The 41,426-nt window shown below is 62.9% G+C and carries 34 protein-coding genes and 1 tRNA gene; 12 read left to right on the forward strand and 23 right to left on the reverse strand.

What is annotated here, in order from left to right:
* Positions 1-375: 375 nt before the first annotated feature.
* From AB1451_14525 to AB1451_14535, 3 genes are all read right to left on the reverse strand, one after another.
* Positions 376-792: an FxLYD domain-containing protein gene (locus AB1451_14525; protein MEW6684111.1), complete on the reverse strand. Its 417-nt coding sequence runs from the start codon at positions 790-792 to the stop codon at positions 376-378.
* Positions 793-890: 98 nt separating this feature from the next.
* Positions 891-1,322, reverse strand: coding sequence for an SRPBCC domain-containing protein (locus AB1451_14530; GenBank protein MEW6684112.1), 432 nt, complete (start codon positions 1,320-1,322; stop codon positions 891-893).
* Positions 1,323-1,430: 108 nt separating this feature from the next.
* Positions 1,431-1,943 carry an SRPBCC family protein gene (locus tag AB1451_14535; protein ID MEW6684113.1) on the reverse strand — a complete coding sequence of 171 codons (513 nt, stop codon included), beginning with the start codon at positions 1,941-1,943 and terminating at the stop codon, positions 1,431-1,433.
* Between the two features lie 175 nt (positions 1,944-2,118).
* On the opposite strand from AB1451_14535, the gene AB1451_14540 reads away from it, so the two are divergent.
* Positions 2,119-3,120: an integron integrase gene (locus AB1451_14540; GenBank protein MEW6684114.1), complete on the forward strand. Its 1,002-nt coding sequence runs from the start codon at positions 2,119-2,121 to the stop codon at positions 3,118-3,120.
* A gap of 22 nt (positions 3,121-3,142) precedes the next feature.
* On the opposite strand, the gene AB1451_14545 is transcribed toward AB1451_14540, so the two are convergent.
* A complete protein-coding gene (locus tag AB1451_14545) occupies positions 3,143-5,182 on the reverse strand; it encodes a diguanylate cyclase (GenBank protein ID MEW6684115.1) in 2,040 nt (679 codons plus the stop codon).
* A gap of 154 nt (positions 5,183-5,336) precedes the next feature.
* On the opposite strand from AB1451_14545, the gene uvrB reads away from it, so the two are divergent.
* A complete protein-coding gene (gene uvrB / locus AB1451_14550; GenBank protein MEW6684116.1) occupies positions 5,337-7,352 on the forward strand; it encodes an excinuclease ABC subunit UvrB in 2,016 nt (671 codons plus the stop codon).
* A gap of 181 nt (positions 7,353-7,533) precedes the next feature.
* Here uvrB and AB1451_14555 read toward each other — a convergent pair whose 3' ends face one another.
* On the reverse strand, positions 7,534-8,145 hold the full coding sequence (locus tag AB1451_14555; GenBank protein MEW6684117.1) for a hypothetical protein: 612 nt from the start codon (positions 8,143-8,145) through the stop codon (positions 7,534-7,536).
* Positions 8,146-8,278: 133 nt separating this feature from the next.
* Here AB1451_14555 and uvrA point away from each other — a divergent pair, with 133 nt between their 5' ends.
* Positions 8,279-13,825, forward strand: a complete 5,547-nt coding sequence (gene uvrA, locus AB1451_14560) for an excinuclease ABC subunit UvrA (protein ID MEW6684118.1) — start codon at positions 8,279-8,281, stop codon at positions 13,823-13,825.
* A 220-nt stretch (positions 13,826-14,045) separates the two neighbouring features.
* On the opposite strand, the gene AB1451_14565 is transcribed toward uvrA, so the two are convergent.
* The 4 genes from AB1451_14565 to AB1451_14580 all read right to left on the reverse strand — a co-directional run bounded on the left by AB1451_14565 (position 14,046) and on the right by AB1451_14580 (position 17,572).
* Entirely contained in the window at positions 14,046-15,452 is a 1,407-nt protein-coding gene (locus AB1451_14565) for a phospholipase D-like domain-containing protein (protein ID MEW6684119.1), read from the reverse strand.
* Between the two features lie 25 nt (positions 15,453-15,477).
* On the reverse strand, positions 15,478-15,882 hold the full coding sequence (locus AB1451_14570; protein MEW6684120.1) for a phage holin family protein: 405 nt from the start codon (positions 15,880-15,882) through the stop codon (positions 15,478-15,480).
* A gap of 66 nt (positions 15,883-15,948) precedes the next feature.
* Positions 15,949-17,004, reverse strand: coding sequence for a DUF362 domain-containing protein (locus AB1451_14575; GenBank protein MEW6684121.1), 1,056 nt, complete (start codon positions 17,002-17,004; stop codon positions 15,949-15,951).
* Positions 17,005-17,218: 214 nt separating this feature from the next.
* Positions 17,219-17,572 carry a hypothetical protein gene (locus AB1451_14580; GenBank protein MEW6684122.1) on the reverse strand — a complete coding sequence of 118 codons (354 nt, stop codon included), beginning with the start codon at positions 17,570-17,572 and terminating at the stop codon, positions 17,219-17,221.
* Positions 17,573-18,182: 610 nt separating this feature from the next.
* On the opposite strand from AB1451_14580, the gene AB1451_14585 reads away from it, so the two are divergent.
* Positions 18,183-19,124, forward strand: a complete 942-nt coding sequence (locus tag AB1451_14585) for a hypothetical protein (protein ID MEW6684123.1) — start codon at positions 18,183-18,185, stop codon at positions 19,122-19,124.
* Between the two features lie 688 nt (positions 19,125-19,812).
* Complete coding sequence (locus tag AB1451_14590; protein MEW6684124.1) at positions 19,813-21,876, forward strand: S8 family serine peptidase; 2,064 nt, start codon at positions 19,813-19,815, stop codon at positions 21,874-21,876.
* Positions 21,877-21,995: 119 nt separating this feature from the next.
* On the opposite strand, the gene rlmB is transcribed toward AB1451_14590, so the two are convergent.
* The 13 genes from rlmB to alaC form a co-directional block, all read right to left on the reverse strand.
* The gene (rlmB, locus tag AB1451_14595) at positions 21,996-22,751 is read right to left on the reverse strand and encodes a 23S rRNA (guanosine(2251)-2'-O)-methyltransferase RlmB (protein ID MEW6684125.1); all 756 of its coding nucleotides are present in this window, start codon (positions 22,749-22,751) and stop codon (positions 21,996-21,998) included.
* The gene (gene cysS / locus AB1451_14600) at positions 22,748-24,262 is read right to left on the reverse strand and encodes a cysteine--tRNA ligase (GenBank protein MEW6684126.1); all 1,515 of its coding nucleotides are present in this window, start codon (positions 24,260-24,262) and stop codon (positions 22,748-22,750) included. The genes rlmB and cysS overlap by 4 nt, the downstream gene beginning before the upstream one ends.
* Positions 24,259-24,945 carry a protein-L-isoaspartate(D-aspartate) O-methyltransferase gene (locus AB1451_14605; GenBank protein ID MEW6684127.1) on the reverse strand — a complete coding sequence of 229 codons (687 nt, stop codon included), beginning with the start codon at positions 24,943-24,945 and terminating at the stop codon, positions 24,259-24,261. The genes cysS and AB1451_14605 overlap by 4 nt, the downstream gene beginning before the upstream one ends.
* 38 nt (positions 24,946-24,983) lie before the next feature.
* Entirely contained in the window at positions 24,984-25,772 is a 789-nt protein-coding gene (gene surE / locus AB1451_14610) for a 5'/3'-nucleotidase SurE (GenBank protein ID MEW6684128.1), read from the reverse strand.
* Positions 25,773-26,045: 273 nt separating this feature from the next.
* A tRNA-Pro gene (locus tag AB1451_14615) sits at positions 26,046-26,122 on the reverse strand.
* Positions 26,123-26,139: 17 nt separating this feature from the next.
* A complete protein-coding gene (locus tag AB1451_14620; GenBank protein ID MEW6684129.1) occupies positions 26,140-26,592 on the reverse strand; it encodes a MerR family transcriptional regulator in 453 nt (150 codons plus the stop codon).
* Positions 26,589-26,930 carry an integration host factor subunit alpha gene (locus AB1451_14625; protein MEW6684130.1) on the reverse strand — a complete coding sequence of 114 codons (342 nt, stop codon included), beginning with the start codon at positions 26,928-26,930 and terminating at the stop codon, positions 26,589-26,591. Before AB1451_14625 ends, AB1451_14620 begins: the two co-directional genes overlap by 4 nt.
* A gap of 117 nt (positions 26,931-27,047) precedes the next feature.
* Positions 27,048-28,640, reverse strand: a complete 1,593-nt coding sequence (gene cimA / locus AB1451_14630; protein MEW6684131.1) for a citramalate synthase — start codon at positions 28,638-28,640, stop codon at positions 27,048-27,050.
* Positions 28,641-28,768: 128 nt separating this feature from the next.
* A complete protein-coding gene (locus tag AB1451_14635; GenBank protein ID MEW6684132.1) occupies positions 28,769-29,998 on the reverse strand; it encodes an aspartate kinase in 1,230 nt (409 codons plus the stop codon).
* A gap of 111 nt (positions 29,999-30,109) precedes the next feature.
* Positions 30,110-31,348, reverse strand: coding sequence for a cofactor-independent phosphoglycerate mutase (locus AB1451_14640; protein MEW6684133.1), 1,239 nt, complete (start codon positions 31,346-31,348; stop codon positions 30,110-30,112).
* A 189-nt stretch (positions 31,349-31,537) separates the two neighbouring features.
* Positions 31,538-32,596, reverse strand: coding sequence for a threonine synthase (thrC, locus tag AB1451_14645; protein ID MEW6684134.1), 1,059 nt, complete (start codon positions 32,594-32,596; stop codon positions 31,538-31,540).
* Between the two features lies 1 nt (position 32,597).
* Complete coding sequence (locus tag AB1451_14650; GenBank protein MEW6684135.1) at positions 32,598-33,911, reverse strand: homoserine dehydrogenase; 1,314 nt, start codon at positions 33,909-33,911, stop codon at positions 32,598-32,600.
* 63 nt (positions 33,912-33,974) lie between these two features.
* Entirely contained in the window at positions 33,975-35,150 is a 1,176-nt protein-coding gene (alaC, locus tag AB1451_14655; GenBank protein MEW6684136.1) for an alanine transaminase, read from the reverse strand.
* A 244-nt stretch (positions 35,151-35,394) separates the two neighbouring features.
* On the opposite strand from alaC, the gene AB1451_14660 reads away from it, so the two are divergent.
* Both AB1451_14660 and rhaD read left to right on the forward strand, forming a co-directional pair.
* Positions 35,395-36,123, forward strand: a complete 729-nt coding sequence (locus AB1451_14660) for a pyridoxine 5'-phosphate synthase (protein MEW6684137.1) — start codon at positions 35,395-35,397, stop codon at positions 36,121-36,123.
* Positions 36,124-36,151: 28 nt separating this feature from the next.
* Positions 36,152-38,200, forward strand: a complete 2,049-nt coding sequence (gene rhaD, locus AB1451_14665) for a bifunctional rhamnulose-1-phosphate aldolase/short-chain dehydrogenase (GenBank protein MEW6684138.1) — start codon at positions 36,152-36,154, stop codon at positions 38,198-38,200.
* Here the strand turns inward: rhaD and AB1451_14670 are convergent.
* Positions 38,197-38,703 (reverse strand): C40 family peptidase, encoded by a 507-nt coding sequence (locus tag AB1451_14670; GenBank protein MEW6684139.1) that lies wholly within the window; start codon positions 38,701-38,703, stop codon positions 38,197-38,199. The genes rhaD and AB1451_14670 overlap by 4 nt on opposite strands.
* 104 nt (positions 38,704-38,807) lie before the next feature.
* On the opposite strand from AB1451_14670, the gene AB1451_14675 reads away from it, so the two are divergent.
* The 5 genes from AB1451_14675 to AB1451_14695 all read left to right on the forward strand — a co-directional run bounded on the left by AB1451_14675 (position 38,808) and on the right by AB1451_14695 (position 41,302).
* Entirely contained in the window at positions 38,808-39,014 is a 207-nt protein-coding gene (locus tag AB1451_14675; protein MEW6684140.1) for an AtpZ/AtpI family protein, read from the forward strand.
* A 2-nt stretch (positions 39,015-39,016) separates the two neighbouring features.
* Positions 39,017-39,742 carry a F0F1 ATP synthase subunit A gene (locus tag AB1451_14680; protein MEW6684141.1) on the forward strand — a complete coding sequence of 242 codons (726 nt, stop codon included), beginning with the start codon at positions 39,017-39,019 and terminating at the stop codon, positions 39,740-39,742.
* Between the two features lie 30 nt (positions 39,743-39,772).
* The gene (gene atpE, locus AB1451_14685; protein ID MEW6684142.1) at positions 39,773-40,003 is read left to right on the forward strand and encodes an ATP synthase F0 subunit C; all 231 of its coding nucleotides are present in this window, start codon (positions 39,773-39,775) and stop codon (positions 40,001-40,003) included.
* Positions 40,004-40,006: 3 nt separating this feature from the next.
* Complete coding sequence (gene atpF / locus AB1451_14690) at positions 40,007-40,498, forward strand: F0F1 ATP synthase subunit B (protein MEW6684143.1); 492 nt, start codon at positions 40,007-40,009, stop codon at positions 40,496-40,498.
* 75 nt (positions 40,499-40,573) lie between these two features.
* The gene (locus tag AB1451_14695) at positions 40,574-41,302 is read left to right on the forward strand and encodes an HAD family hydrolase (GenBank protein ID MEW6684144.1); all 729 of its coding nucleotides are present in this window, start codon (positions 40,574-40,576) and stop codon (positions 41,300-41,302) included.
* Positions 41,303-41,426: the final 124 nt, after the last annotated feature.

The following is a 41,426-nucleotide window of genomic DNA, read 5'->3' on the forward strand; positions in this document are numbered from 1 at the left end:
CCACCAACTTCGGTACTGTCCTCATGTTGCGGCTCCTCCTGTGTGTGAGTTTCGGTGTCTTCGGCGACACCAGTTCACCACATCAGGAGCCGCTTCTCAAATCTCAACTAAGTCTGGCACACACTCGTTTGCGCCCCACGACAAAACAAGGTTCATTGATTCTGCTGTGTACGGCAGAGAGATGGCATTGGAGGGAATTTCACTCCATGAACCTTTGTACTTATTTTTTCCCTTTTTCTTGCCGGGCTCGAATTCGTAGTGAGTCATAATTTTTGAACGCCTAACGCCAGAACTAACCCGCCGGCCGCCGACCACACGAGCGGAGCGAGCCGCCACGCTGGCATCCGGTCGGCGTTGAGTGAATTGTTAGCGCGATCACAGCAGCCCTACAGGGTGGATTTTGTAGCTGTCGTGCTCAACGACAGGCTTTCCCTTAGAGCCACAAGGTACTTTGAAATTCGCCGACTCTGCCGGCTTGAGAGGGCCGCGAACATGTTCCTCGCATATATCGACAAGTTTCCCCTGCTTGTCGAACAAGTCGACTTGGATTTTCACGATCCGCACAGGACCTGAATTGTGGTTCTCAAGTGTTCCGAGGAAGAATACTTCCCCGTCTCTCTTTACCTCCTCGTGTCCTGTAACACTCACCTGATCAATTCGTGTAGGGTCGAAAGAAGGCGTCATCGAGTCAAAGATGAATTTCATAATGAGTCCCGCCGACACGCCAAAGCCAATGCCATAAAGGAGGCCAGCCCCAACCTTCTTCAGCCCTGCCTTAAGAAGTTGCCCCACAGTGCCTCCTCAGTGAAGTTGAGCGCTAACGTTCGCCATAACCGGCGTGCAAAAGCAGAGCGAAGCGGCGCTTTTGCACGTCCGTGTTGATGGCGTTGTTATGTGCGATGTTCAACGTATTTCCTGAGGCTGTTTAGCAGAGAATCCCAGACCGTTTCCATGATTGCGAGCATTTGCTCGGACCTTAGGTTGCTGTGCTCAAGGTCCAGTTGCGTTCCGTTTCGTTGTGGTGACAAACGATAGCTGATCGCTAAATGATTCTCCAAGGTTCTTTCCGTGCCGTGATTGTCGCTCCAATAGGAATATTTGAATTGTGTGGGACGTGACAAAGCCTCAATTACTCCATGATCTCTGAACGGCTTTCCGTCGATCTCGCCGTCCAACAACACCTCACCGCCCAGTTTCCATTCAGACGTAACCTTCTTGACAGGGAAGTAATTGACAATAGCGTCTGAAGAAGTAAGCGCATCGAATACTGCTTCAGGTTTTGCGTCGATATAAATGCTTTTGTTGACGGTGAAGCTATTCATTTAATGCGCCCTCGATGAGTGGTAGCACATAACGCTGCGCTTGAGCGGCGAGCGGAGGCGGCGCGAAGCGCCGACGTAGCGAGTCCGACTCGAAGCGCTTGTTGGGCATCATTTTGCTTTGCCCGCTACCTTTGCTTGCAAATCGCTCAGGTAACCATGAATGTTCTTGGTGTGACCCATAATGAACCGAGAGACAAAACGAAATATGGGGTTGTATACCTCACCGTCTTCGACAATAGTGAGAGTAACGCCCTCTGGGGTGGTTTCAAGATCGAACGTCCAAGTACCGCCAAAAGGCAGGTTTGGATCTGCAATTCGCCTCACGAGGCGTTTGTTGGGCACGGACTCTACCGTTTCGTAGGGAATGCCTTCATTGTGGGAATCGGTTTCTTTCCATACGGGATGTCCATTCATATCGGGTAGACGCTCGACCCCACTAAGGCCACTACGCCATGTTGAGTAAGCGCCAAAATTCGTGATGATCTCCCACAGTTGTTCGGCTCCGACGCGAAAACGGGACGACTCACTGGCACGATGCTTTTCTGGCAGTAACGCACCAACACCGACAACCACGCCGATAAGAACAACAAGCCCAATACCCAAACCAACTATCCATTTCATTTCCGTTCTCCCTCTGTTGCTTGGTTATATACCGGAAGCAAGCCACTACCCTTTGAATGATGCCCAACCATTGATTGACTTGCTAATTCGCCCTGATAGTGCGATATTGCAGGCGTTTTCGGGCAAATTCGCCCATAGCCGTTATCGCGGTTTCAGAGCACGCGGCTCCAACCTTATGCCTGACCTGACGGGAAGTCAACAACCCAAGCTCCTCGATGAAGTTCGGAAATTTCTCCGGCTTCACCACTATTCCATTCACACCGAACGATCCTACGTGGATTGGGTCCTACGGTTTGTCCGGTTTCACCGGATGCGCTCACGCCAGGACCTTGTTCCCGCGGAACCGAAGATCGAAGCGTTTCTGACAGACTTGGCGGTGCGGGGCAACGTCGCTCCCGCCACTCAAAATCAGGCGATGAATGCCCTGGTGTTTCTTTACAAGCGCGTCCTTAACCAGGCCCTAGACGGCCGCATCGATGCTGTTCGTGCCGACAAGAAGATCACGGTTCCCGTGGTCATGACACGCGACGAAGTCGGCGCCGTGCTGTCGCTCATGGACGGAACCGCCCAGTTGGTCGCCAAGCTCCTCTATGGGAGCGGCCTGCGGATCATGGAGGCGGTCCGGCTCCGGGTCAAGGATATCGACGTGCAGATGAAGCAAGTCACGGTCCGTTCCGGTAAGGGTGACAAGGATCGCGTGACCACCTTTTCCGCCACTCTGGGGCCCTTACTCCAGAACCATTTGGCCGGCGTCAAGACGATGCATCAGCGGGACCTGGCGCACGGGCACGGCGAGGCGTATCTCCCCCATGCGCTGGCGCGGAAATACCCGACCGCGGCCAGAGAGTGGGGCTGGCAGTATGTCTTCCCGGCCCGGAATCTCTCGGTTGACCCTCGTTCCGGCGTCACCCGTCGCCACCACGTGGATCCCAGCGTCGTCAACAAGGCCATCAAGACGGCGGTTCGCCGCGCCGGGTTAACCAAGCAGGTCAGCGCGCATACCTTTCGGCATTCCTTCGCCACCCACTTGCTTCAACGCGGAACCGACATCCGGACCATTCAGCACCTGCTGGGGCACACCGATGTCTCCACCACCATGATCTACACCCATATCCTGCAGCAAGGCGGTCAGGGCGTTCCGAGTCCGTTGGACGATCTTGGGGTGCAATCGTCCTAGAATAGTGACAAGAGTAGTTGATTCAGGATCCCCGCGGTGGCGCGGGGTGCTCGTAGACCACGGCCTGGTTTTTCCCACGGCGTTTGGCCTCGTACAAGGCTTGGTCCGCGTGGCGCAGTAAATCTTCGAGGGCTTGGGCGTCGTCGGGGAAGCTGGCCACGCCGAGGCTCAGGGTGAGGTAGGCGGTGTCGCCTTTGGGGGTGGCGATGGGGGTGCGGGCCACGGCGCGGCCGATACGAAGCGCCATAGTGCGGGCGTCTTTCTTGGAGGTCTGGGGCAGGATCACGGTGAACTCCTCGCCGCCGTAGCGCGCGGCCACGTCGATGGCGCGGATGGAACTGCGAATGGCTTTCGCGGTGGTGGCCAGGGCGTCGTCGCCCACCACGTGACCGTGGGTGTCGTTGAGTCGCTTGAAATCGTCGATGTCCATCATGATGAGCGAGAACGGCAGCTTGTGCCGCTTGAAGCGCTCGATCTCCTCGGCCAACCGTTCCTGAAAGTAGCGCCGGTTCAGCAGGCCGGTGAGGGAATCCGTGATCGAGATGCGCTTGAGTTCCTCGGAGCGGTGGTAATACTCGGAGCGCTGCATCGCCACCGTGGTATAGGTGGCGATGGACGTAAGAAGGTCCAGGTCGTACGGCGTGAACGGATCGCCGCTCGCCTTGTCCGCCACGTTGAGCACGCCGATGGTCTCGCCGTTGGAGCGCAGCGGCAGGCTGATGAACGAGCGCGTGCGGTACCGCGGCCGCTTTTCCCGCAGCACGCGCACGTCGGTTTCCAAGTCCGCAACTAGCAGGGGTTTCCCCTCGGCGAACACCATCCCGGAGATGCCTTCGCCCGGGCGAACGCGCACGCTCTCCAGGATCTTGGGGTTGAGGCCCTTGATGGCCTGCACCACCAGCTCCTTGCGGTCTTCGTCCAACAACATGACCGAGCCCTGCTCGGCCTCCACGTATTCGGTCGAGCGTTCCAAGATAACTTGGAACAGGTCACTGACCGCAAGCGTGGAGACTGATTTGCGCATGAGCTCGGTGAGCGAGACCAGCCCCTGTTGGCGGTCCTTGACCTGCGAGCGCAGCCGCTCGTTTTCCAGAATCACCGCGAACAATTCGCAGAACGCGCTCAGGACCTTCACGTCGTCGCCTGCGAGCCGGGTGTCGATCACGGCCAGCGCCATGTGGCCGTCTTTGGCCAACGGGAAGAGATGGACCGACGTGACATCGGCCGGGAGCCCGGCCTGGAGCAGTTCGAAGTGCACGTCGCACCACACGTGGGCGCGCGTCTCGCGAAACCGGGCCAGGAGGCCCTTGTGCACCGGGGGAGCGTAGCGCCGCAGCGCGTCGCGCTTGACGCCGAAGCCGTCGATCACCTCGTACCGCTGGCCGCTCGCGTCCACCGCCAGAATCAGGGCGGTGTTGGCGTTGAACAACACGCCGACCGTGCTGAGCACCAGCCGAAAGAGCGAGGCCGGATCGAGCTGGTTACGCAGCTCCGCGCCGATGGAAAAGAGCGTCATGAGCCGCGCGGCCGTGGCTTCTTCGCGTTCCCGCGAGGTGAGGCTGCGGATCAGGGAGCGCGCGATCGTGTCCACCAGCGCGGCCGCGGATTCCAGAAACGGCGGCTCTTTGAACTGGATCTCTTTGACCAAGGTCAATAGGGTGGCCGCGTCCATCCCATAGCGTTGGGCGGTTTCGCGGAACTGAAAGAAGTCTTCGTAAGTCGAGAACGCTTTCCCGCCCAGCAACACCATCTGCACGCCCTGCTCATCGGTCACCGGCACGGTAAAGGCGTGCAGGCTCGCGTGGCAGGTAAAGCTGGCGCCGCGTCCCGTGGCCAATGCCTGGGCGACCTGGCGGCCGCAATGCGCGTCGCACTGGGCCCGCTGGCCGTACTTCTCTTGTAGCAACCGGCAGATGGGATTGTCTTGGCTGGGTTCGCAGACCGTGCGGCTGAGGTCCACCGCGCGAGTCGGGGCGTAGCTGAGCAGGGCCAAGCCCATGGCCTTGGCCAGACCCTCTTGAAGGGGCTTCCACTGGCCGGACGTCAGCGATTCACTACTCATACCGTGTTTCGAGACCCCCAACGAGACGGGAACGCGTGGCGGGACTGCACGTTCTCAATGGTCCATCTATACGCCCCGATTGCTCGCGAAGTCAAGCTCAGCCTTGATTTGCGGGCAACGAAGGCCGTCTGGATCACCCGTGGTACAATGCCGCATGCTGGACCGACCGCCCATCAACGGAAATCCTTTCAAACTCGTTTCAGATTTTTCACCCAAAGGCGACCAGACCGCGGCGATCAACGCCCTGGCCGAGCGATTCCAGGACGGGTCGCGCCACGAGGTCCTCCTGGGCGTCACGGGGTCGGGCAAGACCTTTACCATGGCCAACGTGATCGCCCGGCTCAACCGGCCGACCCTGGTGCTCGTGCACAACAAGACCCTGGCCGCCCAGCTCTACCATGAATTCAAAACGTTCTTCCCCGAGAACGCGGTGGGGTACTTTGTCAGCTACTACGATTATTACCAGCCCGAGGCGTACCTGCCGCAGACCGACACGTACATCGAGAAAGACACCAAGATCAACGACGCCATCGACCGGATGCGGCACGCGGCCACCAGCTCGTTGTTCGAGCGCAACGACGTGGTGATCGTGGCGTCGGTGTCGTGTATCTACGGATTGGGCTCGCCCGAAGCCTACCACGGGATGTTGATCCCGCTCGAGACCGGCATGCGGATCAGCCGGGAGGAGCTCCTGAGCCGGCTGGTGGAGATCCAGTACGAGCGCAACGACGTGGACTTTCACCGCGGGACCTTCCGCGTGCGCGGCGACGTGATCGACGTGTTCCCGGCCGCGGCCGAGGCGCACTCGATCCGCATCGAGCTGTGGGGCGATCAGATCGAAGCCCTGTCCGAGCTCGACCCCCTGACCGGCCGGGTCTTGCGCCAGGTGACCAAGGCGCCGATCTACCCCGGCAGCCACTACGTGATCCCGCCGGACCGGTTGGACCGCGCCCTGGCCGGGATCGAAACCGAGCTGGCTGAGCGCATCGCGTACTTCAAGCAACGCAATCAACTGATCGAAGCCCAGCGCATCGAGCAGCGCACGCACTTTGACCTGGAAATGATCCGCGAAATCGGATTCTGCCAGGGGATCGAGAACTACTCGCGCCACCTCTCGGGCCGCGCCCCCGGCGAGCCGCCGCCCACCCTGATCGACTACTTCCCCAAGGACTTTCTGCTGATCGTGGATGAAAGCCACGTGACGATTCCGCAGGTCGGCGGCATGTACGAGGGCGACCGCTCGCGCAAGAAGAACCTGGTGGAATACGGGTTTCGCCTGCCCTCGGCCTTCGACAACCGCCCGCTCATGTTCGCGGAGTTCGAGCGGCTCCTCAATCAGATCATGTACGTCTCGGCCACGCCCGGGACCTACGAGCTGGAGAAGACCCGCGGCAAGGTGGTGGAGCAGTTGATCCGGCCCACCGGGTTGCTCGATCCCCAGATCGAAGTCCGGCCGGCCACGGGCCAGGTGGACAATCTCTTGGGCGAGATCAAGCAGCGCGTCGAACGCCGCGAGCGCGTGCTGGTCACCACGCTGACCAAACGCATGGCCGAGGATTTGACCGACTACTATCGCGACGTGGGCATCCGCGTCCGATACCTGCACTCGGAGGTGGACACCCTCGAACGGATGGAGATCATCCGCGAGCTGCGCCTGGGCAAGTTCGACGTGCTGGTCGGGATCAACCTGTTGCGCGAAGGGTTGGACATCCCGGAAGTGTCATTGGTGGCCATCCTGGACGCGGACAAGGAGGGCTACCTGCGCTCGCGCACGTCCCTGGTCCAGACCGCTGGCCGCGCCGCGCGCCACGTCAACGGCCGCGTCATCATGTTCGCGGACGCGATGACCGGGTCGATGAAATGGGCGATCGACGAGACCACACGCCGCCGCACCACCCAGGAGGCCTACAACCGCGAGCACGACGTGACTCCCACCTCGATTCAGAAGGAGATCCCGCGCACCCTCTACGAAGTCAGCGAGGCTGACTACGTGACGGTCCCGATCGCCGCGGAGCCCACGGCCCCGTATGTCCCTCCCGATGAGCTGCCCGCGCTGCTCAAGACCCTGGAACGCCAGATGAAAGACGCAGCGAAACGGTTGGATTTCGAAACCGCCGCGCAACTACGCGACCGGATTGAAGCGCTGAAAGAATCCGCGCTGGCGACGTAGGACGAAAGGCAAATCCCCCCTTGCCCCCCTTTGTCAAAGGGGGGGAGGAGCGCACTCAGGACTCGAGGCGTTTCCCTTCTTTACTAAGGTGGGTCGCAAGGCCTCCGTTTTAGCGCGAAAGCTCCTCCCCTTGTACCCCCCTTTGGCAAAGGGGGGATGGGGGGATTTGTTTTAGCCTTTTCTACGGTTTGATCTTCGCCGGGTCTTGTTCGACCATCAGGTGCGCGTAGGGCGTACCGTCGAACATGATGTACACGCCCGACGGGTTCGGCATGGTGGCCAGACCGCTGGTCTTGGAGTCGAACGGCCACATGACCATCCAGTGCGGCGGTTCTTTGACCAGTTTCGCTCCGGGTTCCTCTTCCATCAGTATCTTGCCATCCCTCTCCCAGTGGAATCCGCCGCGCGCCATGTAGGAAATGCCCGGTTCGGTGTTGGTGGGTTTGGGCGCCTTGTTGACCAGGCTGTCCACCCATTGGCCCACCGCGGCGTCCATGCACATGGGATCGGGCGTTTCCCGGTGATTGACGGTGGGGATACAGGTGAAGCCGTTGGTGCCCTTCTTGGCTTCGACCATTTTCCCGTCTGCACCAGGCACCATGACCGTGGCGTCCTTGGCAATGTGCGGCGGGGCGGCGCTGATCGCCAGCTTGACCAGCGCGTCTTGGGACATCCCCGCAATGCCGTCCTTGACCTTTTTGTGGCCTTCATCAGCGACAGCGGCCGTTGTCAGACCGAACACCAGCGTGACGATCCCCACCGACCGAACGACGTGCATCATAACGTGGTTCATGGCACCCCTCCCTCGTGGATAGGTTTCTGACGACCTGAAGTGGGCGTCAACGTAACATGGTCATGAACGGATATTCAAGCGCAGGGCGAGTTGACATCACCGAGCGTGCTCCCTTAAGACGTGTGCACGCACCATGAGCAGCGGCTTTATCGATATTCGAGGCGCCAAGCAACACAACCTCAAGAACCTCGACCTCCGGCTCCCGTTGGGTGAATTGATCGTGGTCACCGGGGTGAGCGGGTCGGGCAAGTCCTCGCTCGCGTTCGACACGGTCTACGCCGAGGGGCAGCGCCGCTACGTCGAGACGTTCTCGCCCTACGCGCGGCAGTTCCTCGATCGCATGGACAAACCCCGCGCCGACCGCATCGACGGCATCCCGCCGGCCATTGCGATCGACCAGACCAACCCGGTGCGGACCTCGCGTTCCACGGTCGGGACTATGACCGAGCTCAACGACCACCTGAAGCTGCTCTTTGCGCGCGCGGCGCGGCTCTTTTGCCGAGGCTGCGGCCGGGCCGTTGCGCGAGATACTCCGGACAGCATCTTCGAGTCGTTGAGCGCCAAGGCCCCGCGGGATGCCGACGCCGTGATCACGTTTCCGGTGCGCGTGCCCGACAACTTCACCCCCACCGAGGTCAGAGACCTGCTGGCTGCGCAGGGCTACACGCGTATCCACCGCGAAGAAGGCCGGTCTTTGGAGGTCATGGCGGACCGGGTGCGGATCGCCCGGGGTCAGCGCGGCCGCATCGTCGAAGCGATCGAGGCTGCGCTCAGCCACGGCCACGGACGGGTGAACGTCTACCCCTTGGATCCTCAGGGCCACGCCGGCGCGGCTTGGCGGTTCTCGTCGTCCTTACATTGCCCGGACTGCGACATGGAGTACCGCGATCCCATACCCAACGCGTTTTCGTTCAACTCTCCGATCGGCGCGTGCGAGACCTGTCGCGGATTCGGCCGGGTCATCGGCCTCGACATCGGCTTGGTGATTCCGGACGAGACCAAATCCCTGGCCGACGGCGCGGTCAAACCCTGGCAGAGCGAGAGTTATGCCGAGTGCCAGGACGATGTGATGCGGTTCGCCCGGCGTCGCGGGATTCCGACCGCGCTGCCGTGGCGCGAGCTGTCGCCGGACCAGCGGGCCTGGGTGCTGGAGGGCGAGGGCGCGTGGGAAGACGGCAAGTGGTACGGCGTGCGGCGCTTCTTCGCGTGGCTGGAGACCAAGAGCTACAAGATGCACATCCGCGTGCTGCTCTCCAAGTACCGCGCGTACACGCTGTGCCCGGCCTGCCGCGGGGCGCGGCTCAAGCCCGACTCATTGCTCTGGCGGCTGGGAACGAGCGAAGACAATCAGGCCCCCATTAGGAAATCCCCCCTTGCCCCCCTTTGTCAAAGGGGGGATGCGGGGGATTTGGGCCTCGCGGTTTCAGATGAGCGATTCAGCGACCTGCCGGGCCTCACGATCCACGACGTCATGTTGCTGCCCCTGGCCCGCTGCTCGGAATTTTTCAACGAGCTGCACCTCCCGCCGCCGTTGGACGAGGCCACGGATCTGCTGCTGACCGAAATCCGCTCGCGGCTGCGTTACCTGGTCGACGTGGGGCTCGGCTACCTCACGCTGGATCGCCAGTCGCGCACGCTGTCGGGCGGCGAGGTCCAGCGCATCAATCTCACCACCGCGCTGGGCACGTCGCTGGTCAACACATTGTTTGTGCTGGACGAGCCCAGCATCGGGCTGCACAGCCGCGACATGGGGCGCGTGATCGGCGTGCTCCACCGGCTTCGCGACGCGGGCAACTCGCTGCTCGTGGTCGAACACGACGCACAGGTGATGCTGGCGGCCGATCGGATCTTGGACTTGGGACCCGGGCCGGGCGAACGCGGCGGGCAGGTCGTGTATTTCGGTCGTCCTTCCGGATTGCTGAAGTCCCCCCGCTCGCTGACGGCGCAGTACCTCTCCGGACAGAAAACCGTGGCGGCTCCGGCCGGTTCGGAAAATCCCCCCTTGCCCCCCTTTGAAAAAGGGAGGATCGAAATAGTGGGTGCGCGGGAGAACAACCTCAAAGATCTGAACGTACGTATCCCACTCAACCGGTTCGTCTGCCTCACGGGCGTGAGCGGGTCGGGCAAGTCCACGCTGCTGCAAGACGTGCTCTACCGGGCGCTGCGAAAGCTCAAAGGTCTGCCCACCGAGCCGCCCGGGGCGCATCGCGCGATCCGCGGGCACGAGCAAATCACCGACACGGTGTTGGTGGATCAATCGCCTATCGGGAAGACCACGCGCTCGAACCCCGCCAGCTACGTGGGCGCGTTCGCCGCGATCCGCGATCTGTTCGCCGCAGAGCCCCTGGCTCGTGAGCGCGGGTACCGGCCGTCGACCTTCAGTTTCAACGCGGGCACGGGCCGGTGTCCCGTCTGCGGGGGGAACGGGTTCGAGCGCGTGGAGATGCAGTTTCTGAGCGACGTGTACCTGCGTTGCCCGGACTGCGACGGTCGGCGCTACCGATCCGAGGTGCTGGAGGTGACCGTATGGCCCACGGGCCGCGAGGGCGCGCCCAGGTCGATCGCGGACGTGCTCGACATGACCGTGTCCGAGGCGCTCGCGTTTTTCGCGGGATCGGCCGAGGTGCAGCGAGCGCTGGAGCCCTTGGTCGCGGTAGGCCTCGACTATCTGCGGCTGGGCCAACCCACGCCCACGCTCTCGGGCGGGGAAGCGCAACGGCTCAAGTTGGCCGGCCATCTGGCCGAGCATCGTCAAGAACGATCAAGGACCCGGACCTTGTTCCTGTTCGACGAGCCCACCACCGGCCTGCACTTCGACGACATCGCCAAGCTGCTGGCCGCCCTGAGACGGCTGATCGCCGAAGGCCACTCCGTGGTCGTGATCGAGCACCACCTGGACGTGATTCGGGCCGCGGACTGGGTCATCGACCTGGGCCCAGAAGGCGGCGAGGCAGGCGGGCGGCTCGTGTGCGAAGGCGCGCCCGGTGACGTGGCGGCGTGTGAAACGAGCCACACCGGGGCCGCGCTGCGAGCCCCCGGACACATCGTTCGGGGGCGGCTCTCCGAGCGCCCCAATCCTCCGATCAAGGTATCCCGAGACGAGATCCGCATCCACCACGCCCGCGAACACAACCTCAAGAACGTGGACGTCCGCATCCCGCGCGACCGGTTCACGGTCATCACCGGCGTGAGCGGCAGCGGCAAAAGCACGGTGGCCTTCGACATCCTCTTTGCGGAAGGTCAGCGTCGCTACCTCGAATCGCTCAACGCCTACGCGCGCCAGTTCGTGCAGCCCGCGGGCCGGCCCGACGTGGACGCGATCTTCGGCATCCCGCCCACCGTGGCCATCGAGCAACGCACCAGTCGCGGCGGGCGCAAGAGCACGGTGGCCACGTTGACCGAGCTCTACCATTTCCTCCGGCTGCTGTTCGTCAAACTCGGCACCCCCCACTGCCCGGACTGCGACGCCGCGATCGAGCCGCAATCGGCCGAAGCCATTCTCGCCCGCCTCGTCAGGCAGCATCGCGGCGACGTGATCCATGTGCTCGCCCCCTTGGTGACCGGCCGCAAGGGGTACTACACGGATCTCGCGCAGTGGGCCAGAGCCAAGGGCTTTAAGCAGCTTCGGGTGGACGGCGCGTTGCTCCCCACTGATCCGTGGCCGCGCCTGGACCGGTTCAAGGAACACAACATTGAACTGCCCGTCGGCGAGGTGGCGGTCACCCCCAAGGCCGAGCGCCAGGTGCGCGAGGTGCTGGAGCGCGCGCTCGCGTTCGGCAAGGGCGTGGTGCGGGTCGCGCCGGGCGAGGCGCTGTTTTCGACCCGCCGCGCCTGTCCGCGTTGCGGCCGCAGTTTTGCCGAGCTCGACCCGCGGCTCTTTTCCTTCAATTCCAAACACGGCTGGTGCCCGGGCTGCTACGGCACGGGTCTGGAACTGCGCGGATTTGACGCGGACCAGAGCGGGGAGGAGGTGTGGTGGAACGCGTGGTGGGAGGGCGGCGAGACCCCGTGTCGCGCGTGCGACGGCCGCCGGCTGAACCCCGAGGCCCTGGCCGTGCGCTTTCGCGGCAAAAACATCGCGGAGATGACCGCGTGGTCGGTCGAGCAGATCGGACGGTTCGTGGGGCGCCTCAAGCTCTCGGGCCGCGAAGTCGCGATCGGCCGCGACATCCTGGCCGAACTGCGCGGCCGCCTCAGCTTTCTCAAGGAGGTCGGTCTAGGCTACCTGGCGCTCGACCGCTCGGCGCCCACGCTTTCGGGTGGCGAGGCCCAGCGCATCCGGTTGGCCTCGCAACTGGGCTCCAACTTGCGCGGCGTGTGCTACATCCTGGACGAACCCACGATCGGGTTGCACCCGCGTGACAACCGCCGCTTGCTCGCTACACTCCAGCGGCTCGAAGCCAAAGGCAACACGGTCGTGGTGGTGGAGCACGACGAGGACACGATCCGCAGTGCCGAACACGTGGTGGATCTGGGCCCTGGCGCCGGGGCGAACGGCGGACGGGTCGTGGCCCAAGGGTCGGTACGCACCGTGATGCGGGAGCCCGAATCCATCACGGGTCGATTCCTGAAAAGCCCGCTGCAGCACCCGGTGGTTGAGCGGCGATCGGTTGGCCGCGGTGGTGCCGCGATCGAAATCGTCGGCGCCAGACGCAACAACCTCAAGGGCCTGCGGGTCCGCGTCCCGCTGGGGCGATTGGTCTGTGTGACCGGGGTGAGCGGCAGCGGCAAGAGCACCCTGATACGGGATGTCTTGCACGACAACCTGCGGTATCGGCTCACGGCGGGCAATGCGCGGCGCCGGGCGAGCTTCGCGTGGGTGGGTTGCCAAGAGCTCAGAGGGTGGGAAGCGGTTGGTCGCGTCCTGGAGGTGGACCAGACGCCGATCGGCAAGACGCCGCGCTCCTGCCCGGCGACCTATGTCGGGTTTTGGGACGAAATCCGTCGGCTCTTCGCGGCCACGCCCGAGGCGCGGATGCGCGGGTGGGGGCCATCGCGTTTTTCCTTCAATGTCTCGGGCGGGCGGTGCGAGGCGTGCGAGGGCCAGGGGCTCAAGACCATTGAGATGAGCTTCCTGCCCGACGTGAAGGTGAGCTGCGAAGTCTGCCGCGGTGCTCGGTTCAACACCGAGACCTTGACGGTTCGCTACCAGGACAAGACCATTGGCGAGCTGTTGGCGATGAGCGTGGACGAGGCGGCCGCATTGTTCATCGTCCACCGCCGCATCCACCACGCGCTCCGGCTGCTGCAGGACGTGGGGCTCGGGTATCTTACGCTCGGGCAGCAGAGCCCCACGCTGTCGGGCGGCGAAGCGCAACGGATCAAGCTCGTGACCGAACTCGCGAAAACCCGCGACCGGGACAACGGCCGTTCGGCAGGCGACTCGCACACGCTCTACGTCCTGGACGAGCCTACCATCGGCCTGCATATGGCCGATGTCGAGAAGCTCATCCGGGTCCTGCACCGCCTGGTGTCTGCCGGGCACACGGTCGTCATCATCGAGCACAATTTGGATGTCATCGCCGAGGCCGACTGGATCATCGACCTCGGCCCGGAAGGCGGCGACGCCGGCGGCCGCGTGGTCGCCCAAGGCCCGCCGGAAATGGTCGCAAGGACTCGCCCGAGATCCCATACCGCGCAGTTCCTGGCCCGGTTTCTCAGAGAGCGGGCCGCCTCCTGAACAGCAAATCCCCCCACCCCCCCTTTTTCAAAGGGGGGTAAGCAAAGGTCTTGTACAAAGTACGGCAAAGACTTCCCCGCGTGTAGAAATCTCTTCTGCCCTCCTTTAGCTAAGGGGGGGACACAAGCGTTGGCTTTAGAAGTACGGCGGGAAGAAACGCGGCCATGGAGCGAAGCTTGTTCTCCCCCCTTTGACAAAGGGGGGCAGGGGGGATTTGCCTTTAGAAATAAGGCGAGAACAGCTTGGCCGCGGAGTCGCGCAGGCGTTCGGGCAGGGGGCGGCCGTCCATTTCAGCCAGGGAGATTTCCCGAGACCCATTGCGCGTCTCGTCGAAGTGCCGGGTAAGGGCGGCCGACACCTCGCGGTCGTAGATCTCCAGGTTGAATTCAAAGTTCAGTCGCAGGCTGCGCGGGTCCAGGTTGGCTGAGCCCACCAAGGTATACACGTCGTCCACGGCCAACAACTTGCTGTGCACGAACGGTCCGGGCTGGTAGTACACGTGGGCGCCGTACTGGAGGACCTCCCAGAGAAAAGCTCGCATGGCCCACGCCACGTAAGGCAAGTTGTTGCGCTGGGGCAGCACGAGATCCACCCGCACCCCCCGGAGCGCAGCCATGTTCAGCGCGGCCAGCAGGGCGCGATCCGGGATGAAATAGGGGGTCATGATGCGGACGTGCGAGCGGGCCGCGCCGAGCGCGCCCAACACGATCCAGTACAACTTTTCGAAGTCTTCATTGGGCCCCGCGCTGATGCCGCGGCAACACGCGTGGCCCGGGGTCACGCTCGTCCGCTCTGCGTCGCCCGGCGCGTCGCCGGTTGCGAAGTGCCAGTCTCGCAGGAACACCTCTTCGAGCTGAGCCGCGACCGGTCCCTCCACGCCCACCTGCAGGTCCACGACACGATGTGGGTTGTTCGGCTGCTCGGCCAGGTGGTGCTCGCCGATGTTCATGCCCCCGGTGAATCCCACTCGACCGTCAACGACCAGAAGTTTTCGGTGGTTGCGGAGGTTGAAGTGAAAGCCGCGGCGCACGAGCGGAAGGAACCGCGCCACGCGGACCTTGGTGCGTCGGAGCCACGCGCTCGCCCACGGGAAGGTGTAGAGTTCCCCCACGCCGTCGATCAACACGCGCACGTCCACCCCTCGCTCGGCCGCAGCGCCCAGCGCGTCGATGAATTGTCGGCCGATCGCGTCGGTCCGGAAGATGTAGGTCGAGAGGTACAGGCGGTCGCGCGCCCGAGCAATGGCGTCTTGCATCGCGGGATACGCGGCCTCACCGTTGTGCAGGATGCTGATCCGATTGCCGTCCAGTAAGGGAAGACCGGTGACGGTGTCGCCGATTCTCACGAGCGCGGCGATGGACCGATCGGCGACCGGCGGCGGCTCGCACTGCGCGGCGGCCGGGGCGATCGGGTGGTCGAATTTGCCTTTGGCCTTCCAGGTACGCGCCCGAGTCCTGATGCGGTTCACGCCCATCAACCAATAGAGCGCGGCACCGCCCCCGGGAAACATCAGGCACACGGCCACCCATCCCCACGCGGCCTTGGGGTCTCGTTTGTAGAGGAAGGCGTGACCGGCGGACAGGATGGTGATAAACGCGAGCAGGACTTCGATGACCAGCGTCAGCATACGGATCGTCCGACGCGCTTCGGAATCAGGTCGATCTCACGGAAATGGTATACCGGCCGAGCAACAGGTTGGTCCCCCAACCGAACACGGAGAGGAACAATGCCACGAGAAATCCGGTCCAGAAGTCCGCCACGTAAAAGCCCGACACCAGCGTGGCCACCAGAAGGACCATCAACGCGTTGATTACCAAGAGAAAAAAACCAAGCGTGAACACGGTCAACGGCAGCGTGAACAGGATGAGCACGGGTCGGATCACCGCGTTTACGAGCCCCAAGAGCAAGCCCGAAACCCACAGCGCCCCCGTACTGTCGAACCGCATGCCGTCGAACACGTAGTCAGCCACCCACAGGCCCAGCGTGTTCAGGGCCCACAGAATCAGAAAACGCGGGATGGGAGACGATGTGGGGTTGTCACCCGAGCGGTGATTCATTGGCCGGTCCTCGTGTTTCAACCTGTGTACCAGACGTGGGGGGCAGAAGCAACGTGATTCCAAAGCTCACGACACCCCTACTCGGCGCTTCAGGTCGGCGAGCAGTTGTTCGAACTCGCCGGTATCCGGCCCGATGGCGCGCGATACCAGGGCCAGTTGCTTCGGGTCCGCAAGACCCACGCCCAAGGCTTGAGCGTGGCGGATCTGCCGCTGCTGCCAAACCCCAATCGACGCGACCTTCTCCCACTGGCCGAAATGTGCGATCAGTGCAAGCCCCACCACGTCAGCGGCCACGCGGTCGCCGCTGGCCAGAATGAGGTTCGTCTCCGTGGAGGTGCCGCCCAGCGGGCCGCCCGCGATCATGCACTTCGTGGCGTCGACCACATTGAGCACCGGGTGGGCGGCCAGGTTCATCTCCGCGACCAGTTCCTCCCATTTTGTGGGATTGACGCGATAGGGACGGTAGCGCGGATGGGTGACGCCGACCAGGTTCTTGAGGCAGATCGAGTAGGTGGCGTACGAGTGGGTCTTGACCACCGGCACATTGACCACCAGGTCCGCCTCGTAGACAGGCTTGGCCACGTGAAGGCGGTCCACCAGTTGGGCCTGGGGCGGCTTGACCTCGATCCACTCCCCATCGTCGAACGTAATGACCTCGGCGCCCGCCTCGCGCGACGCTTTGGCCACCCCCGTTTCCTCGAGATTGCGATCGGTGGGGAGGCGGATCACGCCCGACATCTCGCCCACGATCACGCGCCCGGCCCCGGCCTCGACCAGCATCCGCACCACCGCCGCCACCACCGCGGGGTTGGTGGTGGTCGGCGGCGGCTCAGAGGCTACCACGTTGGGCTTGACCAGAACCGTCTTGCCGCGCACGGTCAGCCGATCCACCCCGCCGATCAGACCCACGGCCTCGGCGACCATGCCTGGGACGTCGGTCCCGTTCACGATCGACACCAGGGTCTTCCCGTCGCGCACAAAGGGATTGGGCGGCACCGCTTTGGCCGGCCGCTCGTCACCCTTCGGACCGATCAACGACCGAAAGACGCCGAACGGATTCGCTGCGAACATGGGCGACACGACCCCGCCCCACTGAAGAAATGTGCGACGGGTGGGTGACATGGCGTGGCCCGTGCAAAGGCTACGAGGGTTGTCGGCTGCTCAAAACGCTCAGATGCAAGGCCGCAGGAAGGAGGAAACCGCAGCGTACTGGTTCGTACGTGAGGCGAGTGGCGCCACGAAGAAGTGGCGCCAAGTTACGAGCGCCGCCGAGACGGTGAGGCGGCCGAGGCTCCCCTCAGACTTTACGCAGCAGCTGGGCTTTTTCAGCAGCCGGTTAATCGCGACGCCCGAAGATCTTCGCATTCTCTCGCGCATCTTCTTCCAGCAGACGTCGCCAATCCCGCGGTTTGCGCGGGGCGGCGCGGAACTCCTGGTAGATCGCTTTGGCGAGTTCGACTCGATCCACGCCCTCGGGCGCGACCTGGATATCGATCTGGGCCATGGCCAGATCGAAGTCCGTGTTCATCACGGTCTCGGCGTCCATACTGTGCTCCTGGAGCACCTGGCGAATCACGCCGGCGTCCACGCCGAATCTTCGGGCCACGTCGTGGATATTGGCGGGCGCGTACCGTTTGTCCGGGCCGATTCCCAGGTGGTAGGCGCAAAAGAGTTGGAACGGATCGATCAACGCCGCATTCGAAGACTTCTGGTAGCTTGGCGGCCGACTGCTTCCGCCCGTGTCGTAGGAACGACCCGACGGCTTTGGGCGGTGATGAGGCGGTCCATGCCGTGGGCCCCCGCGCCGCGGGGGTTTAAACGGCTTCATGAGAACGTAACCATAATGAGCTATGACCTCCTTCAGACCACATCGATTGATGTATAGACGTATAGATGCATAGACGTACACTCTACTCCGACGCGACCTGGATTTCCACCCATTACGCCTAAACCCTGTCGTGATGCGGCCCCGCACCGGACCTCTACTCCAAAATTTCTTGTACGCGTCAAGGTTTTTTCTTGACGGTCCTGCATCGTATCTGCTATTTATACGCTCCTTTTAGTGTTCATTGACGGCGACCTCCCCACAGATCAGCCGTCAAGTCAGGCCATTCTCATGCAGTAACCACGAACCTCCTGCCGTTCGTCGCGAGGAGAGGTCGTGGAGTCTCTTCTTCGGTTGAGGTTCCGATGAAGTGCAGCCCGTCTTTCTTGGTTCCGACCATCCAATACCCGTTGATCAACAGTGGCTTCCCGTCCAGAGCCACAAGACGTCCAACCTATTCACCGGAGGAGATGAAATGTGGTACCGAGGCTATCTCGCATTGCTTCTAGTGACGGCGCTGGGATCAGTGTCGTGTAACGAAGACGATATTATTGCCGCAGCGGCAGGGGACCCGGTTCCTACCGGCATGGGAGTCATGACGTCTACAGCTGCCGCTGGGGCCGTGAATGCTGTGGCCTTGGTGTTGAACGACGCAGCGCTAGCTTCGACGAAGCCGTCTCCGCAGGCCGCCTCGCCAAGTGTCGTACTCGGGGTGTTTCCGGAGCTGAGTTCGATCCAGTGTGGCACCGGCAGCATGACGATCAGCGGGGATACATCGACACTGCCGGCTAACTTGGGCGTGACCTTCAGCGCCTGCCAGGATGGCCCGTACACGGTTAATGGCGGAGCGACTATCACTATTCCGAGCGTGCGGACGTGTACCGAGGATACCGATGAGCCGCCCGACTTTAATCACGACGTACCCAACTCATTGACGGGCACTGTCACCAATGGCACTACGGTCACAGTCGACGGTCAGGTTCTGACACTCACGAACATAGGCATCGCTATTACGAACCCACGGTACGATGGGTATCCTGATCCCCCTTATCAATCAGATCCGACCGGAGATGGCGGAACCTGTGGGATCGTCTCGGCGGATGTCGTTGCTACTGGTCAGGTGAGCACGGAGTTTCAGGGCGAGACCACCACGATCGATTTCGGGTCGAGCTCCCTCAACGTCAGTTTCGTGGGGAGCGCCACCCAAGTGGAAGCCACGATCGCCGGGGACATCACCATCGATACGATCTGCACCGATGGGGCGTTTCCCCTCACCATCAGCACGGTTCCGACCGATCCACTCGTGTTTCCCGACAACGGGGACGGAACGCCGACGAGTGGAACCCTTATCGTGAATGGGGAGACGGTGAACTTCTTGACCAACCCGAGCGCCATTCCGTGCAGCGGCTTCCTTTAAACCTCTGACCAGTAAGAGCATGGCCCACAGCCGCCCGGCCGAATCAGCTTTCGGCCGGGCGGTGCACTCCTTTGGCAGTCTCGTCGAGAATGTGTCAGACAGCTAGTAGTCTCTTCGTGGGTCGTCAACAATATTAGGCTTCTGGTCGTAACAACCTCAAGCTGGGTCAATTGGTCTGGGACTGGGTCTTATGACGATGACCACTCTAACCGGGGGCGAATATGACTCAACTCAACTCAACTCAACTCAACTCACAACACATGCGGTGCGGTGTCTGTTAATCGCATTCTGGGCTTACGGTAGCGCATATGGGGAAACACTCCCTGAGCCAGATCAGTCCGTCACGAATCAAAAAGCAGCATTACATCAGAAGCTTAGGGCGAAGGCACGACAGGAAGGTGCTGTCCGCATTATTGTCGGCACAAAGATCGACAACGAATTCCGCCTCGAAGGGGAATTGGACTATGAGCAGGCACAAACACAGCGTAGTTCCATTTCCCGTGCCCAGCAGTCTCTCCTGAATAGGCTGAAAGCACATGACACGCGACAGGTCAAGCCCTTTGAGGCCATTCCCTACATGGCGATTCAAGTCGACGCGGACGGGTTGGAAGCTATTCTTGCGGATCCAGAGATAACTGGCGTAGAGGAAGACGCTCTTGCCGCTCCAAATCTTCCCATAAGCGTTCCGATGATAGGAGCGAACGCCGTTTGGAACACAGGGTTTTCTGGCGCAGGACAGACGATTGCCATTCTAGATACCGGTGTTGATAGGACCCATCCGTTTCTCGCAGGGAGGGTGGTTTCTGAAGCTTGCTACTCTACGTCAGACCCAATCAATTCCGTGTTGTCCTTGTGTCCGAATGGCGCTACTCAACAAATTGGAACGGGCTCCGGAGTGAATTGTCCGCTGTTCATCACAGGGTGCCAACATGGTACGCATGTCGCAGGAATAGCAGCGGGAAGAGAATACACCGGCACACCTTTTTCTGGGGTCGCTAAGGATGCAACTCTGATTGCGATTCAGGTCTTTTCTCGTCACGACTCCATCAATGTCTGCGGTCTGGAGCCGATTCCCTGTGCCAGAACCTACACGTCCGACTACATTCGGGGCCTTCAACGCGTCTACGACCTGCGGAATACCTATGCAATCGCGGCTGTGAATATGAGCTTGGGAGGAGCGCCATACTATTCGAGTTCCAGCGGATGTGACAGCGCCAATACCTCTACGAAGTCTATAATTGACACGCTTCGATCTGTGGGAATTGCCACCGTTGTTTCTTCAGGCAACGATGCAACTCTTACACAACTACCGACCCCAGCCTGTATTTCGACGGCTGTTAGTGTCGGATCGGTCACTGGGCTCTCGACAATTTCTCATTTCTCAAATAGCGCGAGTTGGCTGTCTTTGTTAGCCCCGGGGGGCGATGGGAATCCGACGTATCCATACGGCGGCGGCGGGATACAGAGTTCTATTCCGGCAGGAGGGTTCGAGTTATTGTCTGGCACATCCATGGCCGCCCCCCATGTGGCTGGCGCGTGGGCTATTTTGAAGTCTAAAAAAGCGAATGCATCAGTCAGCGAATTACTCACAACCCTAACCAGTACCGGAACCCCGATACTTGATACAAGGAATGGAATCGTCAAGCCAATGATTCGGGTAGATCTGGCGGCTGCCACGCTCCCTGCGCCTCCCCCGGCGCCGCCGGGGGTGAGTATTGATACCGGCGGGTATCATTCCTGCGGCGTGATTTCCGGCGCTTTGCGTTGCTGGGGAAACAATGCTTACGGAGGGTTGGGTAACGGAACGACGACCAACTCAACCACCGGCGTTCCAGTCAGTGGAATTAGTACAGCCACCTCCGTTTCCACCGGCGCTCTACACACATGCGCTCGCCTCTCTGATAGCACAGTCCGTTGCTGGGGATACAACTATTCCGGGCAACTGGGTGACGGGACTACCACCCATCGACTAACGCCGGTATCGGTCAGCAACCTAGGCGGCGCCGCAATCGCCATTGCTACGGGTAGCTTTCACACGTGTGCCTTACTCTCAGGTGGCACGGTCCGCTGCTGGGGACAAAATAATTACGGCCAACTGGGTGACGGCACCACAACGAACAGACCTACACCGGTCTCAGTTAGTAATTTGGGTGGCACGGCGCTGGCCATTACGGCAGACGGCTCGCACACATGCGCGTTACTCTCAACCGCCAGCGTGCGCTGCTGGGGATATAACCCATGGGGTCAACTAGGCAATGGGACAAAGGCAATTAGCGTGACCACTCCTGTAACAGTTAGCGGGATTAGCTCGGCCACGGCTGTTGCAGCTGGCGGTGGTCATACGTGCGCTCGCCTTTCGAACAGCACGGTCCGTTGCTGGGGGCGTAACCAGTATGGTCAATTGGGCAACGGAACCATGTCCGATGCCACCACACCTGTGACAGTCAGCGGTATCAGTACCGCTTCGGCGATTTCTGGTGGCGGCAGCCACACGTGTGCGATCCTCGCAGATAGTACAGTCCGCTGCTGGGGATATAATTCGTTTGGCCAACTGGGTAACGGGACAACAACCAACGCTACAACGCCTGTAACGGTCAGCGGGATCAATACAGCCACGGGCATGTCGGCTGGCGGTCACGGCACATGCTCGCGTCTCTCTGATGGCACGGCGCGTTGTTGGGGTTTCAACAACTACGGGCAGCTGGGAAACGGGACTACGACTAATTCCTCAATCCCCGTTGTCGTTCAGTGATCGGTCGGGCTCAGGACGCCCGTAGCGCCAGTGAGGGCTTCCGCCTTGGTCGGTGGGCCGAGCCTGTATGGCGGCCGCGAGGCGCGCGCTGAAGTGCTCGTTTGTCGAGCCGCGATCATCTAGGGGGATGCGCCAGCCCGTTGCCGCAGCGCTTCGTACAGCACCACCGCGGCGGCCACCGACACGTTGAGCGACGATACGCGTCCCTGCATGGGCACGCGCACGCGGAAGTCGCACGCCTTGAGCGTGGAGGCGCGCAGGCCTTCGCCTTCGTGGCCTACCACGATGGCGAGGGGGGAGCGGTAGTCGATCGCGGTGTAGAGTGACTCTCCCTTCGCATCAAGCCCCACCAGCCAGCAGCCTGCGGACTTCATCTGCTCCATTGCGCGAGCGAGATTCACGACTTGAGCCACGGGCAGGTGGCTGAGCGCCCCGGCCGAGGCTTTCATCGCGACCGCGGTGACGCCGGCTGAACGACGTTGAGGGACGACCAAGCCGTGCGCGCCCACGGCTTCGGCGGTGCGGGCGATGGCGCCCAGGTTGCGCGGATCTTCCACGCCGTCAAGCACGACCAAGAACGGGCCGCCGGGGCGCTGCGCGGCGTCAGCCAGGAGATCCTCGAACGGGCGGTAGAGGCCTTGGGTCAGGAACGCGACCAGGCCCTGGTGTTTGGGTGTCCCGGCCAGGCGCTCCAGCGCCTCGCGGGGTTCATGGTGGACGGGAATGCCGCGCTCGCGCGCAGCACGTTCGATCTCGTCGATCTCGTTGCCGCGGCGGCCGCGTTGGATCAGGATCCGACGGAACGAGCGTCCGGCTCTGAGGCTTTCCAGGACGGCGTTGACGCCGCAGACGGTCTCTTCACGCTGGCTGCTCACCGCTTGATGCGTGTGGTGCCGTCGGGCCGGTCTTCGATGGTCACGCCCGCGTCCGCGAGCTGCTTGCGGATCGCGTCGGCCGCGGCCCAATCGCGACGGGCCCTTGCCGCGTTGCGGGCTTCGACGAGCGTTGCGATCTCGGTGTCCGACAGTGTGTCGACGCTGGCAGAGCTGATCCCTATTGCCGTTGACTTTCCGGCGGCGCGACCGGTGCCAGCGCGAATCTCGCCGCGTCGCGCGGCCTGAAAGTCCAAGCCAAGCACGTTAGCGAGCTTTCTAAGGGTCTTCTCCGCCTGGCGAGCCATGCTTTCCGACATGCCTCGCCCCAACGCGCGGTTGAGTTCGGTCCTGGCGTGGTGCAGGGCGCCGATGGCCTGTGCGGTATTGAGGTCATCGTCCATGGCGGCGTTGAATTGGTCCTCGATGGCGTCGAGTACCGGACGCGCGATTTCGTTGCCTTGGCCGCGGTCGGCCTTGCCCTCGCGCTCGCGTAACCGCCCGAGCAGGTCGTAAAACGCGTCCAACCCTGCCTTGGCGCCGCGCAGCGCTTCGTCGGAAAAATCGATCGGGCTGCGGTAATGCGTTCCCAGCAGCAAGTAGCGCAGGGCTTCAGCGGTCACCGGCTGTTCCCACGGGGACTTGTCCAGGATTTCGCGAATCGTGAAGAAATTGCCCAATGACTTGGACATCTTCTCCTCGTTGATCGTGACGAAGCCGTTGTGCATCCAGCAGCGCGCGAATTGCACGCCGCTGAAGCCTTCCGACTGCGCGATCTCGTTCTCGTGGTGCGGGAACGTCAGGTCCTGGCCGCCGCCGTGCAGGTCGATGGTGGGGCCCAGGTGCGCCATGGCCATGGCGGAGCACTCGATGTGCCAGCCAGGCCGGCCCGGACCCCAGGGGCTGTCCCACGCGGGTTCGCCGGGTTTGGAGGCTTTCCAGAGCGCGAAGTCCAAGGGGTCGCGTTTGCGCTCGTCCACCTCCACGCGCGCGCCGACACGCAACTGATCGAGGCGGCGGCGGGAGAGCCGGCCGTAGGTGGGAAAGCTGGCCACGCGGAAGAACACGTCGCCGCCCTCGACGTACGCCTTGTCCTTCTCGACCAGGCCGGTGATGAGCGCGAGCATGTCCGCGATGTGGTCGGTGGCTTTGGGTTCCACGGTGGCGCGGCGCACGCCCAGCGCGTCCATGTCGCGGTAGTATTCCGCGACGTAGCGCTCGGCCACTTCGCGCCACCCGATGCCGTCGCGCTGCGCGCGGTGAAGAATCTTATCGTCGATATCCGTGAAATTGCGGACGTAGGTGATGATCAGCCCGCGAGACTCCAGATATCTCCGGAGCACGTCGAACACGATGGCGCTGCGCGCGTGGCCGATGTGGCAGAGGTCGTACACGGTCACGCCGCATACGTACATTCCCACGTGGCGCGGGACGCGGGGGCGGAAGAGCTCTTTGGCCGCGGTCATGGTGTTGTAGAGACGCAGCGCAAGGTCGGGCCGCGGAGAACGGCTCACGCGAGGCCTCGACCGAAAGAGGCAATCGCCGACACGGCCGCATCGGACGGCCAAGCGTGCGTGCCGATCAGGGGCACGAACGCGCAGTCCGTCAGCACGGTGGTCTGCACGCCGCTCGAGCGTTTCACCACCTTGATGAGCCGTTGGTCCTGGCGGTCGCCCACCGGGGCCACGAGCCGTCCGCCCTCTTTGAGTTGGTCGATCAACGGCTGCGGGACGGCGGGCGCGCCGGCCGTGACGAGGATGGCGTCGAACGGCGCTTCCTCCGGCCAACCGAACGAGCCGTCGAACACCTTGATGACCACGTTGAACAGCTTGAGGCGATCGAGCAACTCGCGCGCGCGGTCGGCCAGAGGTTTGATGCGCTCTACCGAATACACGCGTGAGGCGAGGTGAGCCAGAATCGCGGCCTGATAGCCCGAGCCGGTGCCGACTTCCAACACCCGCTCCGACCCGGTCAGGGCCAGCGCCTGCGTCATGAGCGCCACCATGTAGGGCTGCGAAATGGTTTGGCGCTCGCCGATGGGCAACGCCCGATCCTCGTAGGCGCGGTCGGCCAGCGCGGACTCCACAAAGAGATGCCGCGGCACCCCTCCCATGGCGACGAGCACGCGCCGGTCCGAAATACCCCGCGCTTCCAGTTGCTCGGCGAGCATGCGCTCTCTCAGACGATCAAAGTCCACGGGAGGTCGCGTTGACCGGAGCGACGCGGCGGCGCTCCTTATCGGGCCCGCCGCGCCGCGGACCTCGACAGCCGAGGCTCCCACGTCGCCAGCGTGGACAGGGCGGAATAGTTGGTCAAATCAAGGTGCACGGGGCTCACGGAAATGTAGCCAGCCTGCACGGCCCCGAAGTCGGTGCCCTCGTTTTCGACTCCGAACATCCGATTCCCCCCGATCCAGTAGTATTTGCGGCCCCGCGGATCTCTGTTTTCGATGATGTCGTTGGCGTCGTAGGAGCGGCGGCCCAGGCGCGTGATCTTGACCCCGCGGACGTCGGCAGATTTCAGGTCCGGGACGTTCACATTGAGCAGCGTATCGCGGGGGAGACCCTGTTCCAACACGGCCTCGGCCAGCTGCACCGCCACCTCCGCGGCCGCGTCGAACTGGAAGGCGCCCTCGCCGGCCTGCGAGACGGCGATCGAGGGGATGCCCAACAGCGTCCCTTCCATGGCTGCCGAAACCGTGCCGGAATAGGTGACGTCGTCGGCCAGGTTCTCACCCAAGTTGATGCCGGAGACGACCAAGGCGGGCCGCTCCTTGAGGATGGTGATGACTCCCAGGTTGATGCAGTCGGTGGGCGTGCCGCTGGTGCTGTAGACGCCGTCCGCGAGCTGAGTGACGCGCAGGGGTTTGTGCAGCGTGATGGCGTGGCTGGCGGCATTGCGCTCGCCGTCGGGGGCCACGACCGTGACGTCTCCGATCGCACGCAAGGCTTCGGCCAGGCGTTTGAGGCCCAAGGAGTGCACACCGTCGTCGTTGGAGATCAGGATTCTGGGTTTGGAGGACATGAGCAAAGCCGGCGTCGTGCTAAAGCCTTGGAGACACACTCCGTCTGCAGAAAGAAAACAGCCGAGGCCACGGAACTCGCAGCCTCGGCGCTGGAATGCCGCGCCTACGTGGCGTCACGAAAACGCGATGCAGAATGTCCTAAACCGAAACACTCTCCAAGCCTCGGCGCTGGAGACCGCGCCTGCGTTTGGCTACGCAAGCGAGAACCTGCACCGCGCCTGGTAAGGCGCGGAATACAAGTAGTTCCACTCACCGACCAGGTGGCGAAGCAATGGTCGGGGCGACTGGATTTGAACCAGCGACCACTCGCACCCCAAGCGAGTGCGCTACCAGGCTGCGCTACGCCCCGAATCCCCCGTGAAGATGTTATGATCGCCCGCGCCCCTCGTGCTCCGCACCTGGCTTGGCGGACACGGGGCGCGGCGCGCACGACTTCAGATCATCCAAGATCGACTGCAGTTGCCCGCGAATCTGGCCCAGGAGCGCGCGTTTTTCCACCGGGTCGGCCTGTCCGCCGCCGCGCAGTCGCTTACGCGCGCCGGCGATCGTGAACCCCTGTTCGTACAGCATCCGTTTGATCTGGAGCACGAGGTCCACGTCCTTCTTCGTATACACCCGCTGCCCTCCCGAACTTTTTCGGGGCCGCAGCACCGGAAACTCGGTTTCCCAGTACCGCAGAACGTACGACTCCAACCCCGTGAGTCGGCTGACCTCGCCGATCTTGTAGAAGAGTCTGTCGCTCGATAGTGCGCCGATCGCTCGTTTCCCGCGCGAACTACCGGTGACCGGGGACGCTGATGATCGATCCGGAGCGCTCATGGCGCGTCGACCTGTTCGGTATCGGTCTCTTCGGACGATCCGGGTTTGCCGTCGCCCGACTGCGCGTCGTTGACGTAGCGTTTGAACACCTGGCTGGGCCGGAACGTCACGACCTTCCGCGGGGTGATGCCGATTTCTTCTCCGGTCTTGGGGTTGCGGCCCTTCCGGGCGCGTTTGTGGCGCACCACGAAGTTGCCGAACCCCGCGATCTTCACAGTCTCGCCCTTCTGAAGCACGCCCTTGATCGAATCCAGCATCAACTCCAAGATGTCGGAGGCATCCTTTTTCGGGATTCCCAGCTTTTCATACACCTCAGTCGCGATGTCGGCCTTTCTCATGGCTCCTGCTCCAACGCCCCGCGCCTCACGCCACGAACGCCATCCGCTCCCGAAATTACGGCCACCCTAACGAAACGGTGTCCTAAAGTCAAGGAAAATCAACTGGTTACTCGAAAATCAGGTCCGCGCGGTGCCGCCGCGGAGCAACCGGTACTCGATACTGTCCACCAACGCCTGCCAGCTCGCCTCGATCAGGTTGGAGGAGACGCCCACCGTGCCCCATTTGCGCTCGTGGTCGCCGGACTCGATCAACACGCGCACCCGCGACGCGGTGCCGTCCTGCCCCGACAGCACCCGCACTTTGTAATCCAAGAGACGGACCTGCCGAAGCTGCGGATAGAATCCCTCCAGCGCTTTACGCAACGCGTGGTCGAGGGCATTGACGGGTCCGGCGCCCACGGACGCCGTGTGCTCGATGTCGTTGCCCACGCGCAACATGATGGTGGCTTCGCAGAGCGGCTCCTCGGCCTCGCGGCGTTTCTCCACGATGACGCGAAAGCCGATCAAATCAAAAAACCGCCGGTGCGTGCCGAGCGCCTTGCGCATGAGCAACTCGAACGAACCGTCCGCGCCTTCGTACTGATACCCCTGGCGCTCCAGTTCCTTCAGCGTGGCGAGCAGGTCGTGGAGCCGCGGGTCCGCCGCCGCGACGTTGATCCCGTATTCGGCAGCCTTCTCCAGCAGACTGCCGCGCCCGGCCGCGTCGGACACCAGGATCCGACGGCGGTTGCCCACCACCTCGGGCGGCACGTGCTCGTAGGTTTGGGCTTTCTTGCGGACCGCGTGCACGTGCACCCCGCCCTTGTGCGCGAAGGCGCTCTCGCCCACGTAGGCCTGCCGCGTGTTGGCGGGGAGGTTGGCGATCTCGTAGACGTAGCGCGCGGTCTCGGTCAGGTGCGACAACTGCGCGTCGCTCACCACGGGCCGGCCCAGCTTGAGGCGCAAGTTGGGGATCAGCGAGCAGAGGTTGGCGTTGCCGCAACGCTCGCCGAACCCGTTGATCGTCCCCTGTACCTGGACCACGCCCTGCTCCACGGCCACCAAGGAGTTGGCCACCGCCACCTCGGCGTCATTGTGGGCGTGGATGCCCAGAGGAGCCTTGATTGTGCGGGCCACGGTCGCTACGATCTCCGCGACCTCCCACGGCATGGTGCCGCCGTTGGTGTCGCAGAGCGTGATGCGGTCCGCGCCCTCGGACCGGGCGCGCTCGATCGTGGCCAACGCGTGCTCGGGGTTGGCCTTGTAGCCGTCGAAGAAATGCTCGGCGTCGTACACCACCACCTTGCGCTTGGCCTTGAGATACGCCACCGAGTCGCCGATGAGCTCCAGATTCTTCTTGAGCGACACGCCCAGCGCTTCGGTGACGTGGAGATCCCAACTCTTCCCGAAGATCGTGATCACGGGGGTCTGCGCGTCGAGGAGCGCTTGCATGGACGGGTCTTTCTGGACGCGGTGCTTGGCGCGCCGCGTCGCGCCGAACGCCGCGATCTGGGCCTGTTTCAGCGGGAGCCGACGGACCTCTTTGAAGAACTCCGCGTCCTTTGGATTCGCACCCGGCCACCCGCCTTCGATGTAGGGAATGCCCAGCTCATCGAGCTTCTGGACGATCAGCAGCTTGTCCTCGACCGAAAACGCAATGTCCTCCGCCTGCGCCCCATCGCGCAGCGTGGTGTCGTAAAGTTCGATCAAATGTTCTTGTGGTTTCTTCATTGCTTCACACCGCGAAGCGGAGCCCGTTCAGGAGCGCGCCAGATGCAAGGCGCCGCGAGCACCGGAGCGCAGCGTACTGTGTGCGTACGTGAGCACCGGAGCGCAGCGGCAACGCCGCAGATGGCCGCTCATGGACGGGCTGCCTCCCCGAGGCCGAAGGCTTGGTGCAGCGCGCGGACCGCCAATTCGACATACTTCGCATCCACCACGCAGGAGATCTTGATCTCGCTGGTGGAGATCATCATGATGTTGATCCCTTCCCGCGCCAGAGTGTCGAACATGGTCGCGGCGACGCCGGAGTGCGAACGCATGCCGACCCCGACGATCGACACCTTCGCGATGCCTTCGGACAACTCGACATCCCTGGCCCCAATCTCGCGTGCGAGGGTTTTGACCAACGCCACCGCCTTCTTCGCGTCTCCGGTGGGGACGGTGAACGAGATATCAGTCAGACCATCCTGGCTGATGTTCTGGATGATCATGTCGACGACAATGTTTTCTTTGGCGATGCCGCCGAAGAGCCGCGCCGCAATGCCGGGGCGGTCCGGCACGCCCAGGAGCGTGATCTTGGCTTGATTGCGGTCGTAGGTGACGCCGGAAACCACGACCTGTTCCATTTCGCGATCCTCCTTCGTGACGAGCGTTCCGGTCGGGGACTCGGTGAAACTGGACAACACGCGGACCGGAACCTGGTATTTCATTGCGAACTCCACGGACCGCGTCTGGAGCACCTTGGCGCCCAGGCTCGCCATCTCGAGCATTTCCTCGTAGGAAATTTTCTCGAGCCGACGGGCCCCGGGCACGATGTTGGGATCGGTGGTGTACACGCCGTCCACGTCGGTATAGATGTCGCACCGGTCGGCCTTGAGCGCGGCGGCCAGAGCCACGGCCGTCGTGTCCGAGCCGCCCCGGCCCAGCGTGGTCACATCGGATTTCTCGTTGATCCCCTGAAACCCGGCGACTACCGGAATCACGCCCTCAGCCAAGGCCTCGCGCACGCGCTCCCCGGTGACGTGCTCGATGCGCGCCTTGGTGTGTACGGCGTTGGTCACGATTCCCACCTGCCGACCCGTGAATGAACGAGCGGGATACCCCCGCTCGCTGAGCGCCATTGCGAGCAGCGCGATGGTGACGCGTTCACCCGTGGACAATAACATGTCCAACTCGCGTTCATCAGGGTTCGGGCTGATGGCGTGAGCGAGCGCGAGGAGCCGGTCGGTCTCGCCGCTCATCGCGGAGAGGACCACTACCACGTCGTCCCCGCTTTTCTTGGTGCGGATCACGCGTTCGGTCACCGCCTGAATGCGTTCGGGCGTTCCGACCGACGTCCCGCCGTATTTCTGAACGATTAACGCCATGAGTCAGCGAGAAATCGTTATCCGTGGCTCGTTGACAGTTGTTCGTGACTGACGGATGCCGAGCAACGGCGAACGGTCAACGTACAACGAGGTTTCCCTTCAGCACCATCATCATCCCTTCAGGAAATACTCCATCAACCGGTGCCCGTCGGGGATGAGTTTTCCGCTCGCTTTGGCTGCGCGTTCGTTGAACGAGTCCGCGGTGCCCGTGTGGGCCTGCGGCGCGCCGCCGCGTTGGTGCAACACGTAGGGAACGGGATCGGGAGTGTGCGATCGGGTGGATACCGGGGCGACGTGATCGCACAGCGCCAGAACGCACAAAGCCGGCTCGCCGGCCGTGGCTTGAACGATCCGGCCGACCACGCGAGCGTCGAAATCCTCGATCGCGCGGATCTTCGCGTCCAGGTCGCCGTTGTGGCTGGCCTCGTCCGGAGCCTCCACGTGCAGAACGACGAGGTCGTGGTCCTTCAACGCTTGGACCGCGGCGTCCACCTTGCCCTCGTAGTCCGTGTCCAAATAACCCGTGGCTCCAGGCACGTGGATCACGTCCAGACCCACGGCCAATGCAAGGCCTTTCATCACGTCCACCGCGGCGATCAGCGCGCCCCGTTTGCCGAAGCGGTCGACGAACGGCGTCAGTTCCGCGGCCTTCCCTTGGCCCCAGATCCAAATCCCGTTGGCGGGCTTGAGGCCCTGATCCACGCGCTCGATGTTCAAAGGGTGCAGCGCGAGGACAGCCACCGCGCTCTCCATGACTTTGCGCAACATGTCGGCACCGTCACCGGTCGGCAGCCCGCCGGTGACGGGTTTGCCGGCGAGGTCATAAGGCGGCACACACGTCACGCGCGAGCGGCCGCCGATCCAGACCATCAGGTGTCGGTAACTCACGCCTGCGTAGAACTGCAGGAACTCGGTGGCAAGTTGGCTGTTGAGCTCTTGAATCAACTCGCGCGAATCATCGGAGCTGACGTGACCCGCGCTGGAATCTTCCAGGACGACGTGGGGGCCCAAGCGCTCGATGTCGTACCCCCGCTGTTCGTCTCTGAGCGTGACCAGGTTGCAGCGGAACACGACGTCGTCTTTGCCCACGGCGACGCCGAGGCTCGCCGCTTCGAGCGGGGAGCGTCCCAGTTGGGGATATTTCTTCGGGTCGTACCCCAGGATCGACAGATTGGTGGCTTCACTGGTGGGCATCAAGCCCTGCGGCGTGGTCCGCACCAGGCCCACCTCGCCCTGATGCGCCAAAGCATCCAGGTTCGGCGTTTTGGCCGCCTCCAGCGGTGTCCGGTTATTCAACCGCGGAATGGGCAGGTCGGCCATCCCGTCTGCGAGCAACACCAGGTATTTCATGGCTGGCCCTTATGCCTCCTCGCTAGCGCCTGTCCATGAACGGCCATCTGCGGCGTTGTCGCTGCGCGTCCGCTCCTCACGTCTTCGTAGGGGCGTATTGCAATACGCCCCTACAGGTCCGGTTCTCGCTCCGCCTTGCATCTGCCGCATTCCTGAACAGGCTTCGCTCGCCCAATACTCGGACGAGACCTAATATCCCAAAACTTTGACCACGTCTTCCAGCCGTGCCTTGATCGTGGTGGGCTTCTGCGACACGCTCATCGCGATATCGGAGTCCTTCAGCCCATGGCCGGTGAGCGTGCACACGACGGTTTCCCCGCCCAGGAAGTAGCCGGCCTTGCTGAGCTTGATCACACCCGCCACCGACGCCGCGGACGCGGGTTCGCAAAACACGCCTTCGAGCCCCGCGATCATTCGATAGGCCTCGATGATCTCGTCGTCGGTCACCAGGTCGATCTGCCCCTTGGACTCGGCCGCGGCCTCCACCGCGGTTTTCCAGCTCGCGGGGTTCCCGATGCGAATCGCGGTGGCGATGGTCCGCGGCTTCTCAACCACGTGTCCGAGCACGATCGGCGCCGCCCCCGCGGCTTGAAAGCCGATCATACGCGGCAACCGATCAACGCGGCCACACGCATGGTACTCCCGATACCCGCGCCAATAGGCCGTGATGTTGCCCGCGTTCCCGACCGGGAGGACGTGGACGTCGGGCGCGCCGCCCAATTGATCGCACACCTCGAACGCCGCGGTCTTCTGGCCTTCCAGGCGGAAGGGATTGATCGAGTTGACGAGCGTGACGGGATACCGCTCCGCCACGCCTTTGACGATGGCCAACGCCTCGTCGAAGTTGCCCTCCACCTGGATCACCCGCGCGCGATGGATCATGGCCTGGGCGAGTTTGCCCATTGCGATCTTGCCCTCGGGAATCAGCACGAACACCCGCATCCCGGCGCGGGCTCCGTACGCCGCGGCGGACGCCGACGTGTTGCCGGTGGACGCGCAGATCACGGCGTCGGCGCCGGCCTCGGCCGCCTTGGAAATGGCGAGCGTCATGCCGCGGTCTTTGAACGAGCCGGTGGGGTTCGCGCCCTCGAATTTCAGGAACAGACGCAACGCCGGCGCGATCGCGGCCGCGAGGTTCTTGGTCTCGATGAGCGGGGTGTTGCCCTCGTTGAGCGTGACGATCGGCGTGCGGTCGGTCACCGGCAGCAGCTCGCGATACTGTTCGATGACGCCTCGCCAGCGGGTCACGTTAGTCTCCCTCATCCTCCACTCTAATCAACACGGTCTTGTCGACCACCGCCGGCAGCCGATCGATTTCGGCCAATGCGCGCCGGACGTCGCGCTCGAGCGCGCGATGGGTCATCATGACCACGGGGACGGCCCCGCCGGCCTTGCGGCCTTTTTGGAGGACCGAGGAGATGCTGATGTTGTATTGGCCCAGCACGCCGGAGATCGCCGACAGCACGCCGGGATTGTCCAACACCGAGCAACGCAGGTAATACAAACTCGAAATCTCTTCCATTGCCAGCAAGCGGAGCGGGCGTCGACCCGGGCCGTCGTACGAGGTCGGGGGCACCCGACCCGCGGCGTCGTGGCGGATGTTGCGGGCGATCGCGACCAGGTCGCTGACCACGGCGCTGGCCGTGGGGTGATCCCCCGCGCCCCGGCCGTAGAACAAGGTCTGTCCCACGAAGTCGCCGACCACGTAGATGGCGTTGAACACGCCGCCCACCTGCGCCAGCAGGTTCTCTTCCGGAATCATGGTGGGGTGCACTCGGGCTTCGATTGCGTCCGGTTGCGCCTTGGCGATGGCCAGCAGCTTGATCCGATACCCGAACTCGCGTGCAAATTCGATGTCCAACGGCGTCACGGCCGTGATGCCCTCGGTGTAGATCTCTTTGAGCGTAACCGGGGTGCCGAACGCGAGCGACACGAGGATGGCGAGTTTGTTGGCGGAGTCGTGTCCTTCGACGTCGCTCGTGGGGTCGGCTTCGGCGTAGCCGGCCTGTTGCGCTTCAACCAGCACGTCCCCGAAGGCTTTGCGTTCGTCGGTCATCTTGGTCAGGATGAAGTTCGACGTGCCGTTGATGATCCCGTAAATCGATTCGATCCGGTTGCCGGAGAGCCCTTCTTTGAGCGCGCGGATGATCGGGATGCCGCCCCCGACCGCACCCTCGAACTCAAAATCCACCCCTCGCGCGGCCGCGGCCGCGAACAGCTCCTCGCCGGAGGCCGCGAGCAGCGCCTTGTTCGCGGTGACGATGTGTTTGCCCCGCGCCATCGCGTCGAGCAGATACCGTTTGGCGGGCTCGATGCCACCGATCAATTCCACGACGATCTGGACATCGGGATGGTTGATGACCTCGGCGGCATCGGTGGTGAGCAGCCCCGGAGGCAACGCGACCCCGCGGTCGCGTCGGATGTCCAAGTCCGCAACCTTGACCAGCTCCAACGGAACCCCGATCCTCCGCCCCAGCACGTCGGCGTTGTGCAGCAAGAGTTTGACCACTCCGGAGCCGACCGTACCGAACCCCAAGATGCCGATACCAACGCGAGAGATCATCGTCGCAGTGCGAGGCGTGAGGAATTCACCGAATGCTTGCCCGGCGCTCGGGCCGGGACGGTTTTACCTATGACGCAACACCCGCTTGAGGCCTTGGATCGCCTGCCGGGTCCGGTGTTCGTTTTCCACCAATGCGAAACGCACGCCGTCGTCGCCGTATTCGCCGAAGCCGATTCCCGGCGAGACCGCGACCTTCGCCTCGGTCAGCAACAGCTTCGCGAACTCCAATGAGCCCATGTGGCGAAAGGGTTCGGGGATCGGGGCCCACACAAACATGGTCGCGCGCGGCTTGTCAACCGGCCAGCCGATGCGGTTCAGACCGTTGACCAACACGTCGCGGCGCTTGCGGTAGGTTTCGACGATGTCCGCCACGCAGTCCTGCGGCCCATTCAGCGCCACGGTGGCGGCGATCTGCACCGGCTGAAACACGCCGTAGTCCAGGTAGCTCTTGATCTTGCCGAGCGCCCCGACCATCTCGCGATTGCCCACGCAGAACCCCACGCGCCACCCCGGCATACTGTAGCTCTTGGACAGCGTGAAAAACTCCACGCCGACGTTTTTGGCCCCGGGCACCTGCAAAAAACTGGGTGCGCGGTAGCCGTCGAACACCAGGTCGGCGTACGCCAGGTCGTGGACCACGAGCAGGTTGTTTTCGGTGGCGAAGTCGACCACCTGCTTGAAAAAGCCCAGGTCCACCACGCGGGTGGTGGGGTTGTGGGGGAAATTGACGATCAGCATCTTGGGTCGCGGCCACGTTTGTTTGTACGCCGCGGTCATGTCTTCGAAAAAATCCGAATCGCCCCGCAACGGGATGCTCTTGACCTGCCCGCCGGCGATGATCACGCTGTAAAAGTGGATCGGATAGGTGGGACTGGGTGTCAGCACGACATCGCCGGGCTCGACCATGGCGAGCGCCAAGTGGGCGAGGCCTTCTTTGGAGCCGATGGTGACGATCACCTCGGTCTCGGGGTCGACGCTGACGTCGTAATGACGCTGATACCATGCTGCCATGGCTTCGCGCAGCTTGGGGATCCCCTTCGAGAGCGAATAGCGGTGGTTTTTGGGGTTGCGCACGGACTCGATCAGCTTGTCTTGGATGTGGCGGGGCGTGGGCGTGTCCGGGTTCCCCATCCCGAAGTCGAGAATATCCTCCCCTCGTCGCCTCGCCTCGGTCTTCATCGCAGTGACGATGCTGAAGACGTACGGCGGGAGGCGTGCGATGCGCGAAAATGCGTCCACCGGTCCTCTGAATGTCGTGCGCCGCCGTGGAAAGACGGCCGCCATCCCCCATGGAAATGATGCGCCTCATGATACGGAAAGGCCCGGACTTTGTCAAACCGAGAACGCCCGTCCATATGGAGAAAGCCCTCATTTTTCCGGCAGTTCCGCGAACGTTCGGGTATGCCTCCAAGGGATTTCGCTTGATTTTTCATCCGGGCCGGTGCCACAATGCCGCGCAATCGGCGGGGGACTCGCTGCTCGTATGGCGCAACTGGGAGTCAAAGTCGATCATATCGCCACGCTCCGCCAGGTTCGCGGGGGCGTGGAACCAAACGTGGCGGCGGCCGCTCTGTTGGCGGAGCTCGGTGGAGCCGACTGGATCATCGCGCATCTCCGGGAGGACCGACGCCACATCCAGGATCGCGACCTGTACGCGCTGCAACAGGTGGCGCCGTCCCGCGTCACGCTGGAAATCTCTCTCGCGGATCGGATGCTCAAGTTCGCCGTGGAGCTGCGGCCGGCGAGGGTCACGTTGGTTCCCGAGCAGCCCATGGAGCTGACCACCGAGGCGGGGCTGGATATGATCGGCAAACGCGACGTCGTGGCCCACGCCGCCTCGACACTGGTGCAAGCGGGCATCCCGGTCACGCTCCTGATCCAGCCCTTGGTCGATGACGTGAAGGCCTGCCACCGCTTGGGCCACCCGGGCTTGTCGGTGGAACTCAACGCCACGCCGTATCGATCCGCCAAGACGCCGGCCGACCGACGGTCGTGGGAGGAACAGATCGCCACCACCGCAAAACTCGCCTTCAAATTGGGCATACCAGTGCAGGTCGGCCACGGATTGACCGCCGATGCGATCCGCGCGCTGGCCGCGGTGCCGGAGATCACCCAGTTCAACGTGGGACACGCGCTGGTGGCGCGGGCCGCGCTGGTCGGCGTGGAGCAGGCGGTTCGGGAGATGAAAGCCGCCGCCGCGGTCACCAAATGACTCCACCCCGCCGACCCGGCCTTACCCCATGAAGAGCCTCTGGTCGGATCGCGATGCCCGCGGATTGGACGGTCTGGATGTGCTCGTCTACACCTCCCGCCTGATCGGGGCCAGTCCCAACCTGGTGCTTTGGGGCGGGGGGAACTCATCGGCCAAGGTGACGGGCAAGGACCACGCGGGACGATCCACGCGCATCCTCTACATCAAAGGCAGCGGCTCGGACATGAAGACGATCACGGCGCAGCAGTTTACGCCGCTGCGATTGGACGACCTGTTGCCGCTGATCAGTCGGCAGGCCATGACGGACGAGGACATGGTCGCGTACCAGGCGAAGTCCACGCTGGAGCCCGGGGCGCCCAAGCCGTCGATCGAAACGCTCCTGCACGCCTTCATCCCGGCGACGCACATCTACCATACCCACGCCGACGCGATCTGTACGTTGACCGACGTCCCGAACAGCCAGGAAGTCATCCGCAAGATCTACGGGGAGGAGATCGTGGTGGTACCCTATCTCCGCCCGGGATTTCTGCTCTCCAAACGCACCGGCGAGGCCGTGAAGCGGCGTCCGAACGCGCGTGCCGTGATCCTCGACAAACACGGGCTCATCACCTGGGGCGAATCCGCCAAGGCCGCGTATCTCGACACGATCAAGTACGTCACCATGGCCGAGCGGTACATCGGGGCCAAGCAACCGCGCCGCCTGCGTCCACGGGCGCCGATACGCGCCGCGGCGTTGCGCCGCCGCGAGGTCGCGGCAGTGATTGCGCCGGTGCTGCGGGGGGAGGTCAGCCGTGCCAAACCCGTCGTGCTGTTGTACGACGACCGGCCCGAGGTGCTGGAGTTCACGCACAGCGCCGACCCCAAGACCCTGACCGGTCCCTTCACCCCGGATCATCTGCTCTACACCAAACCTTGGCCGCTTGCCGTGGACCGCGCGGCGTCGCGCGATGAACGAACGCTCCTCCTCGAACTGCCCAGGGCGTTGGAGCGCTACCGGACTCGCTACGCGCAGTATTTCGCCAAATACAGGGCGCCGGGCGTCACCATGGGTGATCCGAATCCGCGGATCATCCTGATCCCGGGCGTGGGAATGTTCACGACCGGAAAGAATCGTCGCGAAACCATGATCGCGCGCGACCTGTACCTGCACACGATGGGTGTGATCCGCGCCGCGGAGGCGCTGGGCGGATATCGGCCCCTTCCGCCACGCGACCTGTGCGATTTCGAGTACTGGCCCATGGAGAACTTTAAGCTGACCCTCGCGCCGCCGGAAAAAACCCTGTCCCGGCGGATCGCGCTGATCACCGGCGCGGCCGGGGGAATCGGCCGCGCCATTGCCGAGCGCCTCCTGGCCGAAGGCGCGGTCGCGGCCATGACCGACGTGGATGTCGACGCCACGCGCAAGCTCGCGGAAGAGTACAACCGGCGCTTCGGGGACGGCCACGCCGTCGGGATCGAGATGGACGTCACGGACGAGCGCTCCGTGCGTCGCGCCTTCGCCGAAACCGTGCTCACCTTCGGGGGCCTCGACATTTTCGTATCCAACGCCGGCATCGCGCACTGCGCGCCGGTCGACCGGCTTTCGCGCGCCGACTGGGAACGGTCGGTGGCGGTCAACGCCACCGGCCACTTGCTGACGTCGCAAGAGGCGATCCGCATCATGAGGGCGCAGGGGATTGGTGGGGCGATCGTGGTCATCTCCACCAAGAACGTCCTTTCCCCGGGCCAAGACTTCGGGGCGTATTCCGCGTCCAAGGCCGCGCAGAACCAACTGGCCAAGATCATGGCGATCGAGAACGCCCGCTACGGGATCCGCGTCAACATGATCAACCCCGACGCGGTCTTCCTCAATTCAGGGTTATGGTCGCCCGAGATTCGGGCCGAACGCGCCAAGGCGCACGGAATTTCGATCGATCAGGTCGAAGACTTTTACGCGAAGCGAAACCTCTTGGGGGCGAAGATCCTGCCGCAGGACGTAGCCGAAGCCGTGCTGTTCTTCGCGTCCAACCGCTCGTCCAAGACGACCGGATCCGTTCTTCCGGTTGATGGCGGGGTAAAAGACGCGTTTCCGCGTTAGCTAGTCAGCACCCGGCGCGCGCCCAAGAAGCGCGTCCGCCAGTAGTCCTTCTCCAAACTCTGCACGTTGACCACGCCGCCCGAACTGGGCGCGTGGATGAACCGGCCGTTGCCCAGGTAGATCCCCAGATGCAGGTCTTTTTTGCGGTCGATGCGAAAGTACACGAGATCTCCAGGCTGAAGCTGTCTGGGCGAGAGCGGTTCGCCGTACTGGATTTGGTCAATCGACGTGCGCGGAAGCGTGAGCCCGGCGGCTTTGCGAAAGACGTACCGTATATATCCCGTGCAATCAAAGCCCGCAGGGGTGGTGCCCCCGAACTTGTACGGCGTGCCCACCAGCGCCGTGGCGGTTTCGATCACTTGCTTGCGGACATCAGAGACAGGCCGCGCGGGAGCGGCCATGAGAGCGTCATAATCGAGTCCGGGCTTGCCGCGGGCTTCTTTGGGGAGCGGGGATCCTGCGCAGGCTGAAAGCGACAACCCGACGAGGGTGAGGACGATCACGCGGAGCATGCTCGGAAGATAGCAGAGGATCGGCGACTGACAAGTGCCGCGCTTGACTCGCTGCGAAGCTTTCCGTTACAGTACCGACCTTTAAGGGGCGCCCGATGGCCGAGGACGACGCGTTCCGCAAGGGTTTGGCGTTGGCCGGTCGAGTGGGCGTGGAGCTGGTAGCGGCCACGGTGGTGGGAACAGGTCTGGGTTACCTGTTGGACCAATGGCTGGGTACCGGGCCGTGGCTCTTGATCGTCGGGGTGTTTTTAGGCGCGACCGCCGGTATCCTGGCGATCTTTCGGATGGCTAAGAACCTGTAGGCATGGAAAATCCGCTGCATCACTTTGAGCTGCACCCGCTGGTCCCGCTCTCGCTGTTCGGGCTCGACATCTCCATCAACAAGGCGATCATCATGATGTGGATCGCCTGCGGCCTGGTTTTTCTCTTCTTCTACGTCGCTACGCAAGGCCGCAGCTTGGTGCCCCGCCGCGTCCAGAACATCGCCGAGGTGGCCGTGGAGTTCTTGCGCGGGTTGGCCGTGGAGAACATGGGCCCGCTCGGCCACAAGTTCTTTCCTTTCATCGCCACGCTGTTCTTCTTCGTGCTGTTCGCCAATCTATTGGGGTTGATCCCCGGCGCGTACACCGTGACCAGCCAACTGATGGTCACGGGCTTTTTCGCGCTGGTCGTCTACGTGATGAGTCTGATTGTCGGCTTTGTCCTGCACGGCACGCACTTTTTTTCCATCCTGGCGCCGGCGGGTACACCAGGATGGCTGTTGCCGTTGATGGTTCCGATCGAGATCATCAGCCAGCTCGCGCGGCCCGTGACCTTGGCGGTCCGGCTTTTTGCCAACATGACCGCGGGTCATATCATCCTGATCGTGCTCTTTTCGCTCATGATGACGGCGCCGATCTATATCGGCTGGCTGCCGTTCGGGTTCACGGTGGCGATCTACGGCTTGGAGGTGTTCGTGGCGTTCATTCAGGCCTATATTTTCACGATTTTGACGTGCGTCTATTTGGGAGACGCTGTTAAACTGCACTAACCGTTCACTGCACGGAAGGGAGAGCACACGATGGATGCATCGGCAGCAGCGTTGTTGGGCATGGGAATCGCGGCCGCGGGATTCGGCGGCGCGGGCATCGGGATCGGCTACATCTTCGGGAAAATGATCGAATCCACGGCGCGGCAGCCCGCGGCGGAGGCTAGGGTCGGCAAATACATGTGGATCGGCTTCGCCCTGGTGGAAGCCATCGCGTTGTATGGGTTGGTCATCGCGTTCATCATCATGGGCCTGCGCGGATAATCCATGCCTCAATTCGACACCCACTTTCTGACGCCGCTGCTGTTCTGGTCTGCGGTTTCGTTCGCGATTCTCCTCTTCTTGCTGAAGCGCTACGCGTTTCCGGCGATCACGGAGATGTTGGACGCGCGCGAGCGCACGATTGCGCAGAATCTGGCCAAGGCCGAGCAGGCCCGCAAGGAAGCGGAACAGCTCCTTGCCGAGTACCAGACCAAACTCAAGGCCGCGCAACAGGAAGCCACGGCCCTGCTCGACCAGGCGCGCAAGCAGGCGCAACAGGCGTCCGACGAGAACCAGCGCCGGGTCAAGGAAGAGACCGATCGCATGCTGGCCGCGGCGCGTGACGAGATGGCGCGTGAGCGCCTTCGCCTGAGCAAGGAGCTCAGAGAGCAGGCCGTAGACCTGGTGCTGGCCGCGACCGAACGGGTGATCCGCCGAAATCTGACCGACGCCGACTCGAAGCGCCTGGTCAAAGAGGCGATCGAGCAACTCAACTAGGGACCTGCCCGAGCATTCGGCCAGTTGAGCCCGTCCAGGAAGGGCTCCTTGCGCACGGGGCGAGGGTCCCGCGCTATGCCCCACTTCCGCGCCGTTCTGTTCGATCTCTGCGACACGCTCGTGCACTTCGACGCCGAGCGCCTGCCTCTCATTGAGATCGACAACCAACCCACACGCACGACGGCGCAGGCCATTTACGCCGCCATCGGACCGTCGCCGCCGGTGGACTTCGATGGGTTTTTCAGCTGCCTGAAAGCGGTGACCTCGGAGATCGCTGCCCAGCGCGATCTTGATCACCGGGAAGTCACTTCACAAGAGCGGTTTCGCTTGGTGCTGGATCGGCTCGGCTTGGCCGCCTCACCTCGTGACGCCACGCGATTGGTGGAGGCCCACATGACCCGCCTGGCCGAGGCCTTGGTGACACCGGAGCACCATCCTCGGGTGTTGGCGACGCTCGCCGCGCGCTATCGCCTCGGGGTCGTCACGAATTTCGACCACGCACCCACGGTTCGCGATATCTTGGCGCGGGACGGGCTCGACCCCTACCTTGCGACCGTGATCATTTCCAGTGAGATCGGTTGGCGGAAGCCTCATCGGACGATGTTTCTGACCGCAATCGAGCGGCTGGGAATCGCCGCTGGGGATGCGTTGTTCGTGGGCGACAACTTCGAGTTGGATGTGGTGGGCGCGTCCCACGCGGGATTGACGGCGGTGTGGTACCGGCACGGATCGGGCGAGGCGTTGCAGAGCGGCCACCAGACCGTTTCCGACCTCGCCGAGTTGTCGCGACTCTTACACTCTTAGCAGGGTGCTGAAAAAATGACTTGTCGAACCATCAATCCATCCCGGAAGAATCCCACGGGCCGTAGGCACCGGGGACTGGCCGTTGGGTTGGTCGGCGGACAGCGCCCGTGTCGCCTGCTCCGGC

It is taken from the genome of Nitrospirota bacterium (genome assembly GCA_040757335.1).
Taxonomy (GTDB): Bacteria; Nitrospirota; Nitrospiria; order 2-01-FULL-66-17; family 2-01-FULL-66-17; genus JBFLXB01.

Bases quoted from the DNA above. Each gene is read 5' to 3' on its own strand.
- AB1451_14570 (MEW6684120.1), bottom strand. From the start codon at position 15,882: ATGAATCACCGCTCGGGTGACAACCCCACATCGTCTCCCATCCCGCGT.
- rhaD (MEW6684138.1), top strand. From the start codon at position 36,152: ATGAAGAGCCTCTGGTCGGATCGCGATGCCCGCGGATTGGACGGTCTG.
- AB1451_14620 (MEW6684129.1), bottom strand. From the start codon at position 26,592: ATGAGCGCTCCGGATCGATCATCAGCGTCCCCGGTCACCGGTAGTTCG.
- AB1451_14625 (MEW6684130.1), bottom strand. From the start codon at position 26,930: ATGAGAAAGGCCGACATCGCGACTGAGGTGTATGAAAAGCTGGGAATC.
- atpF (MEW6684143.1), top strand. From the start codon at position 40,007: ATGCCTCAATTCGACACCCACTTTCTGACGCCGCTGCTGTTCTGGTCT.
- atpE (MEW6684142.1), top strand. From the start codon at position 39,773: ATGGATGCATCGGCAGCAGCGTTGTTGGGCATGGGAATCGCGGCCGCG.
- AB1451_14535 (MEW6684113.1), bottom strand. From the start codon at position 1,943: ATGAAATGGATAGTTGGTTTGGGTATTGGGCTTGTTGTTCTTATCGGC.
- uvrA (MEW6684118.1), top strand. From the start codon at position 8,279: ATGAGCAGCGGCTTTATCGATATTCGAGGCGCCAAGCAACACAACCTC.
- AB1451_14660 (MEW6684137.1), top strand. From the start codon at position 35,395: ATGGCGCAACTGGGAGTCAAAGTCGATCATATCGCCACGCTCCGCCAG.
- AB1451_14590 (MEW6684124.1), top strand. From the start codon at position 19,813: ATGATAGGAGCGAACGCCGTTTGGAACACAGGGTTTTCTGGCGCAGGA.
- AB1451_14635 (MEW6684132.1), bottom strand. From the start codon at position 29,998: ATGGCGTTAATCGTTCAGAAATACGGCGGGACGTCGGTCGGAACGCCC.
- AB1451_14695 (MEW6684144.1), top strand. From the start codon at position 40,574: ATGCCCCACTTCCGCGCCGTTCTGTTCGATCTCTGCGACACGCTCGTG.
- AB1451_14545 (MEW6684115.1), bottom strand. From the start codon at position 5,182: ATGAGTAGTGAATCGCTGACGTCCGGCCAGTGGAAGCCCCTTCAAGAG.
- AB1451_14680 (MEW6684141.1), top strand. From the start codon at position 39,017: ATGGAAAATCCGCTGCATCACTTTGAGCTGCACCCGCTGGTCCCGCTC.
- AB1451_14575 (MEW6684121.1), bottom strand. From the start codon at position 17,004: ATGTCACCCACCCGTCGCACATTTCTTCAGTGGGGCGGGGTCGTGTCG.
- AB1451_14675 (MEW6684140.1), top strand. From the start codon at position 38,808: ATGGCCGAGGACGACGCGTTCCGCAAGGGTTTGGCGTTGGCCGGTCGA.
- AB1451_14555 (MEW6684117.1), bottom strand. From the start codon at position 8,145: ATGAACCACGTTATGATGCACGTCGTTCGGTCGGTGGGGATCGTCACG.
- AB1451_14565 (MEW6684119.1), bottom strand. From the start codon at position 15,452: ATGCTGACGCTGGTCATCGAAGTCCTGCTCGCGTTTATCACCATCCTG.
- AB1451_14640 (MEW6684133.1), bottom strand. From the start codon at position 31,348: ATGAAATACCTGGTGTTGCTCGCAGACGGGATGGCCGACCTGCCCATT.
- AB1451_14540 (MEW6684114.1), top strand. From the start codon at position 2,119: ATGCCTGACCTGACGGGAAGTCAACAACCCAAGCTCCTCGATGAAGTT.
- AB1451_14585 (MEW6684123.1), top strand. From the start codon at position 18,183: ATGTGGTACCGAGGCTATCTCGCATTGCTTCTAGTGACGGCGCTGGGA.
- AB1451_14650 (MEW6684135.1), bottom strand. From the start codon at position 33,911: ATGATCTCTCGCGTTGGTATCGGCATCTTGGGGTTCGGTACGGTCGGC.
- AB1451_14530 (MEW6684112.1), bottom strand. From the start codon at position 1,322: ATGAATAGCTTCACCGTCAACAAAAGCATTTATATCGACGCAAAACCT.
- surE (MEW6684128.1), bottom strand. From the start codon at position 25,772: ATGTCCTCCAAACCCAGAATCCTGATCTCCAACGACGACGGTGTGCAC.
- cimA (MEW6684131.1), bottom strand. From the start codon at position 28,640: ATGAAGAAACCACAAGAACATTTGATCGAACTTTACGACACCACGCTG.
- uvrB (MEW6684116.1), top strand. From the start codon at position 5,337: ATGCTGGACCGACCGCCCATCAACGGAAATCCTTTCAAACTCGTTTCA.